The organism is Sphaerimonospora mesophila, from assembly GCF_001417795.1.
In the GTDB taxonomy this organism is placed as follows: Bacteria; Actinomycetota; Actinomycetes; order Streptosporangiales; family Streptosporangiaceae; genus Sphaerimonospora; species Sphaerimonospora mesophila.
The window spans coordinates 124,779-177,928 of sequence record NZ_BCBX01000043.1; the positions used below are offsets into that span (position 1 = coordinate 124,779).

The 53,150-nt window shown below is 70.3% G+C and carries 44 protein-coding genes and 1 pseudogene; 24 read left to right on the forward strand and 21 right to left on the reverse strand.

Going from position 1 to position 53,150, the window contains the following annotated elements; all coding sequences use genetic code 11:
• Window positions 1–106: 106 nt before the first annotated feature.
• The 5 genes from AP234_RS24990 to AP234_RS25010 are packed head-to-tail and all read right to left on the reverse strand — an operon-like array spanning window position 107 to window position 4,884.
• Window positions 107–1,108 carry a proline racemase family protein gene (locus AP234_RS24990; RefSeq protein ID WP_055482158.1) on the reverse strand — a complete coding sequence of 334 codons (1,002 nt, stop codon included), beginning with the start codon at window positions 1,106–1,108 and terminating at the stop codon, window positions 107–109.
• 36 nt (window positions 1,109–1,144) lie between these two features.
• On the reverse strand, window positions 1,145–2,041 hold the full coding sequence (locus AP234_RS24995) for a dihydrodipicolinate synthase family protein (RefSeq protein ID WP_055482159.1): 897 nt from the start codon (window positions 2,039–2,041) through the stop codon (window positions 1,145–1,147).
• Window positions 2,028–3,428 carry an FAD-dependent oxidoreductase gene (locus AP234_RS25000; protein ID WP_055482160.1) on the reverse strand — a complete coding sequence of 467 codons (1,401 nt, stop codon included), beginning with the start codon at window positions 3,426–3,428 and terminating at the stop codon, window positions 2,028–2,030. The genes AP234_RS24995 and AP234_RS25000 overlap by 14 nt, the downstream gene beginning before the upstream one ends.
• Window positions 3,425–3,679 carry a (2Fe-2S)-binding protein gene (locus tag AP234_RS25005; protein WP_055482161.1) on the reverse strand — a complete coding sequence of 85 codons (255 nt, stop codon included), beginning with the start codon at window positions 3,677–3,679 and terminating at the stop codon, window positions 3,425–3,427. Before AP234_RS25005 ends, AP234_RS25000 begins: the two co-directional genes overlap by 4 nt.
• Window positions 3,676–4,884, reverse strand: a complete 1,209-nt coding sequence (locus AP234_RS25010) for an NAD(P)/FAD-dependent oxidoreductase (protein WP_055482162.1) — start codon at window positions 4,882–4,884, stop codon at window positions 3,676–3,678. Before AP234_RS25010 ends, AP234_RS25005 begins: the two co-directional genes overlap by 4 nt.
• A 112-nt stretch (window positions 4,885–4,996) precedes the next feature.
• Between AP234_RS25010 and AP234_RS25015 the strand changes: the two genes are divergently transcribed.
• A complete protein-coding gene (locus AP234_RS25015) occupies window positions 4,997–5,998 on the forward strand; it encodes a COX15/CtaA family protein (protein ID WP_235558362.1) in 1,002 nt (333 codons plus the stop codon).
• A gap of 547 nt (window positions 5,999–6,545) precedes the next feature.
• On the opposite strand, the gene AP234_RS25020 is transcribed toward AP234_RS25015, so the two are convergent.
• The 3 genes from AP234_RS25020 to AP234_RS25030 all read right to left on the reverse strand — a co-directional run bounded on the left by AP234_RS25020 (window position 6,546) and on the right by AP234_RS25030 (window position 10,096).
• On the reverse strand, window positions 6,546–7,628 hold the full coding sequence (locus tag AP234_RS25020; protein WP_200926695.1) for a lytic polysaccharide monooxygenase: 1,083 nt from the start codon (window positions 7,626–7,628) through the stop codon (window positions 6,546–6,548).
• Between the two features lie 167 nt (window positions 7,629–7,795).
• The gene (locus tag AP234_RS25025) at window positions 7,796–9,058 is read right to left on the reverse strand and encodes a PrsW family intramembrane metalloprotease (RefSeq protein WP_055482164.1); all 1,263 of its coding nucleotides are present in this window, start codon (window positions 9,056–9,058) and stop codon (window positions 7,796–7,798) included.
• An 84-nt stretch (window positions 9,059–9,142) separates the two neighbouring features.
• Complete coding sequence (locus AP234_RS25030; RefSeq protein WP_431999110.1) at window positions 9,143–10,096, reverse strand: heme o synthase; 954 nt, start codon at window positions 10,094–10,096, stop codon at window positions 9,143–9,145.
• A gap of 351 nt (window positions 10,097–10,447) precedes the next feature.
• Between AP234_RS25030 and tkt the strand changes: the two genes are divergently transcribed.
• The 6 genes from tkt to pgl are packed head-to-tail and all read left to right on the forward strand — an operon-like array spanning window position 10,448 to window position 18,585.
• Window positions 10,448–12,484 (forward strand): transketolase, encoded by a 2,037-nt coding sequence (tkt, locus tag AP234_RS25035; protein WP_235558366.1) that lies wholly within the window; start codon window positions 10,448–10,450, stop codon window positions 12,482–12,484.
• Window positions 12,485–12,493: 9 nt separating this feature from the next.
• Window positions 12,494–13,597, forward strand: a complete 1,104-nt coding sequence (tal, locus tag AP234_RS25040; RefSeq protein WP_055482166.1) for a transaldolase — start codon at window positions 12,494–12,496, stop codon at window positions 13,595–13,597.
• Between the two features lie 6 nt (window positions 13,598–13,603).
• Window positions 13,604–15,229, forward strand: coding sequence for a glucose-6-phosphate isomerase (locus AP234_RS25045; RefSeq protein WP_055482167.1), 1,626 nt, complete (start codon window positions 13,604–13,606; stop codon window positions 15,227–15,229).
• The gene (gene zwf, locus AP234_RS25050; RefSeq protein WP_083502405.1) at window positions 15,226–16,872 is read left to right on the forward strand and encodes a glucose-6-phosphate dehydrogenase; all 1,647 of its coding nucleotides are present in this window, start codon (window positions 15,226–15,228) and stop codon (window positions 16,870–16,872) included. The genes AP234_RS25045 and zwf overlap by 4 nt, the downstream gene beginning before the upstream one ends.
• Entirely contained in the window at window positions 16,869–17,789 is a 921-nt protein-coding gene (locus AP234_RS25055; protein ID WP_055482168.1) for a glucose-6-phosphate dehydrogenase assembly protein OpcA, read from the forward strand. Before zwf ends, AP234_RS25055 begins: the two co-directional genes overlap by 4 nt.
• Before the next feature lie 19 nt (window positions 17,790–17,808).
• Window positions 17,809–18,585 carry a 6-phosphogluconolactonase gene (gene pgl / locus AP234_RS25060; protein ID WP_055482169.1) on the forward strand — a complete coding sequence of 259 codons (777 nt, stop codon included), beginning with the start codon at window positions 17,809–17,811 and terminating at the stop codon, window positions 18,583–18,585.
• A 147-nt stretch (window positions 18,586–18,732) separates the two neighbouring features.
• Here the strand turns inward: pgl and AP234_RS25065 are convergent, their stop codons facing one another.
• The 3 genes from AP234_RS25065 to AP234_RS25075 form a co-directional block, all read right to left on the reverse strand.
• Complete coding sequence (locus AP234_RS25065; RefSeq protein WP_431999111.1) at window positions 18,733–20,355, reverse strand: cellulose-binding domain-containing protein; 1,623 nt, start codon at window positions 20,353–20,355, stop codon at window positions 18,733–18,735.
• Window positions 20,356–20,666: 311 nt separating this feature from the next.
• Complete coding sequence (locus AP234_RS25070) at window positions 20,667–22,124, reverse strand: MFS transporter (RefSeq protein WP_235558363.1); 1,458 nt, start codon at window positions 22,122–22,124, stop codon at window positions 20,667–20,669.
• A 141-nt stretch (window positions 22,125–22,265) separates the two neighbouring features.
• Window positions 22,266–23,111 (reverse strand): MaoC family dehydratase, encoded by an 846-nt coding sequence (locus AP234_RS25075; protein ID WP_055482171.1) that lies wholly within the window; start codon window positions 23,109–23,111, stop codon window positions 22,266–22,268.
• A gap of 308 nt (window positions 23,112–23,419) precedes the next feature.
• Here AP234_RS25075 and AP234_RS25080 point away from each other — a divergent pair, with 308 nt between their 5' ends.
• The 3 genes from AP234_RS25080 to AP234_RS25090 all read left to right on the forward strand — a co-directional run bounded on the left by AP234_RS25080 (window position 23,420) and on the right by AP234_RS25090 (window position 26,898).
• Window positions 23,420–24,610 (forward strand): amidohydrolase family protein, encoded by a 1,191-nt coding sequence (locus tag AP234_RS25080; protein ID WP_055482172.1) that lies wholly within the window; start codon window positions 23,420–23,422, stop codon window positions 24,608–24,610.
• 88 nt (window positions 24,611–24,698) lie between these two features.
• Window positions 24,699–25,001, forward strand: a complete 303-nt coding sequence (locus tag AP234_RS25085; protein ID WP_055482173.1) for a hypothetical protein — start codon at window positions 24,699–24,701, stop codon at window positions 24,999–25,001.
• Window positions 25,002–25,299: 298 nt separating this feature from the next.
• Complete coding sequence (locus AP234_RS25090) at window positions 25,300–26,898, forward strand: class I adenylate-forming enzyme family protein (protein ID WP_055482174.1); 1,599 nt, start codon at window positions 25,300–25,302, stop codon at window positions 26,896–26,898.
• Window positions 26,899–27,000: 102 nt separating this feature from the next.
• Here AP234_RS25090 and AP234_RS25095 read toward each other — a convergent pair whose 3' ends face one another.
• Window positions 27,001–27,822, reverse strand: a complete 822-nt coding sequence (locus AP234_RS25095; RefSeq protein ID WP_055482175.1) for a VOC family protein — start codon at window positions 27,820–27,822, stop codon at window positions 27,001–27,003.
• Window positions 27,823–28,007: 185 nt separating this feature from the next.
• Between AP234_RS25095 and AP234_RS25100 the strand changes: the two genes are divergently transcribed.
• From AP234_RS25100 to AP234_RS25160, 13 genes are all read left to right on the forward strand, one after another.
• The gene (locus AP234_RS25100) at window positions 28,008–28,874 is read left to right on the forward strand and encodes an amidohydrolase family protein (protein WP_055482176.1); all 867 of its coding nucleotides are present in this window, start codon (window positions 28,008–28,010) and stop codon (window positions 28,872–28,874) included.
• A gap of 12 nt (window positions 28,875–28,886) precedes the next feature.
• On the forward strand, window positions 28,887–31,067 hold the full coding sequence (locus AP234_RS25105; protein WP_055482177.1) for an acyl-CoA dehydrogenase: 2,181 nt from the start codon (window positions 28,887–28,889) through the stop codon (window positions 31,065–31,067).
• Complete coding sequence (locus tag AP234_RS25110; RefSeq protein WP_055482178.1) at window positions 31,064–31,597, forward strand: DoxX family protein; 534 nt, start codon at window positions 31,064–31,066, stop codon at window positions 31,595–31,597. Before AP234_RS25105 ends, AP234_RS25110 begins: the two co-directional genes overlap by 4 nt.
• Window positions 31,598–31,649: 52 nt before the next feature.
• Complete coding sequence (locus tag AP234_RS25115; RefSeq protein WP_055482179.1) at window positions 31,650–32,867, forward strand: amidohydrolase family protein; 1,218 nt, start codon at window positions 31,650–31,652, stop codon at window positions 32,865–32,867.
• Between the two features lie 441 nt (window positions 32,868–33,308).
• Window positions 33,309–34,073, forward strand: coding sequence for an ABC transporter ATP-binding protein (locus tag AP234_RS25120; RefSeq protein ID WP_055482180.1), 765 nt, complete (start codon window positions 33,309–33,311; stop codon window positions 34,071–34,073).
• A complete protein-coding gene (locus AP234_RS25125) occupies window positions 34,070–34,780 on the forward strand; it encodes an ABC transporter ATP-binding protein (RefSeq protein ID WP_055482181.1) in 711 nt (236 codons plus the stop codon). The genes AP234_RS25120 and AP234_RS25125 overlap by 4 nt, the downstream gene beginning before the upstream one ends.
• A gap of 7 nt (window positions 34,781–34,787) precedes the next feature.
• Entirely contained in the window at window positions 34,788–35,681 is an 894-nt protein-coding gene (locus AP234_RS25130) for a branched-chain amino acid ABC transporter permease (protein WP_055482182.1), read from the forward strand.
• Complete coding sequence (locus AP234_RS25135) at window positions 35,678–36,694, forward strand: branched-chain amino acid ABC transporter permease (RefSeq protein WP_055482183.1); 1,017 nt, start codon at window positions 35,678–35,680, stop codon at window positions 36,692–36,694. Before AP234_RS25130 ends, AP234_RS25135 begins: the two co-directional genes overlap by 4 nt.
• A gap of 21 nt (window positions 36,695–36,715) precedes the next feature.
• Window positions 36,716–38,041 carry an ABC transporter substrate-binding protein gene (locus tag AP234_RS25140; RefSeq protein ID WP_083502407.1) on the forward strand — a complete coding sequence of 442 codons (1,326 nt, stop codon included), beginning with the start codon at window positions 36,716–36,718 and terminating at the stop codon, window positions 38,039–38,041.
• Window positions 38,042–38,047: 6 nt separating this feature from the next.
• Entirely contained in the window at window positions 38,048–38,869 is an 822-nt protein-coding gene (locus AP234_RS25145) for an SDR family NAD(P)-dependent oxidoreductase (protein ID WP_055482185.1), read from the forward strand.
• A gap of 262 nt (window positions 38,870–39,131) precedes the next feature.
• Window positions 39,132–39,764, forward strand: a complete 633-nt coding sequence (locus AP234_RS25150) for a TetR/AcrR family transcriptional regulator (RefSeq protein ID WP_055482186.1) — start codon at window positions 39,132–39,134, stop codon at window positions 39,762–39,764.
• Window positions 39,765–39,948: 184 nt separating this feature from the next.
• Complete coding sequence (locus AP234_RS25155) at window positions 39,949–41,346, forward strand: NAD(P)/FAD-dependent oxidoreductase (RefSeq protein ID WP_055482187.1); 1,398 nt, start codon at window positions 39,949–39,951, stop codon at window positions 41,344–41,346.
• A gap of 14 nt (window positions 41,347–41,360) precedes the next feature.
• Entirely contained in the window at window positions 41,361–42,998 is a 1,638-nt protein-coding gene (locus AP234_RS25160; RefSeq protein ID WP_055482188.1) for an amidohydrolase, read from the forward strand.
• A 58-nt stretch (window positions 42,999–43,056) separates the two neighbouring features.
• Here AP234_RS25160 and AP234_RS25165 read toward each other — a convergent pair whose 3' ends face one another.
• The 9 genes and pseudogenes from AP234_RS25165 to uvrC all read right to left on the reverse strand — a co-directional run.
• The gene (locus AP234_RS25165) at window positions 43,057–43,404 is read right to left on the reverse strand and encodes an RNA polymerase-binding protein RbpA (protein WP_083502408.1); all 348 of its coding nucleotides are present in this window, start codon (window positions 43,402–43,404) and stop codon (window positions 43,057–43,059) included.
• 75 nt (window positions 43,405–43,479) lie between these two features.
• A complete protein-coding gene (secG, locus tag AP234_RS25170; RefSeq protein ID WP_055482190.1) occupies window positions 43,480–43,710 on the reverse strand; it encodes a preprotein translocase subunit SecG in 231 nt (76 codons plus the stop codon).
• 121 nt (window positions 43,711–43,831) lie between these two features.
• Complete coding sequence (gene tpiA / locus AP234_RS25175) at window positions 43,832–44,611, reverse strand: triose-phosphate isomerase (protein WP_055482191.1); 780 nt, start codon at window positions 44,609–44,611, stop codon at window positions 43,832–43,834.
• 4 nt (window positions 44,612–44,615) lie between these two features.
• Window positions 44,616–45,803, reverse strand: coding sequence for a phosphoglycerate kinase (locus AP234_RS25180; protein ID WP_055482192.1), 1,188 nt, complete (start codon window positions 45,801–45,803; stop codon window positions 44,616–44,618).
• Window positions 45,803–46,807: a type I glyceraldehyde-3-phosphate dehydrogenase gene (gene gap, locus AP234_RS25185; protein WP_055482193.1), complete on the reverse strand. Its 1,005-nt coding sequence runs from the start codon at window positions 46,805–46,807 to the stop codon at window positions 45,803–45,805. The genes AP234_RS25180 and gap overlap by 1 nt, the downstream gene beginning before the upstream one ends.
• Window positions 46,808–46,915: 108 nt before the next feature.
• Window positions 46,916–47,896 (reverse strand): DNA-binding protein WhiA, encoded by a 981-nt coding sequence (whiA, locus tag AP234_RS25190; protein ID WP_055482194.1) that lies wholly within the window; start codon window positions 47,894–47,896, stop codon window positions 46,916–46,918.
• Window positions 47,897–47,959: 63 nt separating this feature from the next.
• Window positions 47,960–48,898 (reverse strand): gluconeogenesis factor YvcK family protein, encoded by a 939-nt coding sequence (locus tag AP234_RS25195; RefSeq protein ID WP_083502409.1) that lies wholly within the window; start codon window positions 48,896–48,898, stop codon window positions 47,960–47,962.
• A gap of 40 nt (window positions 48,899–48,938) precedes the next feature.
• Window positions 48,939–49,808: an RNase adapter RapZ gene (gene rapZ, locus AP234_RS25200; protein WP_055482195.1), complete on the reverse strand. Its 870-nt coding sequence runs from the start codon at window positions 49,806–49,808 to the stop codon at window positions 48,939–48,941.
• 123 nt (window positions 49,809–49,931) lie between these two features.
• Window positions 49,932–51,941: pseudogene (gene uvrC, locus AP234_RS25205) on the reverse strand (excinuclease ABC subunit UvrC); the annotation flags it as partial.
• A 722-nt stretch (window positions 51,942–52,663) separates the two neighbouring features.
• Here uvrC and AP234_RS36595 point away from each other — a divergent pair.
• Window positions 52,664–53,150 (forward strand): hypothetical protein (locus tag AP234_RS36595; protein ID WP_152990609.1); only part of this gene is annotated, 487 nt, incomplete at its 3' end.

Below are 53,150 nucleotides of genomic sequence, written 5' to 3' on the forward strand. Positions count from 1 at the left end.
GCACCCTGAGCACGGGGTATCGCACCGCGGCCTCGTCACCTCGGCACCTCGGCACGCCGACGCGATTCGGTTCTCGACTCGGTTCTCGACTCGGTTTTTGACTCGGTTACAGCAGGAACCCCGCGGGGAAGGGGTCGCGCGGATCGAGGAAGTACTGTGCCGTGCCGGTCACCCAGGCGCGCCCGGTGATCGTCGGAATCACCGCGGAGTAGCCTCCGGCGGTCGTCTCCGCCACCAGCCGGCCGACGAACCGGGTGCCGATGAACGACTCGTTGACGAAGTCGGCGTCCAGCGGCAGCTCGCCCCGCGCGTGCAGCTGCGCCATCCGCGCGCTCGTCCCCGTGCCGCAGGGCGAACGGTCGAACCAGCCCGGATGGATCGCCATCGCGTGCCGCGAATGCCGGGCGTCCGATCCGGGAGCGACGAACTGGACGTGATGACAGCCGCGTATCCCCGGATCCTCGGGATGCGCCGGCTCGTCGTGCTCGTTGATCGCGGCCATCACGGCGAGCCCCGCGTCGAGGATCTCCTGCTTCCGCGACCGGTCGAACGGCAGTCCCACGGACTCGATCGGCACGATCGCGTAGAAGTTGCCGCCGTAGGCGAGGTCGTAGCCGATCTCCCCGAGACCGGGCACCTTCACGGTGCGGTCCAGCGCGACGCTGAACGACGGCACGTTGGTGATGGTCACCGACACGGCGGCGCCGTCCACCACCCGCACCTCGGCGGTGACCAGGCCCGCCGGGGTGTCCAGCCGGATCACGGTCACCGGCTCGGTCACCTCGACCATTCCCGTCTCCACGAGCACGGTGGCGACGCCGATGGTGCCGTGGCCGCACATCGGCAGACAGCCCGACACCTCGATGTAGAGCACACCGAAGTCGGCGTCCGGCCGGGTGGGCGGCTGCAGGATCGCCCCGCTCATCGCCGAGTGGCCGCGTGGCTCGTACATGAGCAGCGTGCGCACATGGTCGAGGTTCGCCATGAAGTGCTCCCTGCGCTCCGCCATCGTCGCGCCCGGGATCACTCCCACTCCACCGGTGATCACCCGCGTGGGCATGCCCTCGGTGTGGGAGTCCACCGCGTGGAAGACCCGCTTCGTCCTCATCTAACGCAGCCCCTCCGTCCAGTGCGGCCGCGCCATCTAACGCAGCCCTTCCGCGAGCGCCTTCTCGGTGGCGGAGCGTACGGCCGCCGCCTGCTCGTCGGTCAGCGGCTGCCTGGGCGGGCGGCACGGGCCGCCCCTGCGGCCGGCGATGTCCATCGACAGCTTGATCGCCTGGACGAACTCGGTCTTGGAGTCCCAGCGCAGCAGTGTGTGCAGGGTCCGGTACAACGGCAGCGCGGTCGGCAGATCACCGGAGACGGCGGCGCGGTAGAGCGCGACGGTCGTCGCGGGCAGCGCGTTGGAATAGCCGGCGACCCAGCCGACCGCCCCGGCGAGGGCCACCTCCAGCACCACGTCGTCTGAGCCGACCAGCACGTCCAGCCCGGGGGCCAGCTCGGCGATCTCATAGGCCCGGCGCACGTCCCCGGTGAACTCCTTCACCGCCACGATGAGGCCTTCGGCGTGCAGCCGCGCGAGCAGCCTGGGCGTCAGATCCACCTTGGTGTCGAGCGGGTTGTTGTAGGCCACGACGGGCAGGCCGGCCGCCGCCACCTCGCGGTAGTGCGCCACGACCGCCCGCTCGTCGGCCCGGTAGGCGTTCGGCGGCAGCAGCATGACCGCGCCGCAGCCCGCCGCACCGGCCTGCTCGGCCCAACGGCGCGCCTCCAGCGCCCCGTAGGCGGCGATGCCCGGCATGACCCGGTCGCCGCCGACGGCCGCCACAGCGGTCTTCACGACCCGGGAACGCTCCTCGGGCGTCAGCGTCTGGTACTCCCCGAGGGAGCCGTTGGGCACCACGCCGTCGCAGCCGCTGTCGACCAGCCAGCGGCAGTGCTCGCCGTACGCATCGTGATCGACGGCGAGGTCTCCGTCGTGCAGGGGCAGCGCGGTGGCCACCATGACTCCGCGCCAGGGTTTCTCACGTGTCGTCATCCGGTGTCCTTTCATCCATCTCGGCGAGGTCGCCGAGGCGTACGGGCTGGGCGATCGGCCGCCGGAGCGGCGCCGGGCCGGCTCCGGCGAGGCGGGCCACGGCCTCGCCGCAGATCCGTCCCTGGCACCGGCCCATGCCGGGCCGGGCCAGTAGCTTGATGGAGCGCGCGTCGGTGGCGCCCAGGTCACGGGCCTCCTTGAGCCGGCCGTACGGCACCTCCTCGCAGCGGCAGACGAGCGTGTCGTCGCGCAGCCACGACATCCAGCCGTCCCGGACCGGGTGGGCGCGCAGCAGCGCACGTGCGAAACCGGCCAGGCGCAGCCGCCTGACCCGCACCCGGATGTCCATCGAGGCTCCGGCAGCGGGCATGTCCATGGTGTCGGCCACCACGGCCCGGCCCGCGATCACTCCTTCGATCTCGGCCAGGTCGGCGCCGCCCACTCCGGTGGTCTCCCCCGCCGCGTACACACCCGCGACGCTGGTCCGCATCCGCCGGTCCACCCGCACGACGGGGCCGCCGACGGCGTCCGCCGCCATCGCGCAGCCGAGCTGGGCCGGGAGGTCGAGCTGGGGTGTGAAGCCATAGCCCACCGCGAGCGTGTCGCACTCCACCGTCTCGTGGCCGCCGGGGCGGGGGCGCCAGTGCGCGTCCACCTTCGCCACGGTCACGTGGGTGAGCCCGCCGCCGTCGCCATGCGCCGCCACCACCGCCCGGCCCCCCTTGTACGGCACGCGGTGCCGGAGCAGGCGACAGCCGTACCCGAGGGCCTCGACGGCCTTGCCCGGCCTGACCAGGGCCTGCGGAGCGAGCGCGAGGCGGCCGCCCGCCTCGAAGACCCCGGCGACCGTCGTACCGGCGGCCGCGAGCGAGGCGGCGACCGGCAGCAGGAAAGGCCCGGTCCCGGCGACCACGACACGGCGACCGGCGACGACCAGGTCGCCCTTGAGCAGCGCCTGGACACCCCCGGCCGTCATGACGCCCGGCAGGTCCCAGCCGGGGAACGGCAGCACGCGGTCGTAGGCGCCGGTGGCGATCAGCAGCCGTGTGGCCACGATCGTGCGGGCCCGCTCCTCGCGGCCGGTCAGGCAGTGTACGGCGAAGCCGGCGCCGTCCGGCCCAGGCTCGACGGTCCAGACGCGGTGCCCGAGCAGGACGCGGGCGTCGCCGAGCGCGTCGCGCAGCCGTGCCAGCATGGCGGCGGGCGCCCCCCGCGGCGGCGGGTCCGGTCGCGCCGGCCGCCGGAGGTACTGGCCGCCGATGCGCGGTCCGGCGTCCAGCAGCGCCACCCGCAGCCCGGCGCGTGCCGCCACCCCGGCCGCCGCCAGGCCCGCGGGTCCGGCCCCCACCACCGCCAGGTCGTACGGCTCCGCGTCGTGATCGGTCAAGAGGTCGTCACCTCGTCTCCCGGGTGGGCCTCGGTCAGACAGGCACGCAGGTTCGCCGTGCCGTTGACGGTGATGAGGCAGTCGAAGCAGACCCCGATGCCGCAGAACAGGCCGCGTGGCCGGCCGCCGAACCTGGTCGTGCGCCAGGTGCGGATGCCCGCCGCGTGCAGCGCCGCGCCGAGGGTCTGGCCCGGCTCCACGGGCACGGGCCGCCCGTCGACCAGGATCTCGAACCCCTGCGCGCCGCTCATGCGGCCGCCTCGGCGAAACGATCGGGACGGAAGGGCGTGAGATCGAGTTCCGGCGTCGCGCCGGTGAGGAGCCGGCTGATCAAAAGCCCGGTCGCCGGGGCGAGACCGATGCCCGCGCCCTCGTGACCGCAGGCGTGGTAGAGCCCGGGAACCCGGGGGTCCGCGCCGATCACGGGCAGATGGTCGGGACAGTAGGGCCGGAATCCGCAGTAGGCGCGGATCGCCCGCACCTCGGCGAGCGCGGGGAACAGCGCGACCGCCTGCCGAGCCAGCCGCGCGAGGACGGGCAGGGAGACGGTGCGGTCGAAGCCGACGCGCTCGCGGCTGGCCCCGATGAGCACGGTGCCGGCCCGGGTGGCCTCCACCACGGCCGACGTCTCCAGTCCCGCGGCTTCGCTGGCCACGCCGGCCACGTACGCCGCCGTGTAGACCTTGTGCCGGACCAACCCGCCGTACGCCGGATCGAGCGGCTCGGTGACCAGGATGAACCCGCGGCGCGGCAGGATCGGCAGCGTCACGCCGGCCAGCGCGGCGATCTCTCCGCCCCAGGTGCCGCCCGCGTTGACCACCGCGCCGGCCGGAATGTCGCCGGCGTCGGTGCGCACGCCGGTCACCCGGCCGCGCTGGACGACGAGGCCGGTGACCTCGGTGCCGGTACGCAACGTGACCCGCGGCCACCGCCGCAGCAGCCGCGCGGCGGCGAGCATCGGCTGCACCTGCGCGTCCTGGGGGTAGAAGACCCCGCCGGCGAAGCCGGGTGCGAGATGCGGCTCGTAGTCCGCCAGCTCGCCGGCGGCGACGGGTCGGGTCTCGACCCCGCTGCTCTCCTGGCGGCCGGCCAGTTCGGTCAGCACGCGTAGCACCCGGTCGTCCTCCGCGACGACCAGGCCGCCCTTGGGCTCGTACTCGAAATCGCCGAACCCGGCGTGCCCTTCCGATCTTCTCCCCTCTTTCGTCTCTCCGGATTCTTCGGATTCTTCGGATTCTTCGGCGAGCCGGTGCCAGAGACGGCCGGACAGCAGGGCGAGATCGAGTTCCGGGCCGGGCTCCTTGTCGGAGACGAGGACGTTGCCCTCGCCCGCTCCCGTGGTGCCGGCGGCGACCGATCCCCGGTCGACGACGGTGACGCTCAGACCCTCACGTGCCGCGTAGTAGGCGCAGGAGGCGCCGACGATCCCGGCACCGATCACCACGATATCCGGCATCAGGGATCATCCCCTTTCCGGGCAGTAATATGTCACATGCCATTGGTCGTAGCAATGCCCTCGGCAGCGGGCCGGAGGCGGGACCACCCCCCACGCCGCCTACCATTTCAGCGTGACCAGCCTTTCCATCCAGATCCGTGATCGCGTCACCGGATTCCACCGGTCGTACTGGCGGCCCAGCACCGTCACCTTCCGGCGGTGGGCGCTCGCGAGCGTCGTCGTCAACGCGGGCATCACGGTCACAGGAGCCGGAGTCCGCGTCTCGAAGTCGGGGCTCGGCTGCCCCACCTGGCCGAAGTGCACGCCGGACAGCTTCATCCCGGCACAGCACGACTCGCATTCCCCGTTCAACATGGCGATCGAGTTCGGCAACCGGCTGATCACCTTCCTGGTCCTCGCCGTGGGCGTCGCCTGCCTCGTCGCCGCGATGCGGCTGATCAGAACGGGCGGCGCCCGGGGCCGTCGCGATCTGGTCCTGCTCGCCGCGCTGCAGCCGATCGGCGTGCTCGCCCAGGCGCTGTGGGGCGGTCTCGTGGTGCGGACCATGCTCAACCCGTTCACGGTGAGCGTCCACTTCCTGCTGTCCATCGCCATGATCTGGGCGGCGTACGCGATGTTCGCCCGCGCCGGGGAGGGCGACGAGCCGCCGCGGCCGCTCGTCCACCGGCACATCCGCACACTCGGCTTCGTCCTGGTCGCCGCGGTCGGCGCGCTGCTCGTGGCCGGTGTCGTGGTCACCGGCACGGGCCCGCACTCGGGCGACGCCGCCGCCTCGCGGTTCGACTTCGACATCCGGGACGTGACGCAGCTGCACGCCGACATCGTCTGGATCGTGGTCGGGCTCACGTTCGCGCTGCTCTTCGCGCTCCACCTGACCGATTCCCCGACCCGGGCCCGGCGTGCCGTCCTGGTGCTGTTCGCCGTCGAGCTGGCCCAGGGCGTGATCGGTTACACGCAGTATTTCCTGGCCATCCCGGCCGGCCTCGTCCTGCTGCACGTGCTCGGCTCGACACTGGTGTGGATCTTCGCGCTGCGCGTGGTGTTCGCGATGCGCAGCCGCGATCCGGTCCCCGCCGGGTCAGAGCCCCTCGAACCCGCCACCCCCCTCCCGTGATCTTGCGAATACTCGCAGGCCATCCTCTTGACCTGCACGAATTGATCCCGTGATCTTGCAGAAACTCGCAGGCAAGCCATCTGACGTGCACCGACGCGTTTGGTGATCTTGCAGTTGTCGCCGAAGTGCAAGATCGAGAACCCCGTTTTGGCTGTTCACCGGCCAGGTGTGCGAGAAACTGCAAGATCACGGACGGGAAATGCCTGCTCCCGGCCCCGACTGCGAGAATTCGCAAGATCACGGCCTTGGGAGGGGCCTTGGGAGGGGTGGGGGCAGGAAAGTTTCATCTGCCCTGCTGCGCTGACCAGCGGAAACCGTGCTGGACGGAGGGGCGGCGCCCCGCTTTCTGGCCTGCCCGCCACCCGCGAGTTAAGGTCCCACCACCTGAGCGCCTTTCCCGCGATGGGAGCGCTCCCACATGGGAGGTGAGGCCCACAGCACGGTGGCACCGCATCGCACGCATCACGTATGAGGCGGAACCTCCTTCCGCCCACCGCACGCACGACGCCCGGGGAGGCCGGTGAAACGGTCTCCCCGGGCGTGTTTCTCATCCGCAGGAGACGTCGGTGAACGCCGGCGTGCTCGTCGAGCTGGCCAGGAATCCGGCCGTCGCCGAGGCGCCGGGCGCCAGGTTCGCGTTCCACGACGGCGCGTGGATCATCGCCGACGGCCCGTTCTGCATGGACGTGCCGTTCCAGGCCTGCGTGATCGTCGCCATCGGCGTCATCATCCACTGGACGTACCAGTCGACCAGCGGAGCCGATCCGGTGTTCTTGATCGTCACCTCGGCCTGGAAACCGCCCTGCCAGGAGTTGGTCACCTTCACCGTGGCCGTGCACGACGTCGGGGCGATCGTCGGCGAAGAGCTCGGCGACGGCGTCGGGGTGGGGGTCGGGGTGGGGGTCGGGGTGGGGGTCGGGGTGGGCGACGGGCTGGGCGAGGCCATGTCCCTGAGGAAGTTCACGTCGGAACAGCCGTAGAACGTCTCCTGGCTGTCGGAGCGGTACCAGACGGCGTAGATGATGTGGTGTCCGCTCTTGTTGGGCAGCGTGCCGGAGAAGCGGTAGGCGCCGTTGCTCACCGCCGGTTCCGGGTCGACGGTCAGGAACGGCTGCTCCTCCATGTCCGCCCAGGTCAGCGGCTTCGTCGGGTTATAGCCGTCCTTGGTGACGTACAGCTTGAAGCCGCCCGGATGCGGCACCCACGCCCCGTAGACGAAGTCGTACGTGCTGTTGGCCTTCAGTGTGGTCGTCGGCCAGTCGGTGCGCGGCTCGTCGTACGCCGCGTACTTGGGGTTGCCGCCGCTGCAGAGCTGCCCGTCGGGGATGAAGCCCCTGGTACGGCCACCGCCGTCGGAGCGGAGGACTCCGTACCAGTCGTAGAGCGGCTGCGTGCCGCCGGTGGCGACCGCCTGCTTGCACGCGGGGTTGTTCGGGATGATCTGGCCTCCGGTCAGGCCGTCCTCATAGCAGGCGTAGGTGCGGCTGGCCGGGGCCTGCAGCGCCCCGTGCGCCTCGGCCGCCTGCTGAGTCATGATCGCGATGCCGCCGGCGAGCGCCACGGTGATCGCGGTCATCACGGCGAACTTGCGCCCGGACTTCACGGCTGCCAAAGATCTCAGGGATCTCAAGGGGGGTTCTCCTCATGATGGCGGGCACGGCCCGAGACCGTGCCGTTACCGGCTGCCGTATGAGAACCGCGTGCGGCAGCGCCGCACGTCCTCCTGTCGCCCACCATCGGTGGCCACCGCGCACCATGATTCAAACACGGAAGGGCGCACGCGGCAAAGCCCGCCGGTCAGACGTCGGGCGGCGGCTCCTGTCCCGGAGGGTGCGGCGCCCGGCCGGGAGGCGGCGGCGGAGGGCTCCACCGGTTCGTCGTTCCGTAGCCCGAGGCGTACCCCGGGGGCGGCACGCCCCGCGCCGCGCCGGGGCGGTGCCGGTCCGGGAGCGGAAACGACATGCGGGCGTAGGCCATCAGGTCCACCAGCGACCGCTGCGCGGCCCGGAATGCGGGCTCTTCCACCCCGCCGCGCGCGGCACGCGCGTGCAGCAGCCCCAGCTCGGTGGCGGCGAGCTGGTAGTCGGTCATCGCCCGGACTCCGGCCCGGCCGCCGTGTGCCTTGGCCCACAGGCGGGCCTGCCGCCGCCCCTTCAGGGAGGAGAGCATGAAGATGTCCGCCTGATTGATCAGGCCGTGGGCCTCGTACGGCGGCAGATAGTGGTTGATCAGCCCGACGATCCGCCTCCGGTCCCGGAAGACCACGATCAGTTCGATGATCAGCAGGATCATCAGCAGCAGGTAGGCGATGGCCAGCCCGCCGAGACCGCCGAACAGGGCGAAGCCGTTCCAGATGCCATGCATGATCATGGCCCCGATCCAGCCGGCGACGATCACCGCGACGCCGCTCGCGCTCCGCCGCTGGGCGGCGGCGTACGCGACCGAGATGCCGATCAGCGACGTGAACAGCGGATGGGCGAACGGCGACAGCACCCCGCGCACCACGACGGTGGCGGCCAGCACCTCCGGGCCGTTCTCGCTCAGTGCGGTGATGTAGTAGCTGACGTTCTCCGACATGGCGAACCCGAGGCCGACCATGCTCGCGTAGATGATCCCGTCGGTCGGCCCGTCCAGCTCCTGGCGGCGGAACCACAGCAGCCCGAGCAGCACGATCCCCTTCATCGTCTCCTCGACCGGGGGCGCCCCGAACGTGGCCACCAGATCGTGCGCGCCCTGCCCCAGCCAGCGCTGCAGCCACAGCAGGTTGAGCGAGTTGAGCAGGCCAGCCACGAGGACGGCGACGCCGGCCCCCCACGCGAAGGCGAAGATCAGGTTGGTCCGCGGCTCCGGCTCCATCCGGTCCAGCGCCAGCACCCCGGCGAGCAGCAGCGGAACCGGCGCCACGGCCAGCACGAGCGCGATGGAGAACTGGACCGGGTCGCCGTCGAGCACGTCGAACGAGAACGACACCAACGCGCACAGCCCGGCGACGACCAGACCGCTGATGAGGCCCATCGAGGGCCGCTCCTTCAGCACCGCACGCGGATCGAGGCTCGCCATGTCGCGAATGTAACCGACCGCCCACGTCCTGTCCTCCCGCTCGGAGATCCTTCGCGGGAGGGGACCGGGCTCACCTGGCCGGCATCAGGCGACCAGGGAGTCGACGGCGACGGTGAGGAAGAGGATCGCGAGATAGACGTTCGACCAGTGGAAGAACCGCATCGGCCGCAGGTCGATCCCCGTCTTTCCGGCGTTGAGCCGGGCGAGCATCGCGTACACCTCGGCCAGGCACACCGCGCCGAGGACGGCGGCGACCACGGGGTAGAGCAGCGAGGTGCCGGCGACCGGCCACAGCAGCAGCGAGCACAGCACGGTCGCCCAGGTGTAGGCGAGGACCTGGTGCAGGACCCGCCGCTCCGTGGTGACCACGGGCAGCATGGGCACCTCGGCCGAGGCGTAGTCCTCGCGGTAGCGCATGGCGAGGGTCCAGGTGTGCGGCGGCGTCCAGAAGAAGACCACTCCGAACAGCACCACGGGCGCCCACGACACGCCGCCGGTGATCCCGGCCCAGCCGATCAGCACGGGCATGCAGCCGGCGATCCCGCCCCACACGATGTTCTGCGCGGTCCGCCGCTTCAGCACCATCGAGTAGACGAGCACGTAGAACAGGATCGCGGCCAGCGACAGGGCGGCGGCGAGCACGTTGACCGACAGTGCGAGGCCGATCGTGGAAAGCGTGCCCAAAATCACACCGAAGACCAGCGCGCCGCGAGGCGAGACCTCGTGCTTGGGCAGCGGCCGGCGGCGGGTGCGCCGCATCGTCTGGTCGATGTCCCGGTCGATGTAGCAGTTCAGGACGTTCGCACTGCCCGCCGAGAGGGTGCCGAAGAGCATGGTCGCGATGGCCGTCCACGCATCGGGCAGGCCTCGTGCCGCGAGGAACATCGTCGGCAGTGTCGTGATCAGCAGCAGCTCGATGATCCGCGGCTTGGTGAGCGCCACGTAGGCCTTCACGAGCCCCCCGACGGAGCGGGGAGCCGCGGCCGACGCGGCGGACCCGAAGGGGGTCATCGTCTGCTTGTTCGTGAGCACCGTCAAGGCGCTTCCAGCAAGGGCGGGGTCAACGCGTAACCTCTGATTGCGACAGGGATCTCCCGGCGCCCCGGCCGGATTTTCATTCCGGCAGGCACACGGCGGGCACTTGCGAAATCACTGTAGTCGCAGGATCCGGTGGTCCATTAATCGGGGCCGGACGCACCGGCCGGGCCGGCGATGTCCACATGGCGAACGGCCTACCAAACGGTACAACCGGGAAACCGTTAGGGTCCGAGGTGGGCGGGAATTGCACAACCGGCGCGATGACTAGAGGGGATCGAGTAGTTGAGCAGCGCAAACCTTGAGTGGAGTGACCTCGATCGGCGGGCGGTCGACGTGGTGCGGGCCCTGGCGATGGATGCGGTCGAGAAGGCGGGCTCGGGACACCCGGGCACCGCGATGAGCCTCGCCCCCGCCGCCTATCTTCTCTTCCAGCGTGTCCTGCGCCACGATCCCTCGGACCCGAAATGGGTGGGACGTGACAGGTTCGTCCTGTCCTGCGGGCACACCAGCCTGACGCTTTACATTCAGCTCTACCTTTCCGGGTACGGCCTCACCCTCGACGACATCAAGGCCCTGCGTCAGTGGGGCAGCCTCACCCCCGGCCATCCCGAGTACGGCCACACGGCGGGTGTGGAGACGACCACCGGCCCGCTGGGTCAGGGCCTGGGCAACGCCGTCGGGATGGCCATGGCCGCCCGCCGCGAGCGCGGCCTGTTCGACCCCGACGCCGAGCCGGGCACCTCTCCGTTCGACCACATGATCTGGTGCTTCGCCTCCGAGGGCGACATCGAGGAGGGCATCAGCCACGAGGTCAGCGCGATCGCCGGGCACCAGAGGCTCGGCAACCTCGTCGTCGTCTTCGACTCCAACGAGATCTCGATCGAGGACGACACCCGGATCGCCCTGTCGGAGGACATCGCCAAGCGCTACGAGGCGTACGGCTGGCAGGTCCTGGAGGTCGACTGGACCGGCGGCGGCGAGCACTACCACGAGGACGTCCGGGCGCTGTACGAGGCGATGGAGGCGGCCCGCGCCGAGACCGAGCGGCCGACGTTCATCAAGCTGCGTACGATCATCGGCTGGCCCGCCCCGAACAAGCAGAACACCGGCAAGATCCACGGCTCGGCGCTCGGCGCCGACGAGGTGGCCGCGACCAAGCAGGTCCTCGGCATGGACCCGTCGAAGCACTTCGACGTCCCCGACGAGGTCCTCGCGCACGCCCGCGAGGTCGTGGCGCGCAACCGGGAGTTCCGCGCCGAGTGGGACAAGAGGTTCACGAGCTGGCGGGCGGCCGACCCCGAGCGCGCCGAGCTGTTCGACCGGATCTCGCGGCACAAGCTGCCCGAGGGCTGGCACAAGGCGCTGCCCTCCTATGAGATCGGGTCGTCGGTCGCCACCCGCAAGGCCTCCGGCGAGGTGCTGAGCGCGCTCGCGCCGGTCCTGCCCGAGCTGTGGGGCGGCTCGGCCGACCTCGCCGACTCCAACAACACGACGATGAAGGGCGAGCCGTCCTTCATCCCCGAGGAGTTCCAGACCCGGGAGTTCCCCGGCAACCGGTACGGCAGGACGCTGCACTTCGGCATCCGCGAGCACGGCATGGGCGCCATCCTGAACGGCATCGCCCTGCACAACGGCACCCGCCCGTACGGCGGCACGTTCCTGGTGTTCAGCGACTACATGCGCCCGTCGGTACGGCTGGCCGCGCTGATGAAGCTCCCGGTGACCTACGTCTGGACGCACGACTCGATCGGCCTCGGCGAGGACGGCCCGACCCACCAGCCGATCGAGCACCTGTGGTCGCTGCGCGCCATCCCCGGCCTCGACGTGGTCCGCCCGGCCGACGCCAACGAGACGGCGGCGGCGTGGAAGGCGATCCTGGAGCACACCGACCGTCCCGCCGGCCTGTGCCTCAGCCGCCAGAACCTGCCGGTGCTGGACGGCACCGGCGACCCCGACTACGTCGCGCGCGGCGGTTACGTGCTGCAGGAGGCGTCCACCTGCCAGCCCGCCGTGGTGATCATCGGGACCGGCAGCGAAGTCCAGCTCGCGGTGGAGGCGCGCAAGATCCTGGAGGCGCAGGGCGTGCCCACCCGCGTGGTGTCGATGCCGTGCGTGGAGTGGTTCAAGGCACAGGAGCCGGCCTACCAGCAGACCGTGCTGCCTCCGTCGGTCCGCGCCCGGGTGGCCGTCGAGGCGGGGGTCGCGCTGGGCTGGCGGGAGTTCGTCGGGGAGGCCGGGGAAGTGCTGAGCCTGGAGCACTTCGGTGCCTCCGCCCCCTACAAGACCGTCTACGAGCAGTTCGGCCTCACCGCCGACCGTGTCGTCGCCGCCGCCAAGGCCAGCCTGGCCAGGACCGGCGCCGACAAGGGCGAGACGACCGGAAACTGAGGGATCAAGATGAGTGAGAATCTGAAGCGCCTTGTCGAGGCCGGAGTCTCCATCTGGCTCGACGACATCAGCCGGGACCGGCTGCGCGGGGGCGGCCTGGCCGCCCTGGTCCGGAGCAAGAACGTGACCGGGGTCACGTCCAACCCGACGATCTTCGCCAACGCCCTCAGCAAGGGCGACGCGTACAACACGCAGCTCCACGACCTCGCGCTGCGCGGCGTGTCGGTCGAGGAGGCCGTGCGGGCCATCACGACCTTCGACATCCGCTGGGCGGCCGACGTGCTGCGGCCGGTCTACGACGCGACCCACGGGGTCGACGGCCGGGTCTCCATCGAGGTCGACCCCCGTCTGGCCCGCAGGACCGAGCCGACGATCGCCGAGGCCCGCGCGCTGTGGTGGCTGGTCGACCGGCCCAACGTGCACATCAAGATCCCGGCGACCGTCGAGGGCCTTCCCGCGATCACGCAGGCCATCTCCGAGGGCATCAGCGTCAACGTCACGCTGATCTTCTCGCTCGAGCGGTACCGCCAGGTCATGGACGCCTGGCTGAGCGGCCTGGAGAAGGCGAAGGCGGCCGGGGTGAGCCTCGCCTCCGTCGAGTCCGTGGCGTCGTTCTTCGTCAGCAGGCTCGACACCGAGATCGACGGCCGACTGGAGAAGCTCGGCACGCCGGAGGCCCTCGGGCTGCGGGGCAAGGCCGGCGTCGCCAACGCCCGCCTCGCCTACGCCGCGTTCGAGGAGGTCATGAACTCGCCGCGCTGGCAGGCCCTGCGCGCGGCGGGCGCCCGCCCGCAGCGGCCGCTGTGGGCCTCGACCGGGGTGAAGAACCCGGACTACCCCGACACCCTCTACGTCGAGCAGCTCGTGACCACCGGGGTCGTCAACACCATGCCGGAGAAGACCCTCGACGCGGCCGCCGATCACGGCAGGATCTCCGGTGACACCGTCCGCCCCTTCTACCAGCAGGCGTGGGACGTCATGGCGTCGCTCAAGGACGCCGGCATCGACTACGACGACGTGGTGCGGGTGCTGGAGGAGGAGGGCGTCGAGAAGTTCGAGACGTCGTGGAACAAACTGCTCGAGACCGTCAAGGCCGAGCTCGGGAAGGCCTGAGGCGACATGACAGTTGAGGTGAACCTCGGCGACGGGGAGCAAGCGGTCGAGGCGGTCAGGAACGAGCTGATCGCCGACGGGGTGCCGGCCGCGCTGGCCGCCGGCGACCCCGGGCTGTGGGGGCCGGAGGCCCGGGCCGAGGCGGAGATCCGGCTCGGCTGGCTGAACCTGCCGCTCACGAGCCGGGAGCTGCTGCCCGAGATCACCAAACTCGTCGAGAAGGCCCACGCCGAGGGCCTGGACAACGTGGTGCTGGCCGGGATGGGCGGGTCCTCGCTCGCCCCGGAGGTCATCTGCGCCACGCAGGACGTGCCGCTGACCGTCCTCGACACGACCGATCCGCATCAGGTGCGGCGGGCGCTGGCCGCCCCGCTGGAGCGGACGCTCGTGGTGGTGTCCAGCAAGAGCGGCGGCACGATCGAGACCGACAGCCACCGCAGGATCTACGAGAAGGCGTTCCGCGACGCCGGGCTCGATCCCACCGAGCACATGGTCATCGTGACCGACCCCGGCTCCCCGCTGGAGCAGGCCGCCATCGAGGCCGGCTATCAGGTCGTCCTGGCCGACCCGAACGTGGGCGGCCGCTACAGCGCGCTCAGCGCGTTCGGCCTGGTGCCGAGCGCGCTGGCCGGTGCCAACGTGGTCAGGCTCCTCGACGAGGCGGCAGCCGTACAGCCGCTGCTGGAAGGCGACGAGGGCAACCCCGGCCTGGACCTCGGCGCACTGCTCGGCGCGCGGGCGCTGGACGGCCGCGACAAGCTGGTCCTGCGCGACGCGATGTCGGATATTTCCGGACTGCCCGACTGGATCGAGCAGCTCATCGCCGAGTCGACCGGCAAAGAGGGCAAGGGCATCCTGCCGGTGGTCGGCGCCGACGCGGCCGAGGCCGACGACCAGTTCGCCGTGTCGATCGGACCGGACGGCGGGACCGCCGTGGACGGCCCGCTCGGCGCGCAGTTCCTCGTCTGGGAGTACGCGACCGCGATCGCGGGCCGGGTCCTCGGCATCAACCCGTTCGACCAGCCGAACGTGGCCGAGTCGAAGGAGAACACCACGGCGATCCTGCGGGAGTCCGGCGACGGGCCGCTGCCCGCCGGGACGCCGATCCTGACCGACGGTCCCGTCGAGGTGTACGGCGAGGTGCCGGGCAACCCGAAGAACCTGGCCGACGTGCTGACCTGGCTGCTGCGGGCGATCCCCGACCGGGGCTATCTGGCGATCATGGCCTATCTCGACCGGGAGGCGGCGTTCGACGCCGCACCGATCGGGGAGTCCTCCTTCGAGGAGATGACCGAGACGTGGGCGGCGGCCGACGTGTCCACGCTCCGGTCGCTGCTGGACTACCGGACCGACCACGCCGTCACGTTCGGGTGGGGGCCGCGCTTCCTCCACTCGACCGGCCAGTATCACAAGGGCGGCCCGGCCGCCGGGGTGTTCCTGCAGATCACCGGGGCCGTCACCGACGACGTCGAGGTGCCGGGCAAGCCGTACACCCTGGGCAGGCTGCAGCTCGCGCAGGCGCTCGGCGACCTGCGGGCGCTGGCCTCGCGGGGCAGGCCCGCCGTCCGACTGCACCTCACCGACCGGGTCGCGGGCGTACGGCACCTGCTCTCGGTGGCGGAGGAGCTATGACAGAACCACAGACGCGGACGGAGGAGGCGGCACCGGCCGCCGCCGTCACGACCGGGGCGGCGGCCGAGACGGTGACGCAGGCGGCGGCCCAGGCCGCGACGCAGTCGACCTCCGAGCAGGTGGCCGCCGTCAACCCGCTGCGCGACCCGCGCGACCGGCGGCTGCCGCGGGTCGCCGAGCCGTGCGTGCTCGTGCTGTTCGGCGTCACCGGCGACCTGGCCAAGCGGAAGCTGCTGCCGGCGATCTACGACCTGGGCAACCGGGGGCTGCTGCCCCCGGGCTTCTCCCTGGTCGGCTTCGCCCGGCGTGACTGGGCGCACGAGGACTTCGCGCAGGTCACCCACGAAGCGGTCAAGGAGTACGCGCGCACGCCGTTCCGCGAAGAGGTCTGGAAGCAGATCAGCGAGGGCATCCACTTCTGCCCCGGCACCTTCGACGACGACGGCGCGTTCGACGTGCTGGCCATGATGCTCAAGGAGATCGACGAGACCCGGGGCACCGGCGGCAACTACGCGTTCTACCTGTCGGTGCCGCCGAAGTACTTCCCGGTGGTGATCGAGCAGCTCAAGCGGACGAACCTCGCGCAGGGCCCGGGCGGGTCCTGGCGGCGGGTCGTCGTGGAGAAGCCCTTCGGGCACGACCTGAAGAGCGCACGCGAGCTGAACGCGCTGACCAACGCGGTGTTCCCGGAGGAGTCGGTCTTCCGGATCGACCACTACCTGGGCAAGGAGACGGTCCAGAACATCCTGGCCCTGCGATTCGCCAACACCCTCTACGAGCCGATCTGGAACCGCCGCTACGTCGACCACATCCAGATCACGATGGCGGAGGACATCGGCATCGGCGGCCGGGCGGGCTACTACGACGGCATCGGCGCCGCCCGCGACGTGATCCAGAACCACCTGCTCCAGCTGCTGGCGCTGGTCGCCATGGAGGACCCGACCTTCTTCGACGCCGACTCGCTGCGCCGCGAGAAGGAGAAGGTGCTGAGCGCGGTCCAGCTGCCCGCCGATCTCGCCACCGGCACCGCACGCGGCCAGTACATCCGCGGCTGGCAGGGCGGCGAACCCGTCGTGGGCTACCTGGAGGAGGACGGCATCCCGGCGGACTCGATCACCGAGACCTACGCCGCCGTCCGCCTCGAGGTCGCCAACCGCCGCTGGGCGGGGGTGCCGTTCTACCTGCGCACCGGCAAGCGGCTCAGCGGCCGGATGACGGAGGTCGCGGTCGTCTTCCAGCGGGCGCCGCATCTGCCGTTCAGCAAGACGGACACGGAGATCCTCGGGCAGAACGCGCTGGTCATCCGGGTCCAGCCGGATGAGGGCATCACGGTGCGCTTCGGCTCGAAGGTGCCGGGCACGGCCATGGAGGTCAGGGACGTCCTCATGGACTTCGCGTACGGCGAGTCGTTCATGGAGTCGTCTCCGGAGGCGTACGAACGGCTGCTCCTCGACGTGCTCATCGGCGATCCGCCGCTGTTCCCGCACCAGCGGGAGGTGGAGCTCTCCTGGATGATCATGGATCCGATCGAGGAGTTCTGGGCGTCGCAGGGCAGGCCGGAGGGCTACCCGGCGGGCACCTGGGGTCCCGCCTCCGCCGACGAGATGCTGGCCAGGGACGGGCGAGCCTGGAGACGACTGTGACGACGTTCAACCTGACCGAGACCACCGCGTCGAAGATCTCCTCGACGCTGACCCGGTTGCGGCACCAGATGGGCGCACCGGCGGTCGGCATGGTGCTGACGCTGGTCGCCGTCGTGGACGAGGCCGGGCAGTACGACGCGGTGCGCGCGGCGACGGACGCCGCCCGCGAGCACCCCTCGCGCATCCTGGTGGTCATCAACCGCAGCCCGAGGGAGCACAACCGGCTCGACGCGGAGATCCGGGTCGGCGAGTCGGCGCCGGGCGAGGTCGTGCTGCTGCGGTTGTACGGCGAGCTGACCGAACACGCGCACTCGGTGATCACCCCGCTGCTGCTCCCGGACACGCCCGTCGTGGCCTGGTGGCCGTGTCAGGGCCCGGCGGTGCCGGCCACCGACCCGATCGGCCGCCTCGCCGGCCGGCGGATCACCGACGCGCAGGCGGCTCGGGACACGGTCGCGGCGATCAGCGGCCGGGCGGACGTGTACGTCCCCGGGGACACCGACATGGCCTGGACCCGGCTGACGCCGTGGCGCAGCCTGCTGGCGGCGGCCTTCGACCAGCCGATCGGGAAGATCGAGCACGGTGTGGTGGAGGGAGCCCCGGGCAACCCCAGCGCGCCGCTGCTGGCGGCCTGGCTGTCGGACCGCCTGGCCGCGCCGATCGGCGTGGCCGACTCCCCCGGGCCCGGCCTCACCGGGGTGCGGCTGGCCATCGAGGGCGGCGGCGAGCTCGTGGTGACCAGGACGGACGCGCGGCTGGCCACGCTGTCGCGGCCCGGTCATCCGGACCGGCGCGTCGCGCTGGCCCGGCGGCCCGCCTCCGAACTGCTCGCCGAGGAGCTGCGGCGGCTCGACCCCGACGAGGTCTACGCCTCGGCCATCCAGCGCCTGGCGCAGCTGACGAAGTCGGCCCGATAGCAGAAAGTCCGGAAAGACCGTGAGCGTACCCACTGTCATCGTCCACCGCGACGCCGAGGTGCTGGCCCAGGCCGTGGCCGCCCGTCTGATCACCCGGCTGGTCGACACCCAGGCCGCGCAGGGGTCGGCCCACCTGGTGCTGACGGGCGGCAGCGTCGGCATCGCGACGCTCGCCGCGGTGGCCGGGACCGCCGCCCGCGACGCGATCGACTGGCGGGCACTCGACATCTGGTGGGGCGACGAGCGCTTCCTGCCCGACGGCGACCCGGAACGGAACGAGACCGGGGCGCGCGCCGCCCTGCTCGACCACGTCGACGTGGATCCGGACCGGGTCCACGTCATGCCGGGCCCCGACTCCGGGATGTCCGCCGAGGAGGCGGCGGAGGCGTACGCGGCCGAGCTCGCCGAGGCGACCAGACCGGGAGACCACGGCGCGGTGCCGTCCTTCGACGTGCTGCTGCTCGGCATGGGACCGGACGCCCACGTCGCCTCGCTGTTCCCCGGCCAGCCGGCCCTCTACGAGGAGGAGCGGTCGGTCGTGGCGGTGCACGGCTCCCCCAAGCCGCCGCCGACCCGGCTGTCGCTGACATTCCCGGCGATCAAGGCCGCCCGGGAGGTGTGGATCGTCGCGGCGGGCGCGGAGAAGGCCCAGGCCGTACATCTGGCGCTGTCGGAGGCCGGGCCGTTCCAGGTGCCGGCCGCCGGGGCGCGCGGGTGGCAGCGCACGCTGTTCCTGCTCGACCGCGCCGCCGCCGCGAAGATCCCTCCGTCCCTCAGCCGCATCGCCTCCCCCTGACCCCGTCGCCGGTCGGCTCGGACGAGGGAGCGCGGCGGGCCGTCTGGGACGGCCGGGGGGCTACGCGTCGTACGGTCCGGGCCGGCAGGGAGATGTACCGGCCCGGACCCGTCGAACGGGACGGCGGCCAGGGCGGCCCCGTCCGGGTTACGGCGTCACGGTCCTGCCGCCGAAGGTCACGACGAGGCGGCCGTCCGCCGCGAAGGACCAGTTGAGAGCGCCGGTGTAGGCGGAGCAGCGGGATCCGTTCGAGCCGAGCCAGAACTGGTTCGACCCGTCGACGTTACCGATGGTCTTGTCCTTGGTGCCGCTGCTGCCGCTGCGGCAGGACACGTTGCCGCGGAACACCGAGGTGCCGGCGTCGAACGAGAAGTTGCGCTGGGTGTTGTCGATGCTGATGTTGTCCGAGATCGTCATCGTGCCGGGGTTGCGGTTGTAGGTGAACCCGTGCTTGCCGTTGCGGTACGCGATGCTGCGCCGGATGACGTGATCGACCGGGATGTCCTCGCCGCCGAGCTTGTAGCCGTTGCGGTCGCCGGCGCCGGCCTGGCTGCCGTCGCTGAGCGTGCCGTTGTCGTAGGACAGGGAGTCCTCGATGGTGACCGGGCCGATGGCTCCCGTCTCCGACTTCGTGTAGAGGTCCCAGCCGTCGTCGATGTTGTTGTGGGACACGGCGTAGCGGAAGACGTTGCCGGGGCCGACGGTGAGCTTCGCGGCGAAACCGTCGGCGTCCTCTCCGTCGGAGTCGGCGTTGTCGTGCGACTCCGCACTGAGGATGAGGTTGTTCGACGGCCACTGATCGCGGGGAGTGTCGGAGGCGATCCGCGAGATCTGCAGCCCGGTGTCACGGTTGAACCGCGTCACCGTGCGCTCGATGATGTTGCCGCTGCCGCCGACGAAGATGCCGTTGTCCCCGGCACGCTGCACGACGAGGCCGTTGACGTGCCAGAACGACCCGTTCACGGCGAGCCCGCGGTTCGCCGAATTCTCGCTCTGGGCCGAGAAGTTCAGGATCGGCGTCTCACCGGGATAGGCGAACAGTTTCTTGCGTGCGCTCGAGGTGCCGTTGTTGCCCGGCGCGATGGTGACCGTCTGCGAGAAGTTGTACGTCCCGCCACGCATGTAGATCGTCCCGCCGGGAGCGACACGGGTGATCGCGGAGGCGAGCGTGGTCGGGTCCGACTGGGTTCCGGTCGCGTTCGCGCTGCCGTTCGGCGACACGTACAGCGTGCCGCTCGACGGCGTCGGCGTAGGTGTCGGCGTGGGAGTGGGAGTCGGGGTGGGCGTGGGAGTCGGGGTGGGGGTGGGCGTGGGGGTAGGAGTCGGGGTGGGTGTGGGGGTCGGGGTGACGCCGCCGGTGCAGGAGACGCCGTTGACCGCGAAACCGGCCGGGATCGGATTGCTGCTGTCGTTCCAGGTGCCGTTGAAGCCGAACGAGGTCGTGGCGTTGGTGGCCAGGTTGCCGTTCCAGCTCACGTTGGACGCCCGTACGGCACTGCCGCTCTGGGTGTAATCGGCGTTCCAGCCCTGGCTCACGCTCTGGCCGGCGGCGAACGACCAGGTGACCGTCCAGGAGGTGAGGGGGTCGCCGAGGTTGGTGAGGTCGACGTTCGCGGTGAAGCCGCCGGGCCACTGCGCGGTCACCGAATACACGACCCGGCAGCCGATCGCGGCCTGCGCCGTACCGGGGGCGGCCACGACGCCGGCCATGGCGGTGACCCCGGCGAGGAGGCCGATCGCGCTGACGCCCGTTCTTGTTCTGGTTCTCAAAGCCGAGCTCCTTGTAGTCGTGCAGGACCACCTGACCGTGGGGTGCCTCCTGGTCCCACCAGCCATTTCGTGAATGTGAACGACATCCACGAACAGGAACACCGTGCATCACGCTACGGTCCCGCAGATCGCCGGGTCAACGATTCGCCGCGGGCGGCGTTCGCGCGCGCCTGCTCTCACCCGCGTCAGGGCTGCTGAAGGCCGCGAGCGGGACTCCGGGAGAGGGTGAAACGTTCAGGCCGCCGGGAGCGACGGCGGCGGCCGGTGGAACGGCCGGCCGTGTTCGTTTCCCGGTGGACGGCTGCGGCGCCTCAGTCCCGGCCCATCACGATCGTGATCGACGCCCCGCGCGGCTCCTCCGGCCCGGCATCCGCCGGAACCCGGCCGCGCCGGGGCAGGAACGCGGCGATGACGAGGCCTGCGGCTGCGGCCGCCGCCGCTATGACCAGCGCGATCTGGAGCCCCTGGCGGGACGGCAGGGGGAAGGCGCCTCCCGGCAGGATGTGGGCGGCCAGGATCGCGCTGATCACCGCGCTGGCCGCGGCCGTGCCGATGGAGCGCATGAGCGCGTTGAAACCGTTGGCCGCGGCCGTCTCCGACAGCGGCACCGCCGCCATGATCGAGGCGGGCATGGCGGCGTAGCCGAGCCCGGCGCCCGAGGAGACGACGGTCGCGGCCAGCACGATGTGCCAGACGTCGTCCATCAGCACCAGGGCGGTGCCGTACCCCGCGACGGTGCACAGTGCGCCGATCATCAGCGTCACCCTGGGCCCGTAGGCATCGGTGATGCGGGCGGAGACGGGGGACAGCACGATCATCATCACGCCTCCCACGCCCATGTACAGCCCGGCGTCGAGCAGGGACAGGCCCAGGCCGTAGCCGGTGGCCGCCGGAGCCTGGAGCACCTGGGGGAAGACCAGGCTCGTCACGAACATGGCGAACCCGAAGGCGATGGACGCGATATTCGTGATCAGCACCTCGCGCCTGACGGTCGCGCGCAGATCGACCAGCGGGTTGTCCAGCCGCGTCTCCACCAGCCCCCAGAGGACGAAGATCACCGCCGACGCCGCGAACAGGCCCAGGGTCAGGGGGCTGTTCCAGCCCCAGCCGCCGCCCTTGCTGATGGGCAGCAGCAGGCACACCAGACCGGACGAGAGCCCGGCCAGGCCGAGGAAGTCGAACCGCCCTCCCGCGCGCAGGGGCGAGACGGGCACGACCGTGAGGACGAGCACCAGGCCGGCCGCGCCCATCGCGGCGGACACGAGGAACAGCATGTGCCAGTCCGCCACCTGCGCGACCAGGGCCCCCAGCGGCAGCCCCAGCGCGCCGCCCGCGCCCAGGGTGGCGCTCATCAGCGCCATGGCCGAGCCGAGCCGTGCGGGCGGCAGCAGGTCGCGCATGATGCTGATGCCCAGGGGGATCACGCCGACGGCGCAGCCCTGGAGCGCCCGTCCGAGCACCACGACGGCCAGTGAGCCGGAGAACACGCAGATCGACGATCCGACGACCATCAACGCGAGGCTGATCACCATCATCCGGCGTTTGCCGTACATGTCGCCGAGCCGCCCGCTCACGGGGGTGAACACCGCGGAGGACAGCAGGGTGGCGGTGATCACCCAGGACGCGTCCTCGGCCGTGGCCGACAGCAGCCGCGGCAGCTCGGGGATGATGGGCACCACCAAGGTGAACATCACCGAAACCACCATGCCGCTGAAGGCCAGCGCACCGGTGACCACACCGGATCTGACAGGCGTCAAGGGCGTCGCCACCGTGCTCCTTCTGTCCAGGACGACCCGTCAGGACCTCCGGTCATGCGCGGCCGTTCCGCCCGATGCCATGCGCCGGTACGCGGGGTCCGCATGGCGTCCACTTCCCGGCCCGGCACGGGGCCGACTCCAGCTTCCTGGCCGTTATGACCGTTTTATAAACGTTCCGCGATCAAGCACGATCTTGCCCGCCGCCGTGGTCTGGAACAGGAAGACGCCGTCATCCTCCCAGATCGCCACGGTCAGCTCCTGCCCGGGGAACACCGGAGCGGCGAAACGGGCGGACATGCCGCCGAACCGGGCGGGATCCGAGCCGCACACGGTGTGCAGCAGCGCCCGCCCGGTGAAACCGTACGTGCACAGCCCGTGCAGGATCGGCCGGTCGAAGCCCGCACGCTCCGCCAGCCGGGGGCCGGAGTGCAGAGGATTGCGATCTCCGCTCAGCCGGTAGAGCAGCGCCTGCTCGGGGCGGGTCGGGTAGGTCACCACGTGATCGGGTTCCCGCGCGGGCCGCTCCCACCGGGCGGCGGAACCGCGCTCGCCGCCGAACCCTCCCTCGCCGCGGATGAAGAGGCCGGCGGCGACCTCGGCCAGGATCGCGCCGGTGGCCGCGTCCGTGATCACACCCTCCGTGACCGCGATCGCGTTCCGGCCCTTGTCGTAGAAGGCGGCCACGCGTGACCTGGTCACGCTGGCGCCCTCCACCGGCAGCGGGCCGTGCAGTGTCACCGACTGCTCGGCGTGCAGGACCTGCGAGAGGTCGAAGTCCCCCAGCGCCGACATCGACCCCGCGCCGCCCAGCATGACGGCGAAGGTGGGCAGCACCCGTTGGCCGACCCCGTGGGAGTTCTCCGTCGTGTACGGCAGCTCCGCCAGCGGATCGCCGGCGCCCGCCCCCACTCCCAGCGCGTACAGGATGGCGTCGGCCGAGGTCCACCGCCGTCCGGGCGCCTCCCACTCCTCGCCCACCGCGTCCAGTCTCAACGCCATCCGGCAGCCCCTTCCAGGTTCCTCCCTCAACACTAAAATAAGAATTCTGTTCTATCAATATCCACTCCCCTCGGCCGGCGCCCCCGGATGGGCCGGAAGAGGCCGCCCCACCGGGACATGTACCGGAGACCTGCGGGATGCCGCGGAGACCTCCGATGGGTGGCGGCCGACCGGATACCAAGCCGACCGTCTCACGGATGCTTGTCGGAACAAGAATTCTGTTCTAGCTTGAGATTGGCCTTCGGCACCCGTTCCAGACGGTCGCCGCAGAAGAGCCCGCCGCCGATCCTTTCCGAAGGGCAACATCCATGACGACCGAGCTCCCGTTCCGCTTCTTCGACTGCGACAACCACTACTACGAGGCCCTGGACGCGTTCACGCGTCACATCGAGCCGGAGTACCGCAAGCGCACCATGCAGTGGGCGCAGATCGACGGCAAGACCCGCCTCCTGGTCGGGGGGAAGATCAACAAGTTCATCCCGAACCCGATCTTCGATCCGGTCGCGGCGCCGGGGGTCATGGACGAGTACTTCCGCGGGCGAAACCCCAAGAGCGCCGACCCGAGCAAACTGTTCGGCGAGCTCGAACCCATCCGGCCGGAGTACCGCGACCGCGACGCCCGCATCGCGCTGATGGACGAGCAGGGCATGGAGGGCTGCATCATGCTGCCCACCCTCGGCGTCGGCATGGAGCAGGCGCTGGTCGACGACCTGCCCGCCCAGCGCGCCGCCTTCCGCGCTTTCAACCGGTGGCTCGACGAGGACTGGGGCATGGCGTACCAGGAGCGGATCTTCTCCGCGCCCTACATCACGCTCTCCGACCCCGCCGACGCCGCCCGAGAGCTTGAGTGGGCGCTCGAACGGGACGCGCGGTTCGTCGTGATGGTGGGCGGGCCGGTGATGACCGAGCTCGGGTCACGCGCTCCCGCCGACCCCATGTTCGACTCGTTCTGGAAGCTGGCCAACGACTCGGGCATCACCGTGCTCTACCACGGGGGTGAGACGGCCTACACGAAGTATCTCGAGGCCTGGGGTGAGAACGGCTTCACCGAGGCGTTCCGGGCCAACGCCTTCCGCGGCCTGGTGTCGGCCGACGCCCTGCAGGACACGATCGCCAGCCATCTCGCACTGGGGCTCTTCCACCGCTTCCCGAACCTGCGGATGGCGTCCATCGAGGTCGGCTCCGCATGGGTGTTCCACCTCTTCGAGAAGCTCACCAAGACTTACGGCCAGGTCCCGCATCTCTTCCCGGAAGACCCCAGGGAGACCTTCAAGCGGCACATCTGGGTCTCGCCCTTCTACGAGGACGAGCTGGCCAGCCTGCTGCGTCTGCTGGGCCCCGAGCACATCCTCATGGGCTCGGACTACCCGCACGTCGAGGGCCTCGCCGATCCCGCTTCGTACATCAAGGACCTGCAGAACTTCGACTACACCATGGAGCAGTGCCGCATGGTCATGCGCGACAACGGCCTGTTCCTCGCCTCCCGGCGTCCGGTCTGAGCTCGGGCGGGACGGGGCGGCGCCCATGTCCTCCCCCGTCCCGCGAGCCCCGGTGCCCGTCCCCCATGCCACGAACCCGGAGACCTCGATGGAACTGACCAGATCGAGTCTGTGCGGCTTCCTCCTGGAGGAGGGCGAGGAGGATCTGGCCGTCCTCATCGCACGCTCAGACCTGCCCGAGATCCTCGACTCGGAACGCCACGCACCCGCCCTGGCCGCACTCGGTCTCGAGGAGGAGGAGCTGCTGGCCCTGCTGCCGGCCGTGAGCGGCGACCCGAACACGGCGGGCTCGCTCTCCGAGGAGGACAGAGCGCGACTCAAGCGGACGATCTCAGACCGGTGGGCGCACCTGGTCGACGTCTGGACGGGTGTGCGGGGCGCACACTCCTGATCTCCGCAGGCGGCCCTCCGCCGCCTCGGACCACTTTCCACGCGAGAGCGTCACCCTGCCGGGGCTATTCGCCGTTCGGTATCGAGTCCGCCTCTCCCTGAGACAGCAATTCAACCGGGGACGACTCTTCCATGGCCCCGGTGAACGGTCCCCCGATACAGTCGGCCATCAGAGAAAGTGGATCGCCATGGGTGATGAGGCCCGGTCACGGCCATCACATTTGGACTGGCAAGGTTCCGCCGCTCTACCACCGGACGTACGTGAAGCGCTCCTCGGTCCGGGCGCGCCCTTCGAGCTGGTGACCGAGCCGGTGCTCGGTCACGACCACGTGGTGTTCGCGCAGCGGCCGCGCACGCTGCGTCAGATGCTCGACAGACAGTCCGCCGCCGCCCTGGACCTGCCGTTCCTGATCTCTCCGCGGCGGCAGTGGACCTACCGCCAGGCCCTCGAGGACATCGACAGCACGGCCGTGCTGCTCAGCGAGCGATACGGCGTCAGGACCGGGGACCGCGTCGCCGTCGTCGCCGCCAACCACGCCGAGTACGCGATCCTCATGTGGGCCGTGGTCTCGCTCGGGGGCGTCATCAGCAGCCTCAACGGCTGGTGGACCGCTCCCGAGCTCGAGCACGGCATCGAGCTGTCCCGGCCCGTGCTCGTCGCGGGCGACGAGCGGAGGCTCGCCCGGCTCCGGCCCGGCTCGGTTCCGGACGGCGTGCCGGTGAAGCCACTCGACGATCTTCATGCCGAGGCGCGGGAGTTCCGCGGCAAGGCGCCGGCGCCCCCGGAGATCACCGAGGACTCCCCTGTGGTCATCCTGTTCACCAGCGGGACGACCGGACGGCCCAAGGGCGCGACGCTCTCGCACCGGAACATCATCAACTTCGCGATGGTGAACCTGCTCGGTACGGCGATGGCGGGCGCGCTCAGCGGGGCGCCGGCCGGGCCGCCGCGGCAGAACTGCGTCATCGTGTCCAGCCCGATGTTCCACATCTCGGGCATGGTCGCCGTTCTCATCACGGGCGGGTCCACCCCATCCAAGCTGGTCTTCCCGCCGCCCGGCGCGTGGGATCCGGAGGTCTGGCTGCGGCTCACGGCCGAGCACGGGGTCACGACCTGGTCGGGCGTGCCCACCCAGTTCTGGCGGCTGCTCCGCCATCCCGACATCGACTCCTACGACCTCGGCTCCGTGACCAGCGCCGGCTCCGGCGGAACGGTCTTCCCGCCCGAACTCGTGCGCGAACTGCACCGGCGACTGCCGGCCCTCCGGCTGGGCAACGGCTACGGCATGAGCGAGACGGTCGGCCTCGGCACCCTGACGGGAGGCGACCTCTTCGTCTCGGTGCCGGAGTCCGTCCGACCGGCGCAGCCGACGGTCGAGGTGCAGATCCGCGACGCCGACGGGACCGTCCTGCCCGAGGGCGAGGTCGGCGAGATCTACCTGCGTTCGCCGTCGGTCTTCCTCGGCTACTGGGACGACCCCGACGCCACCCGGGACGCCCTCGGCGAGGACCGCTGGTATCGGACCGGCGACTACGGACGGGTCTCCGACGGCCTGCTGTACCTCGCGAGCCGCCGCCGAGACATGATCATCCGCGGTGGCGAGAACATCTACCCCATCGAGATCGAGAACCGCCTGGTCGAGCATCCCGAGATCAACGAGGCCGCGGTCATCGGCGTCGACAGCCTCGAGTACGGGCAGGAGCCCAAGGCCTTCGTCGTCCGGCGGGCGGGCTCCGGGCTCACCGAGGAGCAGGTGCGTGAGTGGTGCGCGGCGGCGCTCGCGTCGTTCAAGGTCCCGGTGGCGGTCGAGTTCCGGGAGTCCCTGCCCTACACCGAGACAGGAAAGCTGCTGAAGCAGCAACTGGAGCGGGAGGAGCAGGCGCGCACCCGCGCCTGAGCCCGCCGCCCCGGAGCCCGGCCGATCGCCGCTCTCCTCCGACACGGGCCCCGAGGCGGCCGCCGCGAACGCGGGGCCGCCTCCGCCCGCGCGGGCTCCCCCTCACTCCCCCGCTCGCCCACCGCCTGAGTCCGGCCCCACCCGCAGGACCGTCAGGCTCGTCGGAGGATGGTGCGGCATCGGCACCGCCGGAACGCCGCCGTCCGACAGGTCGTCGGGGACCAACTCGGGCGGACCGAAGACCACGTGTCCCACTCCGAGTCCCGGGGCCGCCCACAGCGGCCGTCCTCCGGGCTCGGCGTCCTCCTGGCGTACCAGCAGGTTGTGGCCCACGCCCCAGCTCAGCAGGCGCCACCCGGGGCCCTTCGCGGCGATGGAACCCGCCAGGTGGTCCACGAACAGCATCGTCGCCGTGTCGAGCGAGGCGACGGTCAGCCCGATCCACGCGATGTCGAGAGGCTCGGTGGCCGGCTCGGGGAAGTCGGGCGGCGAGGGCGAGCTGAAGCCGCCGCCGAGCTCCCACTCCCTCGACTCGGCGAGCTGGATGAGCGTCCCCATGCCGGCCTGCTTGGGGTGGAGGAACGCCTCCCGCCAGTAGGCCTCGTTCCTCCCGCCGAGCGTGCTGATCCCCTCCGCCTCCAGACGGTCGAGGGCGTCGTCCAGCGACGGAACCTTGAAGGTGAGGTGATGCGGACCCGGGCCGTTGCGGTCCAGGAACCGACGCATGAAACCGCCGGGCCCACCGGTGGGCGCGATGAACTCCAGGCGCATGCCATGGCCGTAGATCAGCTGGTAGGGCGCGTACCCTCCCGCGTCGCCCCCGTGCGACCACGCGCCGCCCAGTTCCACGGCGAAACGGGGGTAGGCGTCCTGCCAGGTTTCGACTCCCACGGCCAGGTGGTCGAAGAAGATGCTGCCCGCCATGTGCGTTCCCTTCTGTCGGAGGTGCCTCATGCGCCCCGACATCAAACTAGAATGAGATTTCAGTTTAGGCAACCCTTCGCTGCCGCTACGCCCTCTCCTACAGCCGGGAATGGCCGACCATCGAACCCTTGACGAAACTGAAATCTTGTTTCATTGTAGCGCCCAGGACCTGAAAGGAGCCGTTCATGGCCATGCCGTCCGGACTGCCCATCATCGACACGATGATCGGATTCCCGCAGAAGGACTTCTCGCAGTACGACTTCATCCGCAGGCAGACGAAGGACCGGGGCTCGCGGGAGGAGATGCAGTTCCCGGTGGAGTACATGTTCAAGCAGGTCCCGAAGGACCTTCCCGCCGACGACCCGATCGGCGTGACCCTGCGGGAGATGGACCGCTTCGGCGTCGCCCAGGGCCTGATCGGCGTCGGCGACGAGGTCTCCCGTACGGCGCTCAAGCGGCATCCGGACCGGTTCATCCCCTCGGGCAACGTCGACGACCCGAACGACGTCATGGGCAGCGTGCAGGCGCTGCGGCGCGACTACGAGATGTACGGCATCCGCGCCGTGGGCGCCTTCCCCGCGGGGACCTTCCCCCAGGTGGCGATCGACGACCCGAAGATGTACCCCATCTACGCCACCTGCGTCGAGCTCGACATCCCGATCTTCGTCTGCGCCGGCATCCCCGGCCCCAGGCTGAAGTTCGCCCCGCAGGAGGTCGCCCGGATCGACACCGTCATGTACGACTTCCCCGACCTCGTCTTCGTCACCCGGCACGGCTGCGAGCCCTGGGAGCGGCTCGCCATGAAGCTGATGCTCAAGTGGCCCAACCTCTACTACTCCACCTCGGCGTTCGCGCCCAAGCACTACCCCGAGGCGATCGTCAAGTACGCCAACGCCCGCGGCGCCGACAAGATCATCTACGCGGGCTACTTCCCGATGGGCCTCTCCCTCGAGCGGATCTTCACCGACATGCCCCACGTGCCCTTCAAGGACGAGGTGTGGCCCAAGTTCCTGTACGAGAACAGCCGGCGTGTCCTCAAACTGGACAAGTAGGGCGGAACGCACATGTCAATCGCGTTGACGGAGGAGCAGCACGCGCTGGCCGAGTCCGTTGCGAGGTTCACCGCCCGGCACGTGAGCTCGGAGTCGACCCGGGCCGAGTTCGAGGACCTCTCCGCCGGAATGTGGCCGGCCATCTGGAACCGCCTGGTGGAGCAGGGACTCCTCGCCATGCACCTGCCCGCCAGGTACGGCGGTGACGAAGCGGGCGTGGTCGAGCTCGCCATCGTCCTGGAGGAGACCGGCCGGGGGTTGATGCCGGGTCCGCTGCTGCCCACCCTGCTGACCAGCCTGGTCGTCTCCCGGCACGGCGGCGCCGAGCTGTGCGCGAGGGTGCTGCCGCGCTTCGCCGAGGGCTCCCCCGGCGCATGCGCCACCACGGCGGAGGGCCTCGTCGCGGTGCGCAGGCGCGACGGCTGGGAGGTGACCGGCACCACGGCGCCGGTGCTCGGCGCCCTCAGCGGAGAGCACGTGGTGCTGGGCGCGCGCGCCCCGGAGGGCACGGTCTGGTTCCTGCTGGAGCCCGACGACCGGGACGCGGTCAAGGTCTCCCGCAGGTCCGGGGTCGATCTCACCCGCGACATCGGCTGCTTCACCGCCGAGGGCCTGCTCGTGCCGTTCGACCGCGTGCTCGCGGTCGATAGCACCGAGCTGCGGTCGCTCGCCGCCGTGCTGTTCTCCGCCGAGGCCGCCGGCATCGCCCGCTGGTGTCAGGAGGCCGGGCTGGAGTACGTCAAGGTGCGCGAGCAGTTCGGCCGCCCGGTCGGATCCTTCCAGGCCATCAAGCACAAGTGCGCGAGGATGTTCATCCAGGGGCAGCTCATGGCCGCCGCGGCCTGGGACGCGGCCTCGGCGGTGGACCAGGACAGGGATCAGTTAACGCTCGCGGCGGCCTCCGCCGCGGTCACCTGCCTCGGCGGGATCGCCGAACTCGGCCTGGAGACCGTCACCCTGTTCGGCGGCATCGGCTACACCTGGGAGCACGACGCCCACCTCTACTGGCGCCGCGGGATCTGCCTGTCCACCCTGCTCGGCCCGGCGCACGAGTGGGAGGAGAGCGCGGGACGGCTCGCCCGCGTCACCGAGCGCACCAGGACCATCGACCTGTCCCACGAGGAACCCGGGGTGCGCGCCCGGATGGCCGAGACGCTACGCGCCGTCGCGGCCGCGCCGGAGGGCGAGCGGCGCCGGATGCTGGCGGAGGCCCGGCTTGTCTCCCCGCACTACCCGGAGCCGTACGGCATGGCGGCCGACGCGACCACCCAGGTCGTGATCTCCCAGGAGTACGCGCGGGCGGGCCTCGTCCAGCCGTCCACGGTCATCGGAGAGTGGGCCCTGCCCACGATCATCGCGCACGGGACCGAGGCGCAGCGGGAGCGGTTCGTCATGCCCACCCTGCACGGCGAGATCGTGTGGTGCCAGCTGTTCAGCGAGCCCGGCGCCGGCTCGGACCTCGCCTCGCTGCGCTCCCGGGCGGAGAAACGCGACGGCGGCTGGTCGCTCAACGGCCAGAAGGTGTGGACGTCCAGCGCCCACGAGGCCGACTGGGGGATCTGCCTGGCCAGGACCGATCCCGACGCGCCCAAGCACCGGGGGCTGAGCTACTTCCTCGTGGACATGCGCTCCCCCGGCCTGGAGGTGCGGCCGCTGCGCGAGGCCAACGGCGGCTACCTGTTCAACGAGGTGTTCTTCAACGACGTCTTCGTCCCGGACGACTGTCTCGTGGGGCGGCCCGGCGACGGCTGGCGGCTGGCCCGCACGACGCTGGGCAACGAGCGGGTGAGCATGGGAAGCGGCATGTCCGGGGCGCGGGAGCTGCCGGCCAGGACCGCCGAGGCGCTGGGCGTGGACGGGCCGGGGGTGGTACGCGACATCGGCGTGCTGACCGCCAAGATCAACGCCTTCGAGGCGCTGGGACAGCGGGTCTTCCTCAAGCAGCTGTCGGGCCTGCAGCCGGGTGCCGAGTCGAGCGTGCTCAAGGTCGCCTCCTCCTGGAACGCCGTGGAGATCCGCCGTACGGAACTGGGGTGGGCGGGCGCCCGGGCGAGCGTCCACACCGGGGAGGACGACGCGGCGCAGGCACTGCTGTCCGTACCACCACTGCTGATCGGCGGCGGCACCACCGAGATCCAGTTGAACGTGATCGCCGAACAGGTGCTGCGCCTGCCGAGGGAACAGGTCCGATGACGGGCTCCGGCGACGGCGCCGCCGACCTGGCGCTGCTCGGGCTCCGGCTCACGCTGGCGGCCGTCTTCGTCATGCACGCCTGGAACCACGTGTTCGGAGGCGGGCGCATCGCCGGGACGGCCCGCTGGTTCGAGTCGCTCGGCATGCGACCGGGCGTGCTGCACGCGTGGACGGCCAGCATCGCCGAGTTCGGGGCTGGGCTCCTCATCGGTCTCGGACTGCTCACCCCGCTCGGGGCGGCCGCGGCCGTCGGGGTCATGGGAGTGGCGTTGATCGCCAATCACCTGAAGAACGGATTTTTCATCTTCCGCCCCGGCGAGGGCTACGAATACGTGCTCGTGCTCGCGGTCGCCGCCGCGGCGCTGGCCGGGACGGGACCTGGCCGCTGGTCGCTCGACGAGCTGTTCGGCCTGACCGTCGGCGGCTGGCAGCGGCTGGCCCTCGCGGCCGGCCTCGGCGTCCTGGGGGCGGCGGCGCAGCTCGTCGTGTTCTGGCGCCCGGGCACCCGACCCACCGGGCCGGCGGACTGATCCGTCTCTGGCGGACGGTCCTACGTCCCTCCCATCGGATGCAGGAGGCATCGTGTCAGATCAGGAGTCCCGCTACACCGTGATCTCGGCGGACACCCACGCCGGAGGAAGCCACGCGATGTACCGGGAGTTTCTGGAGTCCAAGTACCACGAGGCGTTCGACGCCTGGCGTGGCCGGTACAGGAACCCCTTCAGCGATCTCGGCGACACCCGGCGGTACCGCAACTGGGACGACGACATGCGCAACTCCCAGCAGGACGCGGACGGCGTCGTCGGCGAGGTCGTCTTCCCCAACACCGTGCCGCCGTTCTTCCCCAGCTTCGTCCTGTTCGCCCGGCCGCCGAAGCCGGAGGAGTACGAACTCCGCCTGGCCGGCGTCCGGGCGCACAACCGCTGGATGGAGGCGTTCTGCGCCCGATATCCGGAGCGGCGGGCCGGCATCGGCCAGATCTTCCTGAACGACATCGACGACGCGATCGAGGACGTCCGCTGGATCAAGGAGCACGGTCTGCGCGGCGGCGTGCTCCTGCCCACCGTTCCGCCCGACGTCGACTGGATCAAGCCGCTGAACCACCCGGACTACGACCGGCTCTGGGCGGTCTGCGAGGAGCTCGAGGTTCCGATCAACGTGCACGGCGGCACCGGAACCCCCGCGTACGCGCCGCTGCCGTCGTCGGCGCTCATCATGCTCGCCGAGATCGCGCAGTACTCCCGGCGTCCCCTGCTGTTCATGCTGCTCTCGGGTGTCTTCGAGCGCTTCCCGCGGCTCAGGGTCGTCCTCACCGAGCAGGGCTGCGCCTGGCTGCCGCCGCTGCTGGAGCAGCTCGACTCGACGCTCGCGTCGATCCGGGACACCGGCGCGGTCGGCGAACTGCGTTTCAAGCCCGAGCACGTGCTGCCGAGATCGGCCACCGAGTACTTCCGGCAGAACGTCTGGCTGGGGGTGAGCTTCCCCGCACGCGCCGACGTCGTCGCCGCCCGGGAGTCGCTCGGCGTCGACAAGTTCATCTGGGGCAGCGACTATCCCCACGACGAGGGGACGTACCCCTACACCACGCTCTCGCTACGCCAGCTGTTCCACGACTGGCCGGAGGAGGATCTGCGCAAGGTCCTCGCCGAGAACGCCGCCCAGATCTACGACTTCGACCTCGACGCGCTCGCCGAGCCGGCGTCCCGGCTCGGCCCCCGGGTGTCGGAGGTGGCGCTCCCGCTCACCGAGCTGCCCGAGAACCCCAACGAGGCGCTGCTCCGCAACGCGACGGCCTCCTGAGCCTCTCCGACCGGGGTCCCGTGTGAGACGCACCCACCACGGGACCCCTTCGGCATAGGCTAACTGAAATAGGATTTTCATTTCCTATCCGATCACTCCTCCACCCCTGACGCATGCCCGCCACGCAGCCGCGGAGCATCCCCCTTTCCTCTACGAATCACCTGTTCGCGACCGTTCTCTGGATCAGCGAGCAGGGTCGAGGCGCGACCCAGACCCGGGCGGCATGGCCGCCCCGAATCGGAAACTCTTGACGGAACAAGAATTCTGTTTCAGTATCGGTCGCAACCTCCCGCAGGCGACGCGAACGGAACCGGCCACGCCGACGCGGCCGTCGCCGGCCAGTCACTCCGACGCTTGATCGACATGAAGTGTCATAGAGGAAGGGGGCGGTCTCTTGATCGCCGGTAGCCCACCCATCCCCCACGTTCCCGGAGGTCTCTCATGAACCTCCTCGACGTACGAGACCTGACCCTGCGGTTCGGCGGCGTCCGCGCACTGGACGGCGTGTCCTTCGGTGTGGCGGAAGGCTCCCTCGTCGCGCTCGTCGGCCCCAACGGCGCCGGGAAGAGCAGCGTGTTCAACTGCGTCAGCGGGCTGTACCGGCCGAACGACGGCGTCGTGGAGTTCGCCGGCGAGAACATCCTGACGCTGCCGTCCCACGCGCTCGCCTCCCGGGGGATCGGGCGCACCTTCCAGAACCTCGCCCTGTTCCCCCGCATGACCGTCCTCGAGAACGTGCTGGTCGGAGGGCACACCTCGCACCGCTCCAACGTCCTGTCGTGCGCGGTGCGCTGGCCCGGCGAGCGGCGCCGCGAGCGGGCGGCCCGGGCCAGGGCCCTCGACCTGCTGTCGGAGCTCAGGCTCGCCCACCTCGCCGACATGCCGGCCAGCGGTCTTCCCTTCGGCACGCTGAAGCGCATCGAGATCGCCCGCGCGGTGATGAGCGAGCCGCGCATGCTGCTGCTGGACGAGCCCGCCGCCGGCCTGACCCACGGCGAGGTCGACGAGCTCGGCGGAACGATCCAGAGCCTGCGCGACGCCCACGGGCTCACCGTCGTCCTGGTGGAGCACCACATGGGACTGGTCATGTCCATCTCGGACAAGGTCATCGTGCTCAACCTCGGGAAGGTCATCGCCGAGGGACTGCCCGCCGAGGTGTCGAACGACCCGGCCGTCGTGGCCGCCTATCTCGGGACCGCCGCATGAGCGCCCTGCTGGCCGTGCGGGGACTCACGGCGGGGTACGGATCGCTGATCGTGCTGCGCGACCTGGACTTCCACGTGGATCCCGGGGAGGTCGTGGTCATCCTGGGCGCGAACGGCGCGGGCAAGACCACCACGCTGCGCGCGCTCAGCGGAGAGATCTCCGGCGAGGGGACGATCGAGTTCGACGGCAGGCGGGTGGACGGATCGCGCACCGACCAGCGCGCCCGGCTGGGCATCGGGCACGTGCCCGAAGGCCGCGGCACCTTCGTCGACCTCACCGTGGAGGAGAACCTGCGGATCGGCGCCTACCACCGGCCCGCGGCGCAGGTACGGTCCGCCATGGACCGCGCGTTCGGGCTGTTCCCCACGCTCGGGGAGCGCCGCGCGCAGCTCGCGGGCAGCATGAGCGGCGGCGAGCAGCAGATGCTGGCGGTGGCCAGGGCGCTGATGGGCGACCCGAAGCTGCTGCTCCTGGACGAGCCCTCGATGGGGCTGGCTCCGATGGTGACCGCCGAGCTCTTCAGAACCCTCGCGGAGACGAACGAGCGGACCGGGACCGCGATGCTCATCGTCGAGCAGAACGCCCAGATCGCGCTGTCGATCGCCGACCGCGCGTACGTGCTGGGGCACGGGCAGATCGTCTCGGCCGGCACCGCGGCGGAGATCCGCGCCGACGACTCCATCCGCCGCGCCTACCTGGGAGTTTGAGGCCGCCATGGAACTACTGATCCAACGTCTGATCGACGGGACGTCGAACGGGTTCCTCTACGGCGCCGTGGCGCTGGCCCTGGTGCTGATCTACCGCTCGACCGGGCTCATGAACTTCGCCCAGGGCGAGATGGCGATGTTCAGCACCTTCGTGGTCTGGAAACTCGCCGACGAAAGGCTGGGCTTCGGGCTGGCCCTGGCGATCGCCATCCCCGCCGGCATCGTCTTCGCGTTCCTGCTCGGGGCCGTGCTCGAACGCGCGGTGATCCGGCCCTTCTCCGGGGGCAACCCGCTGACCCTCCTGATCGTCACCCTCGGAATGTTCCTGGCGATCAACGCGCTGGCCGGGTACATCTTCACGACCGACACGGAACGGCTCGACTCGCCGTTCCCCTCGGGCGGGCTGAGCCTCGGCGGCGTCACCATCACCTACCTGGAGATGGGCACGGTCGTCGTCCTGCTGGTCGTGGCGCTGCTGATCCGGCAGCTGTTCATGGGCACCAAGCTCGGCCTCGGCCTGCGCGCCGCAGCGATGAACCCCTCGTCGAGCCGTCTGGCCGGCATCGACGTCGGCCGGATGATGATGATCGGCTGGGGGCTGGCCTCGGCCATCGGCGCCATCGCGGCGATCCTCGTGGCGCCGGTCGTGTACGTCAGCACGAACATGATGGCCGCCCTGCTGCTCTACGGCTTCGCGGCGGCCGTGGTCGGCGGCTTCGACAGCCCGTTCGGTGCGCTGGTCGGAGGCGTTCTGGTCGGCCTGATCCAGTCCCTCGCCTCGGGATACCTGCCCTTCATCGGCACCCAACTCCAGCTCGCGACCGCGTTCGCGGTGATCCTTCTCGTCCTTCTGATACGTCCGCAAGGGCTGTTCGGCCGACTTCCGGTGGAGCGGGTATGAACACGACCACACAACGATCGATCATCCGCGCACTGCCCTGGACCGTCGGCCTGGTCCTGCTCGTCGGCGCCCCGTTCGTCCTGGGGCTGACCGGCATCCGGGGCCTCATGCAGGTGTTCGTCCTCGCCGTCGCGGTGATGAGCCTCAACCTGCTGACGGGGTTCAACGGGCAGCCGTCGATCGGCCACAGCGCCTTCATCGGGCTCGGCGCCTACGCCACGGCGCTCGCGGTGCAGAACTACGGATGGTCGTACTGGTCCGCGCTGCCGATCGCGGTCCTCATCGCGGGCGTGGTGGGCGCCGTCGCCGGCGTGCCCGCGCTGCGCATCCGCGGCATGAACCTGGCCCTGGTGACGATGGCCCTGGCGCTGGTGTTCCCCCAGGTGCCGGTACGCCTCACGGAATGGACCGGCGGCACCGCCGGTCTGACCGTGGACGAGCGGCTCAGGGCGCCCGCCGCGCTGGGCGTCGCCGACGTCGCCTGGCAGTACTGGGTCCTGCTGGGGATCGCCGCACTGGCCTTCCTGCTGATCCGCAACGTCGTGCACAGCTCGATGGGACGCGCGATGATCGCGATTCGCGACCAGCACGTGGCGGCGCACACGGTCGGCATCAACGTCAGGGCGGTGAAGGTGACCGTGTTCGCCGGAAGCGCGGCGATCGCCGGGGTCGCCGGCTGGATGTTCACCGTCACCAACCAGTTCGTCAGCCCGGGCGACTTCACCGTCCTCGTGTCGATCAACCTCCTGCTCGGCATGGCGGTCGGGGGATCGGGCACGCTGGTCGGTCCGCTCATGGGCGCCCTGTTCCTGTACTACGTCCCCGAGGTCCTGCCCAAGCTCGGGGTCAATCCCCAGCTCACGCCCGCGGTCTACGGCGTCCTGTTGATCCTCCTCGCCTTCTTCCTTCCCGGCGGCCTCTCGGGCGGCCTGCGGAGTCTGGTCCGGCGGTTGTCCGGCATCACGGCCAAGAAGGGCGTCACCACCCCTCAGCCCACCCTCGACACCACCTGACACCGGCATAAAGGAGATCTGATGACATCCATATCCCGTATGCGCCTGTTCGCTGCCGCCGCACTGCTCTCGCTCGGCGTCACCGCCTGCGGCGGCAGCGCCGCCTTGACCGGGGCGAGCGGGGCGCAGTCCAGCGGCTCCGGCGACCCGGCGCTGGCAGAGTGTCCGGACAACGGCACCGTCGGCCTCACCGACACGACCATCAAGCTCGGTGTGTCGCAGCCGCTGTCGGGCCCTCTCGTCGCCGTGGGCGGTGGGTTCGTCGTCGGTATGAACGCGTACTTCAACTACGTCAACGGCAACGGCGGCGTCAAGGGCCCGGACGGCAAACAGCGCAAGATCGAGCTGGTCGCCAAGGACGATCAGTACGTGGCCACCAAGACCAAGGCGAACGTGTCCGCACTGATCAACGAGGAGAAGGTCTTCGCCCTGCTCGGCCTGTTCGGCACGTCCGGCAACCTGGCCGCCCGGCCGCTGCTGGCGCAGGAATGCGTACCGTCCCTGTTCGCCACCTCCGGGGCGCCCGAGCTGGGCAACCCCGACTACCCCTGGGGCGGGCCCGCCGGGAGCATCTCCTACCTGCTCGAGGCGCGGGCCAGCGGCGAGTATCTGAAGTCGGTCAATCCCAATGCGAAGGTCGCGATCCTGTACCAGGACGACGACCTCGGACGCGCCTACCTGCAGGGCTTCAAGAAGGGGATCGAGGGGTCGAACATCTCGATCGTCAAGACCGAGAGCTTCGAGTCCACCGACCCCGACGTCGGCAACCAGATCACCAGCCTCGCCGCCACCGGAGCCGACACGTTCTACGACATCGCCATCGGCCTGCAGGCCCTGCAGGCGCTGAACCACGTGCACGCCAGCGGCTGGAAGCCCCAGATCATCCAGGCGGCGCAGGTCGGCCTGTCCCTGCTGAAGAAGCTCGAGCCCGGCGCCGGAGACGGCCTGATCATGGCCGGCGTCTCCTACGACGCCGACGACCCGGACAACGCCGACCTCCCCGGGATCAAGCTGTTCCTGGATTGGCTGAAGAAGACCCCCGGCGGGGAGAAGATCCTCCCGTCCACCGCGACCGCGGGATGGACGGCCGCGATGTTCATGACCTGGGCGATCGAGAACGCCGAGACCATGGACCGCGCCGGGGTCATGCGTGCGGCCCACAACATGGACTTCACCGGCCCCAACTTCTACCTGCCGGGCATCAAGCTCGTCACCGGGCCGGACGACCACTACCTCATCGAGGGCGTGGTGCAGCAGAAGCTGGACCGGAAGGCGGGCAAGCTGATCCGGCTGGGCGAGGTCCAGGACTTCAACGGCGCCAACCCCTACGAGAAGATCACGGGCTGACGCGGCATGAGACTGACCGGATTCGAGGGCAGGGTCGCGCTCGTCACGGGGGCGGCGCGGATGAGGTCCCTCGGCAGATCGATCGCCATCGGCCTGGCCGAAGCGGGCTGCGACATCGCCATGACCGGCACCGACCGGCCCCGGGAGAGCTTTCCCGCCGACGAACGCGAGGCCGGATGGCGGGGGCTGGACTCCGTGGCCGAGGAGATCACGGCGCTGGGCCGGCGTTGCCTGACCATCACGACGGACGGGACGACCGGCGAGGAGAACGCCGGCCGGATCCTCCACGAGACCCTGGACGGGCTCGGCCGGCTCGACGTCCTCGTCAACAACGCCGCGGCGGCCCGCGGCCCCGACCGGGTGGACGTGGTCGATCTTCCTCCTGGGGTCTGGGACTCGGTGATCGGAACCAACCTCACCGGCTCCTTCCGGCTGAGCCGGGTGGTCGCGCGGCACATGGTGGCCGCGCGGGAGGGCGGGGCCATCGTCAACATCTCGTCGATCGGCGGCAAGCTGATGAGCGCGAAGACGGCCGCCTACGCCGCCTCGAAGGCGGGACTCCACGCGCTGACCTCGGCCATGGCGCAGGAGCTGGGGCCGCACGGCATACGGGTCAACGCGGTCTGCCCGGGGATCGTACGGACGTCCCGGCTGGACGACCTGCCCGACGCGGCGTGGAGTCGCATCATCGAGTCGACCGTACCGCTCCGCCGGGCCGGCGAACCCCGGGACGTGGCGAACCTGGTCGTGTTCCTGTGCAGTGAGCAGGCCGCCTGGGTGACCGGACAGGCATGGAACATCGACGGAGGCCAACTCACGATTCACTGACCGGCTTCCGGTGGCCGGACGCGACCGGCCACCGGACCCGAATCCGCTCCACAGACGGCGAAAACACAACAAAAGTGATTCAAGTCACGTAACCAGTAAGACCGCTCCTCCCCGAGAGCGACACCGGTCAATCGGCGGCGATATGAGCGCCCGCACCCTGACCAGATTGCGAATACATGACTTACCCGCGCAATACGGTCGAAGTGAAGGGTGCCACCCTAGACTTGTATTCTAGGTTCAATGTCCGGAACGAGTCGGGGGTATGGAAGTGACGATGATGGCCGATGTCTCGGGTCCGGCAGCGCCCGAGACGCTGCGCCGCGACCAGCGCGAACGCCGCGAGCGCATCGTCCGCGTCGCGCTGCGGAGCCTCGCGAACAGCGAATACGACCGGATCAAGGTGTCGGACGTGGCCCGGGACTCCGGTGTGGCCCTGGGCACGCTCTACCGGTACTTCACGTCCAAGGAGCATCTGTTCGCGGCCGCCTTCCTGCTCTGGCAGGAGGGTCTCAAGCGCACACTGGACCGGGCCGCCCCGCCTGAGGGAGCGGAGAAGGAGCGTGTTCGTGATGTGCTGCACCGTGCGATTCGCGCCTTTCAACTCCAGCCCCAGTTCTATCGCGTCCTCATAGTGCTGGAAACGGCGTCCGACCCCTATGTCGACGACACCTACCGATCGATCGACAAGGTCTTCACCGACATCGTGCGGTCGGCGTTCGGCGCCGACGTCCGGGACGACGCGGATCACCGGGCGATCATCGCCACGCTCAGCAGCGTTCTCGGCGGGGGACTACGCGGCTGGGTCATGGCCCGCACGACGATCGAGAAGGTGTACGAGAACATCGACAACGCCATCCGCCTGATCTACGACTTCTCGCCCGACGACCGCTCCTGATCCCCCGCCGGGCGCGGCGCGAGGCGCCGTCCTTCCGTACGGGACCGGCCAGGCGGAACAGGGGACGGGTGACGTCCCGGCCCGTGTCCACCCGGACTACTGTTATCCATGTGTTTGTCGCGACTTATCGACGGCTTTCGTCGCGGTGTGATGTCCACGACGCGAATACAGCAGGATGGGCGGCATGAGTGCTCCGCTGTCGCCGGACTTCGCCAACGGCGAGGTGTCCTTCTGGTACCGGTCCATCGGCGTCCCCGAGCCGGGAGAGCCGCTCGACGGTGACCTCCAGGCCGACGTGGCGATCGTCGGCGCCGGATATACGGGCCTGTGGACCGCCTACTACCTGAAGAAGGCCGAGCCACACCTGCGGATCGTCGTCCTGGAGAAGGAGTTCGCCGGGTTCGGCGCCTCCGGCCGCAACGGCGGATGGCTGACCGGGGCACTCGCGGGATCGCCGGAGCGGTACGCGAAGACGCACAGCGCGGACGCGGCCAGGCGGCTCCAGCGGGCCATGTTCGAGACGATCGACGAGGTCATCCGGGTCGCCGGCACAGAGGGCATCGAGGCCGACATCGTCAAGGGCGGCCTGTTCACGGTCGCGAGAAGCACGGCGCAGGACGTCCGGCTGCGCGAGGAGCTGAAACATCAGCGGCGGTGGGGGTGGACCGAGGCGGACGTCCGCCTGCTCACCAGGGGCGAGATGGCCTCCCGGCTCCGGGTCTCCGGCGCCACCGGGGCCACCTGGAGCCCGCACTGCGCGAGGATCCAGCCGGCGAAGCTCGCCCGCGGCCTGGCCCGGGTCGTACGGAACCTCGGGGTGGAGATCTACGAGCGGACCCCGGTCACGGAGATCTCCCGCGGCCGGGCGGTCACCCCACGCGGCACGGTGACCGCGACGTACGTGCTGCGCTGCACCGAGGGCTTCACCGCGACCATCCGCGGCCACCACCGAGACTGGCTGCCGATGAACAGCTCGATGATCGTGACCGAGCCGCTGCCCGAGGACGTGTGGGCGGAGATCGGCTGGGACGGCCGCGAACTGCTCGGCGACATGGCGCACTACTACATGTACGCCCAGCGGACGGCCGACGACCGGATCGCCTTCGGCGGCCGCGGCAAGCCGTACCTCTACGGGTCGAGGATCGACGACCACGGGCACACCGCGGCCTGGACGATCGACGCGCTGTGGGACCTGCTCGTCTCGTTCTTCCCGGCCGTGGCCGGATCCCGGGTGGCGCATGCCTGGTCGGGTGTGCTCGGCGTGCCACGCGACTGGTGCTCCACGGTCCACCTGGACCGGGCGACCGGCCTCGGCTGGGCGGGCGGCTACACCGGGCACGGCGTGACCACCGCCAACCTGGCCGGCCGTACGCTCCGGGACCTGGTGCTGCGCCGCGAGAGCGAGCTGAGCGTGCTGCCGTGGGTGGATCGGCGGGTCCGCTCCTGGGAGCCGGAACCGCTGCGCTGGCTCGGCGTGCACTCGATGTACCGCCTCTACCGGATGGCCGACGCCCGCGAGGGCCGGGGGGCCGAACGGACCTCGGCACTCGCCAAGATCGCCGACCTCATCACCGGTCACTGAGTGGAAGGTACCTCGTGAGTTCAGACACGCTGCTGTTCCGCGGCGGCCCCGCGTTCACGCCCGACGGTTTCGCCGAGGCCGTGCTCGTCCGCGACGGCGTCATCGCCGCCGTGGGCACCGAGGCCGATCTCGTACGGCTCTCGCCCCGGGCCGAGCCGGTTGACCTGGACGGCGGCCTGCTCGTCCCGGGCTTCACCGACGCGCACATGCACCCGGTGCAGGCCGGGCTGGAGCGGGCCGGGTGCGACCTGTCCGAGGTGTACGGCCTCGACGTCTACCTGGCCACCGTGGCCGACTATGCCGCGAAAAATCCACACAAGGAGTGGATCGTTGGCGGCGGGTGGGACATGTCGGCCTTCCCGGGCGGTCTCCCCCACCGGTCCCAGCTCGACTTCCTCGACCGTCCCGCGTACCTGATCCAGCGCGACCACCACGCCGCCTGGGTCAACGGCCGGGCGCTGGAGCTGGCCGGGATCACCCGGGACACCCCCGACCCCGCGGACGGCCGCATCGAGCGGGACCGCGACGGCACGCCCACCGGTGTGCTGCACGAGGGCGCGATGGACCTGGTCGGCCTGCTCACCCCGCGCCCGACCCCCGACGACCTGGTGGCCGCCCTGCTCGACGCGCAGTCGCACCTGTTCTCCCTGGGCATCACCGGGTGGCAGGACGCGATCGTGGGATCGTACGCCGGATCGGACGACCAGCTGCCCGCCTACCTCGCGGCCGCCTCGTCCGGCCGGCTCGTCGCGCGGGTGGTCGGCGCGCTGTGGTGGGACCGCACCCGCGGCGCCGAGCAGATCCCCGACCTGGCCGAGCGGCGCGCCGCCGCCGAGGGGCTGGAGCGGTTCCGGGCCGGCGCCGTGAAGATCATGCAGGACGGCATCGCGGAGAACTTCACCGCCGCCGTCATCGAGCCCTACTGCCGCTGCGGCGGGACCGAGTCCTCTACAAGTGCCGAACTCGGCACGGGCCTGTCGTATGTGGATCCGGAACAGCTCAAGGTGTACGTCAAGGAACTCGACGCCCGGGGGTTCCAGGTCCACTTCCACGCCATCGGCGAGCGGGCCGTACGGGAGGCCCTGGACGCCCTGGCCGGGACCGACCCGGGCAACCGCCACCACGTCGCCCACCTGCAGATCATCACCCCGCGGGACGTGCCGCGCTTCGCCGCGCTCGGCGTGACCGCGAACCTGCAGCCGCTGTGGGCCACGCACCACGCCCAGATGGACGAGCTGTGCATCCCCTACCTCGGCGAGGAACGCTCGTCGTGGCAGTATCCCTTCGCCGATCTCGTACGGCACGGCACCCGGCTGGCGGCCGGCTCCGACTGGCCGGTGTCGTCGGCCGACCCGATGCAGGGCATGCACGTCGCGGTCAACCGCACGGAACCGGGCGGATCGGTGCACGCCTCCTACCCCACGGCGCAGACCCCGTTCCTGCCCGGCCAGCGCATCGACCTCAGAACGGTCATGACCGCCTACACGGCGGGCTCGGCCTGGCTGAACCGCTCACCGGCCGGGGTGATCGAGCAGGGGCGGCCCGCCGATCTCGTGGTGCTCGACCGGGACCCCTTCGCCCTCGAACCCGGCGACATCTGGACGACCCGGGTGCGGATGACCTTCGTCGACGGGCGTCCCGTCCACTGCTGAGGCACGCCGAAGGCCCTCTCCGCGATGTGCGGAGAGGGCCTTCGCGGTGAAACACGACCTAGTAGATCGGGCGCGAGGAGGAGCGCAGCCGCTCCAGTGCCTCGGCGAGGATCTGGGCGCCGTCCTTGTCGCTGCGGCGTTCCTTCACGTATGCCAGGTGCGTCTTGTACGGCTCGTTCTTCGGCGGAGCGGGCGGATTCGCGCTGTCCTGACCGGCCGGGAGGCCGCAACGCGGGCAGTCCCACAGCTCGGGAACCTGAGCGTCGCTGGCGAAGCTCGGCCGCGTCTCGTGCATCTTGGCGCACCAGAACGAGACCCGTACCCGGGGAGCGGCCTCGCCGCGCTCGGCCTCTCCCATCGGGCCTGCGCCGACTCGGCTGCCACGGATCGCGTTGCCACTACCCACCGAAGAACTCCTTGCCTCGATCCCCCCGCGACGGGGATGGTGAATCTCACTCGCGCGTCGCGCCGTACGGCCGGGCTACGGCTTGAGCATCAGGCCCAGCGCGATGATGCAGACGAACCAGATGACGCCCGTGATGATGGTGAGCCGGTCCAGGTTGCGCTCGACCACGGAGGACCCGCCGAATGACGACGAGAAACCGCCACCGAACAGGTCCGACAGACCGCCGCCCTTGCCCTTGTGAAGCAGGACGAACAGCACCATCAGACAGCTCGACAGGATGAGAGCGATGGAGATTCCGATTTCCACTAGACCTGTTCCTATGTCCGGCGTGCGCACGGTCGGTGTGCACGATCATCGGGCTTGATGGTTCAATCTTGCTCTATGAGGGTACGACCTGATGTCAAGTCGCACCCCCATAATCGCTCACCTAGCCGGAGATTTCACCAAAGCGGCAAATCTTGACGAAGTCCCCCTGGTCGAGGCTGGCCCCGCCCACGAGGGCGCCGTCGATGTCGGGTTGCGCCATGATACCGGCGATGTTGTCCCCCTTCACCGACCCTCCGTAGAGGACACGCACCTCACCGGCCACCTCGCCGCCGTACAGGTCGGCGAGCCGGGTGCGGATCGCGCCGCACACCTCCTGGGCGTCCGCCGGGGTGGCGACCTCACCGGTGCCGATCGCCCAGACCGGCTCGTACGCCACGACGATCGTCCTGGCCTGCTCGGCCGGGACCCCGTCGAGCGCCCCGTCGAGCTGGGCGAGCGTGTGCTCGACGTGGCGACCCTCCTGCCGGACCGGCAGACCCTCGCCGACGCACAGGATCGGCGTCAGCGAGTGCCGGTAGGCCGCCTTCACCTTGGCGTTGCACAGGGCGTCGTCCTCGGCGTGGTACTGACGCCGCTCCGAGTGGCCGACCAGCGTGAACGTGCAGCCGAGCTTGGCGAGCATCGCCCCGGAGATCTCTCCGGTGTAGGCCCCCGAGTCGTGCCGCGACACGTCCTGCGCGCCGTACACGATGCGCAGCCGGTCGCCGTCGACCAGCGTCTGCACGCTGCGCAGGTCGGTGAACGGCGGGAGCACCGCGACGTCGACGGCGTCGTAGTCGCGGTCGGTGAGCGAGAACGCCAGCTTCTGCACCAGGTTGATGGCCTCGAGATGGTTGAGGTTCATCTTCCAGTTGCCGGCGATCAGCGGCTTGCGGGCCATCTGCTTATTCCTCCAGCGCCGCGAGTCCGGGCAGCGTCTTGCCCTCGAGGTATTCGAGGCTGGCGCCGCCACCGGTTGAGATGTGCGAGAAACGGTCTTCCGGCAGGCCGAGCCGGCGTACGGCCGCGGCCGAGTCGCCGCCGCCGACCACGGTGAACGCCTCGGAGCCGATCAGTGCCTCCGCCACGGCCCGGGTCCCGCCCGAGAACGCGTCGAACTCGAACACGCCCATCGGGCCGTTCCAGAACACGGTGCGGGCGTCGGCCAGCTTGGCGGCGAACAGCTCCCGGGTGCGCGGGCCGATGTCCAGGCCCTGGCGGTCTGCCGGGATCGCCGTCGCGTCGACGACGTCGTGCGGCGCGTCGGCGGCGAAGTGGGTGGCGGCCAGCACGTCGACCGGGAGCACCAGCTCCACCCCGCGGGCGGCGGCGTCGTTCAGGAAACCGCGCACCGTGTCGAGCTGGTCCTCCTGCAGCAGCGAGGCCCCGACCTCGTGGCCCTGGGCCTTGAGGAACGTGTAGGCCATGCCGCCGCCCACCAGCAGCCGGTCGACCTTGGTCAGCAGGTTCGCGATCACGCCGAGCTTGTCGGAGACCTTCGCGCCGCCCAGGACCACGACGTACGGCCTGGCCGGGTCCTCGGTCAGCCGCCGGAGCACCTCGACCTCGGCGAGGATCAGGTCGCCCGCCGCGTGCGGCAGCCGCTTCGGCACGTCGTAGACGCTGGCGTGCTTGCGATGCACCGCGCCGAAGCCGTCGCCCACGTAGAGCTCGGCCAGCGCGGCGAGACGGTCGGCGAACTCGCCCCTGACCGCGTCGTCCTTGGACTCCTCACCCGGCTCGAAGCGCAGGTTCTCCAGCAGGGCGACCTGTCCGTCCTGCAGGGCCTCCACCGTGCTCCTGGCCGACTCGCCGACCACGTCCGCGGCGAACGCGACGTCCTCTCCGAGCAGCTCGGCCAGCCGCCGCGAGACCGGCGCCAGCGAGTACTTCGGGGTGGGCGTGCCCTTCGGACGGCCGAGGTGGGCGCCCACGACCACCCGGGCGCCGCGCTCCAGGAGCTTCCTGATGGTGGGCACCGACGCGCGGATCCGGCCGTCGTCGGTGATCGTCTCCCCGTCCAGGGGGACGTTGAGGTCGGCGCGCACGAACACGCGCCGGCCCTTCACGTCGAGCTCGTCGATTCCGATCATCAGAGGGAGGCGCCCACGTACTCGATCAGGTCGACGAGACGGTTGGAGTAGCCCCACTCGTTGTCGTACCAGCCGACCGTCTTGACCTGGTTGCCGATCACCTTGGTCAGGCCCGCGTCGAAGATGCACGACGCCGGGTCGGTCACGATGTCGGAGGAGACGATCGGGTCCTCGGTGTAGGTGAGGAAGCCCTTCAGCTCGCCCTCGGCCGCGGCCTTGAGCGCGGCGTTGACCTCCTCGGCCGTGGTCTCGCGCTTGACCTCGACGGTCAGGTCGGTGGCCGAGCCGGTGGGGATCGGCACGCGCAGCGCGTAGCCGTCGAGCCTGCCCTTCAGCTCCGGCAGGACCAGGCCGATGGCCTTGGCGGCGCCGGTCGAGGTGGGGACGATGTTCAGCGCGGCGGCACGGGCGCGGCGCAGGTCCTTGTGGGGGCCGTCCTGCAGGTTCTGGTCCTGGGTGTAGGCGTGGATCGTGGTCATCAGACCCTTCTCGATACCGAAGGTGTCGTTGATGACCTTGGCCATCGGGGCCAGGCAGTTCGTCGTGCAGGACGCGTTGGAGATGATGGTGTGAGCGGCCGGGTCGTACTTGTCGTGGTTGACGCCCATGACGACGGTCACGTCTTCGTTCTTCGCCGGAGCGGAGATGATGACCTTCCTCGCCCCGTTCTCGGCGTGCACCTTCGCCTTGGTCGCGTCGGTGAACAGACCGGTCGACTCCACCACGACGTCGACGCCCAGGTCGCCCCAGGGCAGCTTCGCCGGGTCGCGCTCGGCGAAGGCCTTGATCGCCTTGCCGTCGACGGTGATCTCGTCTGCGGACGCCTTCACCTCGTACGGCAGGCGGCCCAGGATGCTGTCGTACTTCAGCAGGTGGGCGAGCGTGGCGTTGTCGGTAAGGTCATTGACCGCGACGATCTCGATGTCCTTGCCGCTGGCCGCCACAGCGCGCCAGAAATTGCGGCCGATACGGCCGAAGCCGTTGACGCCTACGCGGATGCTCACGGAACAGATCTCCTCGTACGTCTTGCGCCGGCGAGTCCGGCGACGAACTCTTGAATCTCAATCACAGACCTTATCGCGCCCCAAATTGGTGTAGACCACGGGGCACCGTCACTGGGCCAGCATGTCGGCTGTGAGATTGGCCTCGGTGTTGGCGATGCCCAGGTCCTGCGCCCGCTTGTCGGCCATCGCGAGCAGGCGGCGGATCCGGCCGGCGATCGCGTCCTTGGTCAGCGGCGGATCGGCGATCTGGCCCAGTTCCTCCAGCGACGCCTGCTTGTGCTCCACCCGCAGCCGGCCGGCGATCACCAGGTGCTCGGGCGCGTCGTCGCCGAGGATCTCCAGCGCCCGCTGCACACGGGCCCCGGCCGCGACCGCGGCACGCGCGGACCTGCGCAGGTTGGCGTCGTCGAAGTTGGCCAGGCGGTTGGCGGTCGCCCGCACCTCGCGGCGCATCCGCCGCTCCTCCCAGGCCAGCACGCTGTCGTGGGCGCCCATGCGGGTCAGCAGCGCGCCGATCGCGTCGCCGTCGCGGACCACGACCCGGTCGACGCCGCGCACCTCCCTGGCCTTGGCGTGGATCTTCAGCCGCCGGGCCGAACCGACCAGCGCGAGCGCCGCCTCCGGGCCGGGACAGGTCACCTCCAGGGACATCGAGCGGCCGGGCTCGGTCAGCGAGCCGTGCGCCAGGAAGGCGCCGCGCCAGGCCGCCTCGGCGTCGCAGGTGGCCCCGGAGACCACCTGCCTGGGCAGGCCGCGTACGGGCCTGCCGTGGTTGTCGATGAGGCCCGTCTGCCTGGCCAGGGCGTCACCGTCCTTGTAGACGCGCACCAGGTAGCGCGAACCCTTGCGCAGCCCGGCCGGCGCCAGCACGAGCACCTCGGCCTTGTGGCCGAACACCTCGCCGATGTCCTTGATCAACCGTCGCGCGGTGACGTTGGTGTCGAGCTCGGCCTCGATCACGATCCGCCCGCCCACGAGATGCAGGCCGCTCGCGAACCGCAGCAGCGTCGAGACCTCGGCCTTGCGGCAGCAGGGCTTGAGCACCGGAAGCCGGCTCAGCTCGTCCTTCACCACACCCGTCATGGCCATCTACGCGTGCCTCCCCCAAAACAAGACTCTGCCGCCAGTCTCTCGCAGGTTGGGAGGAGGCAATCACCGCTTCCCACGGAAAATCTCATCCAGGACCGCGGCAAGATGTGGTCCATCGTGGCGGGCAGAACCGTCAGAAGCCGCCACATCCGCCAAAACCAAACGCCCGCCGATTGAAGCCGCCGCCTTCTCCAGCGCACGCAGATCGCCGACCACGCCTCGATCGGCGATGACCGCGTCGACGGCCAGGTCGGGGGCATGTTCCCGGAGCACCTCGAGGTGCTTTTCCGGGGAGAAGCCGTCGGTCTCGCCCGGCTGCGGGGCGAGATTCAAGATCACCAGCCTTTTCGCCGGCGTCGTGTGCAGCGCGCGGGCCAGCGCGGGCACCTTGAGGTGCGGCAGCACGCTGGTGAACCACGAACCCGGCCCGAAGACCACCCAGTCGGCCTCTTCTATCGCCTGTACGGCCTGCGGGCTGGCCGGCGGGTCGGGCGGCAGCAGCGAGATCGACCGGACCCGGCCCGGGGTGAGCGCGCACGCCACCTGCCCGCGTACGGTGGTGACGCGCCCGTCCAGCTCGACCTCGGCCTGGATGTCGAGCGGCACCGAGGCCATCGGCAGCACCCTGCCGTGCGCGCCCAGCAGCCGCCCCACCCACTCCAGCCCTTTCACGGTGTCGCCGAGGAGCTCCCAGAGGGCGACGATGAGGAGGTTGCCGACGGCATGGCCGTGCAGCTCCCCCTCGCTGCGGAACCGGTGCTGGACGACCTCGCTCCAGGTCTGGCCCCACTCGTCGTCGCCGCACAGCGCCGCGAGGGCCATCCGCAGGTCGCCCGGCGGCAGCACGCCCAGCTCACGCCGGAGACGGCCACTGGAGCCGCCGTCGTCGGCGACCGTGACGACGGCGGTCAGCCGTCCGGTCACGGTTCTGAGCGCGGACAGAGAGGCATAGAGGCCGTGCCCGCCACCGAGGGCGACGACCTTGGGGTCCAGGGGGATCACGTAACCGAATCGTTCCGAATCGCTGCGGCCGGGCCGGGCATCACTCGCGGCCCACGTCCCGGTGGCTGACCTGCACGTCCATGCCGCGCTCGCGCAGGCGGGCGGCGAGCTGCTCGGACATGGCGACGCTGCGGTGCTTGCCGCCGGTGCATCCGACGGCCAGCGTGGCGTAGCCCTTGCCCTCGCGGGTGTAGCCGGCGGCCACGATCCCGAACACCTCCTCGTAGCCGTCGAGGAACTCCTTCGCCCCCGGCTGGCCGAGCACGTAGTCCCGTACGGGGCTTTCGAGTCCGTTCATCGGCCGCAGCTCCGGCACCCAGTGGGGGTTGGGCAGGAAGCGGCAGTCGACGACGAGGTCGGCGTCCACCGGCAGGCCGTACTTGTAGCCGAACGAGACGACGTTGACCTTCAGGCCCGGCCGGTCCTCGCCGCCGAAGAACGACACGATCTTCTTGCGCAGCTCGTGGACGTTGAGCAGGGACGTGTCGATCACCAGGTCGGCGTTGGCCCTGACCTCCCGCAGGATGCCGCGCTCGCGGTCGATCCCGTCGACCAGCCGCCCGTCGCCCTGCAGGGGATGCGGCCTGCGGACCGCCTCGAACCTGCGGACCAGCTTCTCGTCGCTGGCCTCAAGGAACACCGTGCGTACGGCCACGCCCCGGGCGTCCAGCTCCTTGATCGCGGCGTTGAGGTCGGTGGTGAACGCGAGGCTGCGCACGTCGACGACCGCCGCCACCCGATCGGCGGCCATGCCGGCCTTGCCCGCCTCCTCCGCCACGGAGAACAGCAGGCCCGGCGGCAGGTTGTCGATGACGAACCAGCCGAGATCCTCCAGCGCCTTCGCGGCGGTGCTCCGCCCGGCCCCCGACATGCCGGTCACCACCACGACCGCCGAGTCGGTCGTGCCCATGTCTCCTCACCACCCTCCACCAGGAGAAACCACTGCCTCTACCCCGGAGCTTGCCACCCTACCGGGCGGCGCCGCTGACGGCACGCCACGACCGTGTCACGCCCCCTCACCGGGCGGCCGCTCCCCGCGCAGCGCGGTGACGATCGCCTCGGCGGTGGCGGGGCCGATGCCCGGCACCTCGCGGATCTCGGCGGCGTCGGCCTCACGTAACCGCTTGACCGAGCCGAAGTGGCGCAGCAGCGCCTGCCTGCGCGCCGGTCCCAGGCCGGGGACGCCGTCGAGCGCGCTCTCCTTCAGGCCCTTGGACCGTTTCGAGCGGTGGTAGGTGATGGCGAACCGGTGGGCCTCGTCGCGGACCCGCTGGAGCAGGTAGAGGCCCTCACTGGAGCGGGGCAGGATCACCGGCTGATCGTCGCCGGGAAGCCACACCTCCTCCAGCCGCTTGGCCAGGCCGCAGACCGCCACGTCGTCGATGCCGAGCTCGTCGAGGGCGCGCTGGGCCGCCGCCGCCTGCGCCGGGCCGCCGTCCACCACGACGAGGTTCGGCGGGTAGGCGAACTTGCGCGGGCGGCCGGTCTCCGGGTCGATCGGCGTGCCCGCGCCCGCGCCCGGCTCGCCCCCGCCCTGGTCGACACCGTTTTGGTCGCCGCCGTTTTGGTCGACACCGTTTTGGTCGCCGCCGTTTTGGTCGACACCGTTTTGGTCGCCGCCGCCCTCGCCGTCCGCCGCGTCCAGCTCTCCGGTGGCCGACCGCTCCTCCAGGTAGCGCCGGAACCGGCGGCGGATGACCTCGTGGATCGAGGCGACGTCGCCGTCGGTGCTCCTGACCGAGAACCGCCGATATTCGCTCTTGCGCGCCAGGCCGTCCTCGAAGACCACCATGGAGGCGACCACGTCGGAGCCCTGCAGATGCGACACGTCGTAGCACTCGATGCGCAGCGGCGCCTGGTCGAGGCCGAGCGCGTCGGCGATCTCCTGCAGGGCCAGGCTGCGCGTGGTGAGGTCGCTCGCGCGCCGGAGCTTGTGCTGGGCCAGCGCCTCCTTGGCGTTGCGCTCGACGGTCTCCATCAGGCTCTTCTTGTCGCCCCGCTGGGGGACGCGCACGTCGACGCGGGCGCCGCGCTGCTCGCTCAGCAGCTCGGCCACCGCCTCGCCCTCCGGGGGCGCCGCCGGGACGAGGATCTCCCTGGGGACGGCCGCCTCACCGTAGATCTGCAGCAGGAACTGCTCGACGAGTTCGCCCGTCGTGGTGTCCTCGACCTTGTCGACCACCCAGCCGCGGCGACCGCGGATGCGCCCGCCGCGCACGTAGAAGACCTGGACGGCGGCCTCCAGCGCGTCCTCCGCCAGGGCGATCACGTCGCAGTCGACGCTGTCGCCGAGCACGACCGCCTGCTTCTCCAGCGCCCGCTGCAGGGCCTGCACGTCGTCGCGGAGCCTGGCGGCCCGCTCGAACTCCTCGGCCGCGGCGGCCTCGCGCATCTCGCGCTCCAGCCGCTTGATGAACCGGCCGCTGTTGCCGGCCATGAAGTCGCAGAAGTCCTCGGCGATGGCCCGGTGCTCCTCGGGCGTGACCCGCCCGACGCAGGGGGCCGAGCACTTGTCGATGTATCCCAGCAGGCAGGGCCGGCCGATCTGCCCGGCCCGCTTGAACACCCCGGCCGAGCAGGTGCGCACCGGGAACACCCGCAGCAGCAGGTCGACGGTCTCCCTGATCGCCCAGGCGTGCGAGTAGGGGCCGAAATACCGTGTGCCCTTCCGCTTGGCCCCGCGCAGCACCTGGACGCGCGGGAACTCCTCTCCCATGGTCACCGCGAGGTACGGATACGACTTGTCGTCGCGGTACTTCACGTTGAACCTGGGGTCGTACTCCTTGATCCAGGAGTATTCGAGCTGGAGCGCCTCGACCTCGGTGCCGACCACCGTCCAGTCGACGGAGGCCGCGGTGGTCAGCATCGTCTGGGTGCGGGGATGCAGCCCGGCGAAGTCGGCGAAGTAGGAGCCCAGCCGCTGCCGCAGGCTTTTCGCCTTGCCGACGTAGATCACCCCGCCGCCGGGGTCGCGGAAACGATAGACGCCGGGCGATTCGGGGATCGAGCCGGGCGCCGGTCGATAGGTTGCCGGATCCGCCACACCGCAAAGCCTACTTGTCCGCACCGACAACACCGGGTGCACCGAAGTAGACCACCGAGTCTCACCGGTGGCGAGGTGCTGAAGGTTCTCCGCTCTCACCTAACCCGAATGCCACCTGCAAATCTGTCGGGCTTATCTGACCTATATTTCCCCTATTTCCCCATCGGTCGCGGATCGCCGTCACGGGTGCGGGTGGAGGCGTTCGATGCGATGCGGAAAGACGCGCCAGTGGGGTCAGGGGTGGCAATGCGTGTGGTGCGTGATGACAGCGGCGCGCATCCGTCTACGACCCGTACGGCTCAGGGCTGTCCGAGCCCGGCGTGCATCACTTCCACGGCCTCGACGCCTACTGGACGTGGGCGAAAGGGACCGCCGCTAAGCAGTGGAATCTCTCTGTGATCTATGTCACCTTTCACTTGGCGGTCGCTGCCATGGCGTGATCTCTGAGCTGCGCGAATGATGACGGTAGGTGAGGGGTGAAGCATTCCCGTGACTGTGCGTAGCACCCTTGCAGCAAAGTAGATCTTGACCGTTTCTGCCTGGTATCCCATGCTCCGCTTGATCGGTTGTATCTGGGCTTTATAGGACGTGCGGTCGGGCGGGTGGGCCGTACGCCTGGGTGGGTGGGAGGGTGCGACGTGGCCGGTTCGCGTGCTGGAGTGGAACGGTTCAGATGGTCACGTCGCAGGCTTGCACACGCTTTCGCGGGCACTGTCGTTACTTTGACGGTGTTCGTCGCCGGGATCGGTGTTCCGGACGGGCTGGCGCAGAAGGCCGCCGCCGATACCCCGTCTTCTGGTACGGAGCGCAGCGTTGAGGGGCGTGCGGTCGCGCCGAAGCCGGTGCCTAAGGGTGTCGAGGATCTGCAGGAACCGCTGAAGCCGGCCGAGCCGGTGTGGCCGAAGGCGGGCTCGGCTACGGTCGATCTTTCCAAGGGCAAGGACGCGGTCGCCGTTCCGGGATTGCCGGTTTCGGTCGCTGCGGTGGACCCGGCCCCTGTTGCGAAGCCGGTTTCCGAGGGCAGGGCCGCGGGCGATGCCAAGGCGCCGTCCCCGTCCCCGTCGCCTTCGGCGTCCAGCCGGCCGCAGGAGTCGCCGTCTTCAATTCAGGTGGAGACGTTCGATGATGCGGCAGTCCGGCGATTGGGCGGTGTGGGCATCGGCGTACGCCTGACACGCGGGGACGGGGGAGCATCGCCGGCTCCGGTGA

What these genes read in the sequence shown, in the direction of transcription:
- AP234_RS25140 (WP_083502407.1), top strand. Translation starts at nt 36,716, where the DNA reads ATGACATCCATATCCCGTATGCGCCTGTTCGCTGCCGCCGCACTGCTC.
- AP234_RS25025 (WP_055482164.1), bottom strand. Translation starts at nt 9,058, where the DNA reads ATGGCGAGCCTCGATCCGCGTGCGGTGCTGAAGGAGCGGCCCTCGATG.
- AP234_RS24995 (WP_055482159.1), bottom strand. Translation starts at nt 2,041, where the DNA reads ATGACGACACGTGAGAAACCCTGGCGCGGAGTCATGGTGGCCACCGCG.
- AP234_RS25155 (WP_055482187.1), top strand. Translation starts at nt 39,949, where the DNA reads ATGAGTGCTCCGCTGTCGCCGGACTTCGCCAACGGCGAGGTGTCCTTC.
- AP234_RS25100 (WP_055482176.1), top strand. Translation starts at nt 28,008, where the DNA reads ATGGCCATGCCGTCCGGACTGCCCATCATCGACACGATGATCGGATTC.
- AP234_RS25135 (WP_055482183.1), top strand. Translation starts at nt 35,678, where the DNA reads ATGAACACGACCACACAACGATCGATCATCCGCGCACTGCCCTGGACC.
- AP234_RS25010 (WP_055482162.1), bottom strand. Translation starts at nt 4,884, where the DNA reads ATGCCGGATATCGTGGTGATCGGTGCCGGGATCGTCGGCGCCTCCTGC.
- zwf (WP_083502405.1), top strand. Translation starts at nt 15,226, where the DNA reads ATGACAGAACCACAGACGCGGACGGAGGAGGCGGCACCGGCCGCCGCC.
- AP234_RS25080 (WP_055482172.1), top strand. Translation starts at nt 23,420, where the DNA reads ATGACGACCGAGCTCCCGTTCCGCTTCTTCGACTGCGACAACCACTAC.
- AP234_RS25125 (WP_055482181.1), top strand. Translation starts at nt 34,070, where the DNA reads ATGAGCGCCCTGCTGGCCGTGCGGGGACTCACGGCGGGGTACGGATCG.
- rapZ (WP_055482195.1), bottom strand. Translation starts at nt 49,808, where the DNA reads ATGGGCACGACCGACTCGGCGGTCGTGGTGGTGACCGGCATGTCGGGG.
- AP234_RS25105 (WP_055482177.1), top strand. Translation starts at nt 28,887, where the DNA reads ATGTCAATCGCGTTGACGGAGGAGCAGCACGCGCTGGCCGAGTCCGTT.
- AP234_RS25130 (WP_055482182.1), top strand. Translation starts at nt 34,788, where the DNA reads ATGGAACTACTGATCCAACGTCTGATCGACGGGACGTCGAACGGGTTC.
- AP234_RS25120 (WP_055482180.1), top strand. Translation starts at nt 33,309, where the DNA reads ATGAACCTCCTCGACGTACGAGACCTGACCCTGCGGTTCGGCGGCGTC.
- tkt (WP_235558366.1), top strand. Translation starts at nt 10,448, where the DNA reads ATGGATGCGGTCGAGAAGGCGGGCTCGGGACACCCGGGCACCGCGATG.
- AP234_RS25075 (WP_055482171.1), bottom strand. Translation starts at nt 23,111, where the DNA reads ATGGCGTTGAGACTGGACGCGGTGGGCGAGGAGTGGGAGGCGCCCGGA.
- AP234_RS25110 (WP_055482178.1), top strand. Translation starts at nt 31,064, where the DNA reads ATGACGGGCTCCGGCGACGGCGCCGCCGACCTGGCGCTGCTCGGGCTC.
- AP234_RS25150 (WP_055482186.1), top strand. Translation starts at nt 39,132, where the DNA reads ATGGAAGTGACGATGATGGCCGATGTCTCGGGTCCGGCAGCGCCCGAG.
- AP234_RS25095 (WP_055482175.1), bottom strand. Translation starts at nt 27,822, where the DNA reads ATGGCGGGCAGCATCTTCTTCGACCACCTGGCCGTGGGAGTCGAAACC.
- AP234_RS25085 (WP_055482173.1), top strand. Translation starts at nt 24,699, where the DNA reads ATGGAACTGACCAGATCGAGTCTGTGCGGCTTCCTCCTGGAGGAGGGC.
- whiA (WP_055482194.1), bottom strand. Translation starts at nt 47,896, where the DNA reads ATGGCCATGACGGGTGTGGTGAAGGACGAGCTGAGCCGGCTTCCGGTG.
- tal (WP_055482166.1), top strand. Translation starts at nt 12,494, where the DNA reads ATGAGTGAGAATCTGAAGCGCCTTGTCGAGGCCGGAGTCTCCATCTGG.
- AP234_RS25005 (WP_055482161.1), bottom strand. Translation starts at nt 3,679, where the DNA reads ATGAGCGGCGCGCAGGGGTTCGAGATCCTGGTCGACGGGCGGCCCGTG.
- tpiA (WP_055482191.1), bottom strand. Translation starts at nt 44,611, where the DNA reads ATGGCCCGCAAGCCGCTGATCGCCGGCAACTGGAAGATGAACCTCAAC.
- AP234_RS25180 (WP_055482192.1), bottom strand. Translation starts at nt 45,803, where the DNA reads ATGATCGGAATCGACGAGCTCGACGTGAAGGGCCGGCGCGTGTTCGTG.
- AP234_RS24990 (WP_055482158.1), bottom strand. Translation starts at nt 1,108, where the DNA reads ATGAGGACGAAGCGGGTCTTCCACGCGGTGGACTCCCACACCGAGGGC.
- AP234_RS25145 (WP_055482185.1), top strand. Translation starts at nt 38,048, where the DNA reads ATGAGACTGACCGGATTCGAGGGCAGGGTCGCGCTCGTCACGGGGGCG.
- AP234_RS25045 (WP_055482167.1), top strand. Translation starts at nt 13,604, where the DNA reads ATGACAGTTGAGGTGAACCTCGGCGACGGGGAGCAAGCGGTCGAGGCG.